General features: G+C 44.5%; 61 protein-coding genes and 3 tRNA genes (2 of these 64 cut by a window edge). 27 read left to right on the top strand and 37 right to left on the bottom strand.

Annotated elements, in window-relative coordinates:
* Together JZ784_RS08935 and JZ784_RS08930 are read left to right on the top strand one after the other, a co-directional pair.
* Positions 1–1,893, top strand: partial view of an acyl-CoA dehydrogenase gene (locus JZ784_RS08935; RefSeq protein WP_346314607.1) — the 3' portion only. The gene continues 621 nt to the left of window position 1, outside the view; only the last 1,893 of its 2,514 coding nucleotides appear in the window; its start codon lies beyond the left edge, outside the window; the stop codon is at positions 1,891–1,893.
* 143 nt (positions 1,894–2,036) lie between these two features.
* Positions 2,037–2,423 carry a carboxymuconolactone decarboxylase family protein gene (locus JZ784_RS08930; RefSeq protein WP_005008801.1) on the top strand — a complete coding sequence of 129 codons (387 nt, stop codon included), beginning with the start codon at positions 2,037–2,039 and terminating at the stop codon, positions 2,421–2,423.
* Between the two features lie 59 nt (positions 2,424–2,482).
* Here JZ784_RS08930 and JZ784_RS08925 read toward each other — a convergent pair whose 3' ends face one another.
* The 9 genes from JZ784_RS08925 to JZ784_RS08885 all read right to left on the bottom strand — a co-directional run bounded on the left by JZ784_RS08925 (position 2,483) and on the right by JZ784_RS08885 (position 10,497).
* Complete coding sequence (locus JZ784_RS08925) at positions 2,483–3,355, bottom strand: NAD(P)-dependent oxidoreductase (RefSeq protein ID WP_346314606.1); 873 nt, start codon at positions 3,353–3,355, stop codon at positions 2,483–2,485.
* A gap of 9 nt (positions 3,356–3,364) precedes the next feature.
* Positions 3,365–4,717 carry a pyrimidine utilization transport protein G gene (rutG, locus tag JZ784_RS08920; protein ID WP_346314605.1) on the bottom strand — a complete coding sequence of 451 codons (1,353 nt, stop codon included), beginning with the start codon at positions 4,715–4,717 and terminating at the stop codon, positions 3,365–3,367.
* Between the two features lie 33 nt (positions 4,718–4,750).
* On the bottom strand, positions 4,751–5,287 hold the full coding sequence (gene rutF / locus JZ784_RS08915; protein WP_051065824.1) for an NADH-dependent FMN reductase RutF: 537 nt from the start codon (positions 5,285–5,287) through the stop codon (positions 4,751–4,753).
* A gap of 87 nt (positions 5,288–5,374) precedes the next feature.
* Complete coding sequence (gene rutC, locus JZ784_RS08910; RefSeq protein ID WP_346314604.1) at positions 5,375–5,755, bottom strand: pyrimidine utilization protein C; 381 nt, start codon at positions 5,753–5,755, stop codon at positions 5,375–5,377.
* Between the two features lie 58 nt (positions 5,756–5,813).
* A complete protein-coding gene (gene rutB, locus JZ784_RS08905) occupies positions 5,814–6,569 on the bottom strand; it encodes a pyrimidine utilization protein B (RefSeq protein ID WP_346314603.1) in 756 nt (251 codons plus the stop codon).
* The gene (gene rutA, locus JZ784_RS08900; protein WP_346314602.1) at positions 6,566–7,681 is read right to left on the bottom strand and encodes a pyrimidine utilization protein A; all 1,116 of its coding nucleotides are present in this window, start codon (positions 7,679–7,681) and stop codon (positions 6,566–6,568) included. Before rutA ends, rutB begins: the two co-directional genes overlap by 4 nt.
* 340 nt (positions 7,682–8,021) lie before the next feature.
* Entirely contained in the window at positions 8,022–8,819 is a 798-nt protein-coding gene (gene rutD / locus JZ784_RS08895) for a pyrimidine utilization protein D (RefSeq protein ID WP_346314601.1), read from the bottom strand.
* A gap of 98 nt (positions 8,820–8,917) precedes the next feature.
* Complete coding sequence (locus tag JZ784_RS08890) at positions 8,918–9,178, bottom strand: hypothetical protein (RefSeq protein ID WP_005008787.1); 261 nt, start codon at positions 9,176–9,178, stop codon at positions 8,918–8,920.
* Between the two features lie 134 nt (positions 9,179–9,312).
* A complete protein-coding gene (locus JZ784_RS08885; protein ID WP_130147170.1) occupies positions 9,313–10,497 on the bottom strand; it encodes a trypsin-like peptidase domain-containing protein in 1,185 nt (394 codons plus the stop codon).
* Between the two features lie 170 nt (positions 10,498–10,667).
* Here JZ784_RS08885 and JZ784_RS08880 point away from each other — a divergent pair, with 170 nt between their 5' ends.
* Entirely contained in the window at positions 10,668–11,426 is a 759-nt protein-coding gene (locus JZ784_RS08880; RefSeq protein WP_346314600.1) for a Nif3-like dinuclear metal center hexameric protein, read from the top strand.
* A gap of 157 nt (positions 11,427–11,583) precedes the next feature.
* On the top strand, positions 11,584–12,210 hold the full coding sequence (locus JZ784_RS08875; RefSeq protein ID WP_346314599.1) for a superoxide dismutase: 627 nt from the start codon (positions 11,584–11,586) through the stop codon (positions 12,208–12,210).
* Between the two features lie 270 nt (positions 12,211–12,480).
* On the opposite strand, the gene JZ784_RS08870 is transcribed toward JZ784_RS08875, so the two are convergent.
* The gene (locus tag JZ784_RS08870) at positions 12,481–12,984 is read right to left on the bottom strand and encodes a DUF6714 family protein (protein WP_346314598.1); all 504 of its coding nucleotides are present in this window, start codon (positions 12,982–12,984) and stop codon (positions 12,481–12,483) included.
* 319 nt (positions 12,985–13,303) lie between these two features.
* On the opposite strand from JZ784_RS08870, the gene JZ784_RS08865 reads away from it, so the two are divergent.
* From JZ784_RS08865 to JZ784_RS08850, 4 genes are all read left to right on the top strand, one after another.
* A tRNA-Asn gene (locus JZ784_RS08865) sits at positions 13,304–13,379 on the top strand.
* A 5-nt stretch (positions 13,380–13,384) separates the two neighbouring features.
* Positions 13,385–13,460, top strand: a tRNA-Asn gene (locus tag JZ784_RS08860).
* Positions 13,461–13,621: 161 nt separating this feature from the next.
* A tRNA-Asn gene (locus JZ784_RS08855) sits at positions 13,622–13,697 on the top strand.
* 94 nt (positions 13,698–13,791) lie between these two features.
* Positions 13,792–14,862: a hypothetical protein gene (locus JZ784_RS08850; RefSeq protein ID WP_346314597.1), complete on the top strand. Its 1,071-nt coding sequence runs from the start codon at positions 13,792–13,794 to the stop codon at positions 14,860–14,862.
* 52 nt (positions 14,863–14,914) lie between these two features.
* On the opposite strand, the gene JZ784_RS08845 is transcribed toward JZ784_RS08850, so the two are convergent.
* The 12 genes from JZ784_RS08845 to JZ784_RS08790 form a co-directional block, all read right to left on the bottom strand.
* Positions 14,915–15,724 carry a DUF4198 domain-containing protein gene (locus JZ784_RS08845; RefSeq protein ID WP_346314596.1) on the bottom strand — a complete coding sequence of 270 codons (810 nt, stop codon included), beginning with the start codon at positions 15,722–15,724 and terminating at the stop codon, positions 14,915–14,917.
* 156 nt (positions 15,725–15,880) lie between these two features.
* Positions 15,881–16,534: a tRNA-(ms[2]io[6]A)-hydroxylase gene (locus JZ784_RS08840; protein ID WP_346314595.1), complete on the bottom strand. Its 654-nt coding sequence runs from the start codon at positions 16,532–16,534 to the stop codon at positions 15,881–15,883.
* An 18-nt stretch (positions 16,535–16,552) separates the two neighbouring features.
* On the bottom strand, positions 16,553–17,278 hold the full coding sequence (gene pdxJ / locus JZ784_RS08835) for a pyridoxine 5'-phosphate synthase (RefSeq protein WP_346314594.1): 726 nt from the start codon (positions 17,276–17,278) through the stop codon (positions 16,553–16,555).
* 14 nt (positions 17,279–17,292) lie between these two features.
* Positions 17,293–18,006, bottom strand: coding sequence for a DNA repair protein RecO (gene recO, locus JZ784_RS08830; RefSeq protein WP_346314688.1), 714 nt, complete (start codon positions 18,004–18,006; stop codon positions 17,293–17,295).
* Positions 18,007–18,014: 8 nt separating this feature from the next.
* Positions 18,015–18,212 (bottom strand): NF038104 family lipoprotein, encoded by a 198-nt coding sequence (locus JZ784_RS08825; protein WP_005008770.1) that lies wholly within the window; start codon positions 18,210–18,212, stop codon positions 18,015–18,017.
* Positions 18,213–18,244: 32 nt separating this feature from the next.
* Positions 18,245–19,273 carry a GTPase Era gene (gene era / locus JZ784_RS08820; protein WP_130147154.1) on the bottom strand — a complete coding sequence of 343 codons (1,029 nt, stop codon included), beginning with the start codon at positions 19,271–19,273 and terminating at the stop codon, positions 18,245–18,247.
* Positions 19,273–19,971: a ribonuclease III gene (gene rnc, locus JZ784_RS08815; RefSeq protein ID WP_005008767.1), complete on the bottom strand. Its 699-nt coding sequence runs from the start codon at positions 19,969–19,971 to the stop codon at positions 19,273–19,275. The genes era and rnc overlap by 1 nt, the downstream gene beginning before the upstream one ends.
* The gene (locus JZ784_RS08810; protein ID WP_346314593.1) at positions 19,943–20,311 is read right to left on the bottom strand and encodes a DUF4845 domain-containing protein; all 369 of its coding nucleotides are present in this window, start codon (positions 20,309–20,311) and stop codon (positions 19,943–19,945) included. Before JZ784_RS08810 ends, rnc begins: the two co-directional genes overlap by 29 nt.
* 21 nt (positions 20,312–20,332) lie before the next feature.
* Positions 20,333–21,160: a signal peptidase I gene (gene lepB / locus JZ784_RS08805; protein ID WP_346314592.1), complete on the bottom strand. Its 828-nt coding sequence runs from the start codon at positions 21,158–21,160 to the stop codon at positions 20,333–20,335.
* 21 nt (positions 21,161–21,181) lie between these two features.
* Positions 21,182–22,999 carry a translation elongation factor 4 gene (gene lepA, locus JZ784_RS08800; protein WP_346314591.1) on the bottom strand — a complete coding sequence of 606 codons (1,818 nt, stop codon included), beginning with the start codon at positions 22,997–22,999 and terminating at the stop codon, positions 21,182–21,184.
* Positions 23,000–23,183: 184 nt separating this feature from the next.
* Entirely contained in the window at positions 23,184–23,633 is a 450-nt protein-coding gene (locus JZ784_RS08795) for an acyl-CoA thioesterase (protein ID WP_346314590.1), read from the bottom strand.
* Positions 23,634–23,759: 126 nt separating this feature from the next.
* Positions 23,760–25,145, bottom strand: coding sequence for a Do family serine endopeptidase (locus JZ784_RS08790; RefSeq protein ID WP_346314589.1), 1,386 nt, complete (start codon positions 25,143–25,145; stop codon positions 23,760–23,762).
* 228 nt (positions 25,146–25,373) lie between these two features.
* Between JZ784_RS08790 and nadB the strand changes: the two genes are divergently transcribed.
* The gene (gene nadB, locus JZ784_RS08785; RefSeq protein ID WP_346314588.1) at positions 25,374–27,023 is read left to right on the top strand and encodes an L-aspartate oxidase; all 1,650 of its coding nucleotides are present in this window, start codon (positions 25,374–25,376) and stop codon (positions 27,021–27,023) included.
* Between the two features lie 10 nt (positions 27,024–27,033).
* Here nadB and JZ784_RS08780 read toward each other — a convergent pair whose 3' ends face one another.
* The 6 genes from JZ784_RS08780 to pabC form a co-directional block, all read right to left on the bottom strand.
* A complete protein-coding gene (locus JZ784_RS08780; RefSeq protein ID WP_346314587.1) occupies positions 27,034–27,972 on the bottom strand; it encodes a histone deacetylase in 939 nt (312 codons plus the stop codon).
* 5 nt (positions 27,973–27,977) lie between these two features.
* Positions 27,978–28,946, bottom strand: a complete 969-nt coding sequence (locus JZ784_RS08775) for a hypothetical protein (protein ID WP_346314586.1) — start codon at positions 28,944–28,946, stop codon at positions 27,978–27,980.
* Between the two features lie 169 nt (positions 28,947–29,115).
* Positions 29,116–29,580 (bottom strand): PaaI family thioesterase, encoded by a 465-nt coding sequence (locus JZ784_RS08770; protein WP_346314585.1) that lies wholly within the window; start codon positions 29,578–29,580, stop codon positions 29,116–29,118.
* Positions 29,581–29,701: 121 nt separating this feature from the next.
* Complete coding sequence (gene tmk / locus JZ784_RS08765) at positions 29,702–30,298, bottom strand: dTMP kinase (RefSeq protein ID WP_346314584.1); 597 nt, start codon at positions 30,296–30,298, stop codon at positions 29,702–29,704.
* Positions 30,299–30,307: 9 nt separating this feature from the next.
* Positions 30,308–31,357: an endolytic transglycosylase MltG gene (gene mltG, locus JZ784_RS08760; protein ID WP_346314583.1), complete on the bottom strand. Its 1,050-nt coding sequence runs from the start codon at positions 31,355–31,357 to the stop codon at positions 30,308–30,310.
* Between the two features lie 4 nt (positions 31,358–31,361).
* Positions 31,362–32,174 (bottom strand): aminodeoxychorismate lyase, encoded by an 813-nt coding sequence (gene pabC / locus JZ784_RS08755; protein WP_346314582.1) that lies wholly within the window; start codon positions 32,172–32,174, stop codon positions 31,362–31,364.
* Positions 32,175–32,343: 169 nt separating this feature from the next.
* On the opposite strand from pabC, the gene JZ784_RS08750 reads away from it, so the two are divergent.
* From JZ784_RS08750 to JZ784_RS08715, 8 genes are all read left to right on the top strand, one after another.
* On the top strand, positions 32,344–33,345 hold the full coding sequence (locus JZ784_RS08750; protein ID WP_346314581.1) for a sulfate ABC transporter substrate-binding protein: 1,002 nt from the start codon (positions 32,344–32,346) through the stop codon (positions 33,343–33,345).
* Between the two features lie 186 nt (positions 33,346–33,531).
* The gene (locus tag JZ784_RS08745) at positions 33,532–34,545 is read left to right on the top strand and encodes a sulfate ABC transporter substrate-binding protein (protein ID WP_346314580.1); all 1,014 of its coding nucleotides are present in this window, start codon (positions 33,532–33,534) and stop codon (positions 34,543–34,545) included.
* 31 nt (positions 34,546–34,576) lie between these two features.
* A complete protein-coding gene (locus tag JZ784_RS08740; protein WP_346314579.1) occupies positions 34,577–35,182 on the top strand; it encodes an alpha/beta hydrolase in 606 nt (201 codons plus the stop codon).
* A gap of 87 nt (positions 35,183–35,269) precedes the next feature.
* Positions 35,270–36,103 (top strand): sulfate ABC transporter permease subunit CysT, encoded by an 834-nt coding sequence (gene cysT / locus JZ784_RS08735; RefSeq protein WP_005008737.1) that lies wholly within the window; start codon positions 35,270–35,272, stop codon positions 36,101–36,103.
* Positions 36,100–36,987: a sulfate ABC transporter permease subunit CysW gene (gene cysW, locus JZ784_RS08730; protein ID WP_346314578.1), complete on the top strand. Its 888-nt coding sequence runs from the start codon at positions 36,100–36,102 to the stop codon at positions 36,985–36,987. Before cysT ends, cysW begins: the two co-directional genes overlap by 4 nt.
* 11 nt (positions 36,988–36,998) lie before the next feature.
* Positions 36,999–38,060 (top strand): sulfate ABC transporter ATP-binding protein, encoded by a 1,062-nt coding sequence (locus JZ784_RS08725; RefSeq protein WP_005008732.1) that lies wholly within the window; start codon positions 36,999–37,001, stop codon positions 38,058–38,060.
* A gap of 50 nt (positions 38,061–38,110) precedes the next feature.
* Positions 38,111–39,034, top strand: coding sequence for a CysB family HTH-type transcriptional regulator (locus JZ784_RS08720; protein ID WP_005008730.1), 924 nt, complete (start codon positions 38,111–38,113; stop codon positions 39,032–39,034).
* Between the two features lie 112 nt (positions 39,035–39,146).
* A complete protein-coding gene (locus JZ784_RS08715; RefSeq protein WP_346314577.1) occupies positions 39,147–40,343 on the top strand; it encodes an outer membrane protein transport protein in 1,197 nt (398 codons plus the stop codon).
* A 63-nt stretch (positions 40,344–40,406) separates the two neighbouring features.
* Here the strand turns inward: JZ784_RS08715 and carO are convergent, their stop codons facing one another.
* The gene (gene carO, locus JZ784_RS08710; RefSeq protein WP_005008726.1) at positions 40,407–41,159 is read right to left on the bottom strand and encodes an ornithine uptake porin CarO type 1; all 753 of its coding nucleotides are present in this window, start codon (positions 41,157–41,159) and stop codon (positions 40,407–40,409) included.
* Positions 41,160–41,471: 312 nt separating this feature from the next.
* Here carO and dapD point away from each other — a divergent pair, with 312 nt between their 5' ends.
* The 6 genes from dapD to JZ784_RS08680 all read left to right on the top strand — a co-directional run bounded on the left by dapD (position 41,472) and on the right by JZ784_RS08680 (position 45,446).
* Positions 41,472–42,293: a 2,3,4,5-tetrahydropyridine-2,6-dicarboxylate N-succinyltransferase gene (gene dapD, locus JZ784_RS08705; RefSeq protein WP_005008724.1), complete on the top strand. Its 822-nt coding sequence runs from the start codon at positions 41,472–41,474 to the stop codon at positions 42,291–42,293.
* Between the two features lie 96 nt (positions 42,294–42,389).
* Positions 42,390–43,100, top strand: a complete 711-nt coding sequence (gene queE / locus JZ784_RS08700) for a 7-carboxy-7-deazaguanine synthase QueE (RefSeq protein ID WP_346314576.1) — start codon at positions 42,390–42,392, stop codon at positions 43,098–43,100.
* Between the two features lie 26 nt (positions 43,101–43,126).
* Positions 43,127–43,798, top strand: a complete 672-nt coding sequence (gene queC, locus JZ784_RS08695; protein ID WP_005008717.1) for a 7-cyano-7-deazaguanine synthase QueC — start codon at positions 43,127–43,129, stop codon at positions 43,796–43,798.
* Between the two features lie 13 nt (positions 43,799–43,811).
* Positions 43,812–44,219: a hypothetical protein gene (locus tag JZ784_RS08690; RefSeq protein ID WP_005008715.1), complete on the top strand. Its 408-nt coding sequence runs from the start codon at positions 43,812–43,814 to the stop codon at positions 44,217–44,219.
* A gap of 65 nt (positions 44,220–44,284) precedes the next feature.
* Positions 44,285–44,980, top strand: a complete 696-nt coding sequence (locus tag JZ784_RS08685) for a diphthine--ammonia ligase (protein WP_346314575.1) — start codon at positions 44,285–44,287, stop codon at positions 44,978–44,980.
* 10 nt (positions 44,981–44,990) lie between these two features.
* Positions 44,991–45,446 (top strand): peroxiredoxin, encoded by a 456-nt coding sequence (locus tag JZ784_RS08680; RefSeq protein ID WP_346314574.1) that lies wholly within the window; start codon positions 44,991–44,993, stop codon positions 45,444–45,446.
* A 35-nt stretch (positions 45,447–45,481) separates the two neighbouring features.
* Here the strand turns inward: JZ784_RS08680 and JZ784_RS08675 are convergent, their stop codons facing one another.
* Entirely contained in the window at positions 45,482–46,084 is a 603-nt protein-coding gene (locus tag JZ784_RS08675) for a LysE/ArgO family amino acid transporter (RefSeq protein WP_346314573.1), read from the bottom strand.
* 114 nt (positions 46,085–46,198) lie between these two features.
* Here JZ784_RS08675 and JZ784_RS08670 point away from each other — a divergent pair, with 114 nt between their 5' ends.
* Complete coding sequence (locus JZ784_RS08670; protein WP_346314572.1) at positions 46,199–47,095, top strand: LysR family transcriptional regulator ArgP; 897 nt, start codon at positions 46,199–46,201, stop codon at positions 47,093–47,095.
* Positions 47,096–47,140: 45 nt separating this feature from the next.
* Here the strand turns inward: JZ784_RS08670 and JZ784_RS08665 are convergent, their stop codons facing one another.
* Positions 47,141–47,677: a YceI family protein gene (locus tag JZ784_RS08665; protein ID WP_346314571.1), complete on the bottom strand. Its 537-nt coding sequence runs from the start codon at positions 47,675–47,677 to the stop codon at positions 47,141–47,143.
* Positions 47,678–47,786: 109 nt separating this feature from the next.
* Entirely contained in the window at positions 47,787–48,356 is a 570-nt protein-coding gene (locus tag JZ784_RS08660) for a nicotinate-nicotinamide nucleotide adenylyltransferase (protein WP_346314570.1), read from the bottom strand.
* Between the two features lie 105 nt (positions 48,357–48,461).
* Between JZ784_RS08660 and JZ784_RS08655 the strand changes: the two genes are divergently transcribed.
* Together JZ784_RS08655 and JZ784_RS08650 are read left to right on the top strand one after the other, a co-directional pair.
* On the top strand, positions 48,462–49,262 hold the full coding sequence (locus JZ784_RS08655) for an enoyl-CoA hydratase-related protein (protein ID WP_346314569.1): 801 nt from the start codon (positions 48,462–48,464) through the stop codon (positions 49,260–49,262).
* A gap of 106 nt (positions 49,263–49,368) precedes the next feature.
* Positions 49,369–50,124, top strand: a complete 756-nt coding sequence (locus tag JZ784_RS08650) for a nitroreductase family protein (RefSeq protein WP_346314568.1) — start codon at positions 49,369–49,371, stop codon at positions 50,122–50,124.
* Positions 50,125–50,356: 232 nt separating this feature from the next.
* Here the strand turns inward: JZ784_RS08650 and JZ784_RS08645 are convergent, their stop codons facing one another.
* Positions 50,357–50,671 (bottom strand): NGG1p interacting factor NIF3, encoded by a 315-nt coding sequence (locus JZ784_RS08645; protein ID WP_346314567.1) that lies wholly within the window; start codon positions 50,669–50,671, stop codon positions 50,357–50,359.
* Between the two features lie 56 nt (positions 50,672–50,727).
* Here JZ784_RS08645 and JZ784_RS08640 point away from each other — a divergent pair, with 56 nt between their 5' ends.
* Complete coding sequence (locus tag JZ784_RS08640) at positions 50,728–51,327, top strand: hypothetical protein (protein ID WP_346314566.1); 600 nt, start codon at positions 50,728–50,730, stop codon at positions 51,325–51,327.
* 164 nt (positions 51,328–51,491) lie between these two features.
* On the opposite strand, the gene JZ784_RS08635 is transcribed toward JZ784_RS08640, so the two are convergent.
* The 4 genes from JZ784_RS08635 to JZ784_RS08620 form a co-directional block, all read right to left on the bottom strand.
* Positions 51,492–51,620, bottom strand: a complete 129-nt coding sequence (locus JZ784_RS08635) for a KGW motif small protein (protein WP_004693854.1) — start codon at positions 51,618–51,620, stop codon at positions 51,492–51,494.
* 323 nt (positions 51,621–51,943) lie between these two features.
* Entirely contained in the window at positions 51,944–55,780 is a 3,837-nt protein-coding gene (gene purL, locus JZ784_RS08630) for a phosphoribosylformylglycinamidine synthase (RefSeq protein WP_346314565.1), read from the bottom strand.
* 259 nt (positions 55,781–56,039) lie between these two features.
* Positions 56,040–56,243 carry a hypothetical protein gene (locus JZ784_RS08625; protein WP_346314564.1) on the bottom strand — a complete coding sequence of 68 codons (204 nt, stop codon included), beginning with the start codon at positions 56,241–56,243 and terminating at the stop codon, positions 56,040–56,042.
* A 101-nt stretch (positions 56,244–56,344) separates the two neighbouring features.
* Positions 56,345–56,966, bottom strand: partial view of an arylsulfatase gene (locus JZ784_RS08620; RefSeq protein ID WP_346314563.1) — the 3' end only. Its footprint extends 1,007 nt past the window's final position; 622 of the gene's 1,629 nt are visible here — the last part of the coding sequence; the start codon falls outside the window, past its right edge — the gene reads right to left on this strand; its stop codon occupies positions 56,345–56,347.

Here is a 56,966-nt window from a genome sequence, read left to right as displayed (position 1 = left end):
TTGGGGCCCAGTGAGCTGCTTTTGCACTACGGAACAGATGCGCAAAAAGACCGTTACTTACCTGGCCTAGCCAAAGGTCTTGAAATTCCCTGTTTTGGCCTAACCAATCCAGAAGCCGGCTCAGATGCGGGTGCAATTCCAGATACAGGTGTGGTCTGCTGGGGCAGTTTTGAAGGCAAAGATACTTTAGGCCTGAACATGAATTTTTCCAAGCGCTGGATTACGCTGGCCCCAATTGCTACAGTCGTTGGCCTTACTTTTAAGCTTTATGACCCAGAAGGTTTGCTGGGAGATAAAAATAAAGCCGAATACGGCATTACCTGCGCATTGCTTCCAGCCAGTCATGACGGTGTTATTACAGGGCCCCGCCATAATCCAGGCTCACCCTTTATGAATGGCACAATCGAAGGCAAAGACGTGTTTATCCCGCTGGACTGGATTATCGGCGGCATCAAAAATGCCGGAAAAGGCTGGCGCATGCTGATGGAATGCCTAGCGGTCGGCCGCGGCATTTCCTTGCCTGCACTCTCTACCGCAGCCGGCGAGATGGCCTATTTAAATGTCGGCGCATTTGCGAAAGTCCGTCAGCAGTTTAAAATTTCCGTCGGCGAATTTGAAGGCGTTCAGGAAGCATCCAGCGACATAGCCAGCGATGCCTACATGCTCGAAGCGTTCCGCTACTTGGTGACTTGCGGCCTGAATCAGGGCGGAAAACCTGCTGTAATGACCGCGATGGCCAAATATTACGCCACTGAAACCATGCGCAAAGTGGTCAATCACAGTATGGATATTGTTGGCGGCCGCGCGGTGCAGCTGGGCCCGCGCAATTTCCTTGCACTGAATTATCAGGCGATTCCTGTTTCCATCACGGTTGAAGGCGCTAATATTCTGAGCCGGTCTTTAATGATTTTTGGCCAAGGCTCCATGCGCTGCCATCCTTATTTATTTGAAGAACTGCAGCTGCTGCAGGCGGAAGATAAAAATACGGCGCTCAACAAATTCAACGACATGCTGTTTCAGCATTTGGGTTATACCTTTAACCGCGCAGCGCGCGCGCTGGCCTATGCTTTTACTGGCGGTTCATCGGACGCGCCAGAAGCAGCAGACCAATTCAGCCTGCCCTATTATCAAAAAATCAACCGTTTCAGTGCCGACTTTGCCCTCACTGCAGACATGTGCCTTGGCTTGCTAGCGGGTGACATTAAACGCAAGGAAATGCTTTCCGGACGGCTTGCGGATATTCACGCGCACTTGTTTATTGCCACCGCTATTCTTAAATACTACGAACACGGCAAAAAGACTGAAGCAGAACAGAGCCATGCACAGCTGGCTTTAGAAAAGGCGCTGTACAAGGTACAGGAAGCCTTTGATGGCCTCTTTGATAATTTCCCGATCCGTTTTGCCGCGGGCCTCATTAAACGGATGTGCTTCCCTTTCGGGCGCGCTGCAGCCCCGCCCTCAGATCGATTGAAACGTGCAGCCGCTGAACACATGATGCAGAGCAATGCCTTCCGCCAAGAATTGACAAAACACGTGCATTACAGCTTGGCGCCGCATGACGTTTCTGGCCGTATGGAAAATGCCTTTTTACAGCTGCTGAACATTGAACCGCTATGGGACAGGTTCAAAAAAGCGGAAGCCAAAGGCCAATTTAAAGGCCTGAGCTTTGAAGAACATATTGCGGATGCGATTGCGCAAAATGCCCTGACTCAATCAGAAGCTGAACAATTAACTGCATACAATATACAGCGCTATGACAGCATGCTGACGGATATTTTTGATATGCAGCTGCTGCACGAACTCGAATTATCCAATCCGCATCTGCCTGCAGATCAGCAAAAGATCAAACAGCAGCACACGGATGATTCACCCGAAGCTTTTCTGCGTTATTAGCTCAAAATCATTGAGCATATTCAAATAGGCTATCCGCTGCGTTGAGGCCGCTGGTGGCATCTATGTACGACTATCAGCCAATGGCATCGCTTGCTCAGGAGTATAGTCTATAACGCAAAACTACTTTACAGAAGGTATGCTGCATGTCTCAGCAAGATTATGAAAATGGCTTAAAAGTCCGCACTGAAGTAATGGGTGAAAGCTTTGTCAAACGCGCACAGGACAACACTGTGCCTTTTACGCAGCCATTGCAGGACTGGATTAATGAACATGCTTGGGGCTCGACTTGGCAGCGTGAAGGCGTGCTGCCGCGCAAATACCGTTCACTGATTACCATTGCATTTTTAACGGCGCAAAAAAGCCCAACCGAGCTTAAGGGCCATGTCCGCGGCGCTTTAAATAACGGCGCAACAGTTGAAGAAATTCAGGAAGTCTTACTGCACAGTTTGCCGTACTGCGGCGCGCCAGCAACACAGGAAGCGTTCCGAGCCGCCTTAGAAGTCATCAATGACTATCAAAAGTCTGAATAAATACCGTCAAAAGTATCAAAAAAACCGCAGAATGCTGCGGTTTTTTCATTCCATTACGTTTAAGACAATTCAATTTGATTAATCTGCTCTAAACTTTGCACGGCCGCTGAAAAGTCCAATTGCTGTGCCTGCGGCTTTTCAATCAGCCCGAACTGCTGCTGCACCAAATGCATGGCGGGCAGCTGTAAATTTTCTTCTGCAATCAGGCTCACGGCAATGCCGATATCCTTTTGCAGCAAATCTAAAGCAAAAGTTTTATCAAAACGGCGGTTCAGCACGCGCTGCGCCATAATATTTTCCGACATGCTGCTTTTGCCGCTGGAATGGTTAATGCAGTTCAGCGCAGAAGCTAAATCAACCTGTTTAGACTTTAACAGCGTCAGACCTTCTGCCAGCGCCCATAAGTGCGCCGCCATTAATGTATTATTCACGGCTTTCACCGCAAAGCCTGCACCGCTTTTCCCTACATGCTCGATTAAACCAGAAAATGCATCAATCACAGGTTTGGCTTGTTCAAAAGCAGCTGCATCTCCGCCAATCATCACCGTTAAAGTGCCGCGCTCTGCACCGATGGTTTGCCCTGAAACGGGCGCATCCAAGTAAATAGAACCGAATGCTTTCAATTGCTGGCTTAAACGCTGCGCCGACTCTGGCACGCCGCTGGTGCAGTCAATCCAGATACTTCCCGCTTTAGGCGGATGAGCTGCGATTAACTGCTCAACATCTGCGCTGGTGGGCAAGCAGGAGAAAATAAAATCGGCCTGCACTACCTCTTCAATCGCTGCAGCCTGCGTGCCAAAACTATCTGCATGCAGCACAGCCTTGTCAAAATTGCGGTTCCAAACTAAAACTTCTAAGCCAGTTTTTGGCAAATGGGAAGCCATATGCCAACCCATTGCCCCGAGTCCAATAAATGCTGCACGTTGACTCAAAATAATCTCCTAGTGTTGAACTGCAGAGGATGCAGCAGAGGATTCATCATTTACGGCTTGCGCTTTTTCTTCACCGCGGTTTAAAAATAGATTTAAGAAGATCGCGGCCAATGTCGCTGTGCCAATTCCGCCTAAATCAAAACTGCCAATATGCAAACTCAGGTTTCCCGCGCCCATAATCAGGCTGACAGCCGCAATTAATAAAGTGCTGTTCCTGGTAAAATCGACTTTATGGTCAATCCAGATTTTTGCACCCGCTATCGTAATTAAGCCAAACACGACAATCGAAGCGCCGCCCAGCAGCGCAACTGGAATGGTGCTGATGACAGCGCCAAATTTAGGCGATACCCCCAGAAGAACAGCGAATACACCGGCAATCACAAAAATTGTCGTTGAATAGACTTTGGTTACTGCCATGACGCCAATATTTTCAGCATAGGTCGTCATGCCTGTTCCGCCTACGGATGCAGACATGGTTGTGCAGAGGCCATCTGCTAAAAAGGCGCGCCCCATATACGGGTCCAGATTTTTCCCAGTCATGGCCGATACGGCTTTAAAGTGGCCTAAGTTTTCTGCAACTAAAATCAAAGCAACAGGCGCAATCAGCAGCATGGCATTGGCATCAAACACGGGCGCGTGGAAGGTTGGCAGGCCAAACCAAGCCGCGTTGCCAATGACACTGAAATCAATCGGCTTGCCAAAACCCAAAACATTGGTCAGTAAAAAATACGCAAAATAAGCTGTCATCAGGCCAATCAGCAGCAATAAGCGCCGCACCATGCCGCGGGTAAATACCGCAACCGCGCTGATACACAAAATAGTCACCACTGCCATCCATGTATCAAAAGAACTGGCAGAAACGCTTTTAATGGTCACAGGCGCCAAATTCAGGCCAATAATCATGACAATAGCGCCCGTCACAATCGGCGGCATGAGTTTTTCAATCCATGCCGTTCCTGTTTTCATCACCACTAAACCGATACCCGCGTAAATCAGGCCGCAGGCAATGGTTCCGCCTAATGCCAAAGCGATATTCGGATTGGAGCCTGCGCCGCTGTAACCCGTCGCTGCTGCCACTGCGCCAATAAATGCAAAACTCGAGCCCAGATAGCTCGGCATGCGTCCGCCGGTCATGAGGAAGAATAGAATCGTGCCGATCCCAGTAATAAAAATGGTCAGGTTCGGATCAAAGCCCATCAATAAAGGTGCCAGCACTGTCGCGCCAAACATGGCAAATGCATGCTGTAGCCCCAAGACGATGCTTTTTGCTGGGGGAAGGTACTCGTCAGTTTGGACTGGCGTTGTATCTAAGTTGCCTTGATAAGGCTTAAATTTCGGAAACCACGTTTCTTTTTCATTCATTAGGGTTCCCCCTCCTTCAGATGGGTCCAGATCTCAGTTCATTGGTTTTGGTTCACAGTAGCTGCGGTTGAAATACATTAAGGCATTTTGACCGTCTTGGCTTTGCACCGCTTTCACTTCACAAATCAATACATCATGGCTGCCGACAGACATGCTTTGCACAACTTCGCAGTCAAAAGACACTAAAGCACCCTCTAGCACAGGCGCTTGCGTGACTAGAGAATTCCAAACACCATGCGAAAAACGTTCCTGCATTGGGGTTTTGCCGCCAAATAAATTGGACAGATGGCTTTGCTGCGCATTTAAGGTGTTTACACACAGTACTTTATTGGCCTTGAATGTTTCAAATACAGACGCCGAACGGTTTAAACAGACCAATAATGTTGGCGGCGTATCCGTTACACTGCATACAGCAGAAGCAGTGAATCCAGCCTGTCCTGCTGCGCCCTGAGTCGTAATGACATTGACCGCTGCGCCTAAATTTGACATGCCTTGACGGAACAGCTGCTGATCGACCTCACCGCAGGCATTCATCATCGGCTTGTGCATCTGCGCTGCACTGTTCATCATTTCTGCAGTCATTAATTTGCTGTTCATGACAATTCTCCCAAACTGAAACCTGCCCCGCAGCAGTTCAGCCTGCTTTAAAAGTTATAGTTACACATGCGCGATCGAAGCAATTTCGACAAGCGCATCCGGTTTCACCAAACCCGTTTGTACGCAATAGCGCGCAGGCTTATCTCCAGGGAAATACTCTGCATAGACCTCATTGAAGGCCGCGTAATTTGCCCAATCTGTCAGGAAAATATGGTTAAAGGTGACATCAGCCATGCTGCCGCCGGCAGTTTCCAAAACCTTTTTGATAGTTTCCAAAATGTGGCGGGCTTGCGCTGCGCAGTCGCCCACATGCACCACATTGTTATTTTCATCAAAAGCTAAAGTGCCTGATACATACACAATGTTGTCTGCTTTCGTGGCTGGTGCAAATGGCGCAAGCGGTGTTCCTGTTCCTGCTGGGACAATAATTTCTTTAGGCATGGCATTCTCCAAATTTTTAATCAAGCTATAGGGTCAAAAAGTCTAGGTTCAAAAAGGTTTAAGCTGATTTTTCAAGCTGTAGTTGCGGCTTAAATGTCTCTACAAAGTTTTTGGTGTCAGATACCCAGCCAAAGAAAGTTTTAATGTTGAACAAACTCGCCTCATGCGCTTCTACAGGACCCGCCTGATAGCAGGCGTCATCCAGCGCTACGCCAAAATATTCGAGGAAGAAGCCGTCACGTAAAGTCGATTCCACACAGACATTGGTGGCAATGCCGACAAAGACTAAATTGCGGATGCCGCGGCAGCGCAGCATGCTGTCCAAAGCCGTATTGAAGAAGCCGCTATAACGTGGCTTTTCAATCACGAGGTCCTGTTCTAAAGGCTGCAGCTCATCAATCAGTTCAAAATCCCAATGCCCTTTTGCCAATAAAGTGCCTTGCAGTTCTGGCTTCTTGCGCATGGTTTTCAAGGCATTGGATTTATGGAAGTTTGGAGAATCTACCCCGCCGGCTTCACGGTACTGATCATCCCAGCCATTTTTAAAGTAGATGACTTGAATGCCCGCTTCATGCGCTGCCGCTACGGCTTTTTTGATATTTTCAACCACAGGTTTGGTTTTCGAAACATCAAAACCCGCCAAATCTAAGTAGCCGCCCATGGAGGTGTAGGCATTTTGCATATCAATGACGATTAATGCTGTCTGCTCTGGCGCCAGTTTTAGGGCTTCAGGTAACGCAGGCAATATTTTTCCAGTACCTGATTTTGCAGTGAACCCGCTGCAGACGACTGTTTCGGTAATGAATTGGCTCATGCTGATTTCTCCAAAATAGTTAAGGCTGCTTCACCTTCTTCAATCACGATGCCTTGACGGCTTTTCATTAATGGCTGAATTTTTTGACCAAAATCTTCCACACCTTGAATAAAGTCATCAAAGGTCAGTAAGATGCCGCCTGTACCTTCAATGCCGTCCAATTCATCCAGCATGCTTGCCACATTTTCAAATGAGCCCACCAATGTGCCCATGTTGATATTGACTGGCGAAACACTGGAGGCCATTTGACGGATGTTCGTATCACTGCCTGAAGAAGTATCTTTGCCGCCTTGATTTTTCAGCCAATTAATCGCTTCCATATCTGCGCCATCGTTATAGCTTTGCCATTTCGCAAATGCTTCTTCATCTGTTTCGGCTGCAATCACCATAAACAGCACAAAGGTTTCAACGTTGCGGCCGGTTTTGTCGGTATGCGCTTTTAAGCGGTCATTGATGTCAGCAAAAGCTGTAGGTGTATTCAAACCTTTACCAAATACAAAGTTATAATCTGCATATTGCGCAGAGAATGCTAAGCCTGAATCGGATTGGCCGGCACAAATAATTTTCATATCCGCTTGCGGAATTGGGCTCACTCGGCAATCTTCCATTTGGAAATGTTCGCCATTAAAGTCTGATTTTCCTGTTGCCCATAAATCGCGAAGTACTTGCACATATTCAGACAGGTATTCATAGCGTTTGCCAAAGTATTCATCACCCGGCCACATCCCCATTTGCGTATATTCAGGCGCTTGCCAGCCAGTCACAACGTTTAAGCCAAAGCGGCCATTTGAAATTGAATCAATGGTTGATGCCATGCGGGCGACAATTGCAGGCGGCATCACCAAAGTCGCAGCAGTCGCATAAATTTGAATCTTGCTGGTCACAGCAGCCAGACCGGCCATCAGGGTAAATGTCTCTAGATTGTGTTCCCAGAATTCAGTTTTGCCGCCAAAACCGCGGAGCTTAATCATCGATAAAGCAAAGTCAAATCCGTAGTGTTCAGCGCGCTGTACAATCTGCTTATTCATCTCAAAACTAGGTTTATATTGCGGCGCATTTTCAGAAAGCAGCCAGCCATTATTGCCAATTGGACAGAAGACACCGATTTTCATATTCATCACCTTTATTTTACCAATTAGTAAAAAACGCACTTAAATTTAAAAAGACATTTACCATGATGAATATTTAGCAATTGCTGTGCCAATTATTATTTATTATTATTTTTCAAATACTTAATATTATTATTTTTTACTTTTCAGTAAAATTAACCCTGATCACACATGCGCATTTTTAGTGTGCAATGTTTTAAAAAGGTGCACTTTATGAACCAAGACATTGCTCAGCGCATTTAAAAATTTCATCGAAACATCAGCAAGCGCTCTATACCCAATGTAAAAAAAGCCCGATATAAATATCGAGCTTTTAGCCTTTATTGAACTTAAATACTTTGACTTAACTCAACAGGAATTTTAGCAATGCTTGGTTGATTTTCTCAGTTTGGGTATGCGTCGATGCATGTGCACCAGTCGCAAATATCTCAAGTTCACCCAGCCCTAATGTTTGCTGTAAATCTGCAGATTTTTTGACAGGCACCAGAAAATCATCCTGATTGGCAATCAATTGTATCTGAGTATTTTTTAAAGCCTCAGCATGCTGTTCATTCACACTGAATTGCTGTAGCGCCTGCAGACGCATCAGCACATTATGCGCAGGCGGGAAGCTCGTGAGCTGTGCATTTTCGGCTTGTTCCAGACTTTCTTGATGTTCTGAAATCCATTGCGGCGGATAAAGAAAAAGCGCCTGCGCGCGCACATAGGCCTCTGCGCCGCTGTTTTTCAGCAAGCTGATGCGCGCTTGAAAACATTTTTGCGTATGCAGATCTAATTGATCCCACGCATTGATACAACTTAGGCTTTTCATCTGGAGATTCTCCCTGCTCTCGGCAATAAGCCTTGCCAGCTCCATGCCAATATGCCCGCCCAAAGCATGGCCAATAAAATGAAACTGCTGAATGTCCGCATCTCTGATGATACTTAGCGCCTGCTGCGCCATATGCTGCATGCTGTAATCGGCAGGCAATGCTTCCGCGTCTGCATGACATCCCTCATGATCATAGGTCAAGACATGAAAATGCTGCTGCAATGCCTCTAATTGCGGTTTCCAAAATGCGCCATGGCCGCCAAGGCCTGATGAAAGAAGAATATGTTCCGCTTGTGTATTGTCAGTACAAGGATGAATTTGATAGTGCATGTAATGGTCTTCGCTGCTAGATAGTTATTTTACCATTTAGCAAAAAATGTGCCGTTCCAGCTCAAAGGCTTGCCGACCATGAAGTCTGCTGGAATGTTTTAAATCCAATAAACATTGACGCTGTAAAAAAATTCATTAACCTCAAAACGCACTTGATAGCCCAGTTCAGTGAGCTCTGCAGAAAGGCTGCGGATCTCTTCCAAAGGCAAATGTTTCGGCAGCACAGTGAACACCGCGGTATTGCCCTGCTGGGCATTGCTTTCAATCATTTGCGCTAAACGGATTTTATACAGTTCGATATTTAAATTGGCATTTTCAGACAGCGCTTTAGCAACAGCTGCAGTAATAAAACTTGTCATTGTTATACTCATTATTTTTAAATACCCAATTAAAATAAAACAGTTTTCGCAAAATTCTATAGCTATTTTGCAGCCGAACATTCGAATAGAACAATAAAAAAATCCCTCATGAAGAGGGATTTTTTTAACCGAATTTAGCGAGGCAGCGGAATATATTGCGATTCCGAATTTTTCTCTTGCACTTTTCGCTCTGCAATCGTGACATTAATATTCATAGGCTTTTTATCGCGTTCAATTGAAATCTGTACGACGCTGTTAGGCGGCTGCAGCGCTACGTAGTTGATCAAATGAGATGCGGAAGTAATGACTTCATTATTCACTTTAAGAATTTTATCGCCGCGTTTTAAACCTGCTTTAGCCGAAGGCCCGTTAGGCTGCACATGCGCAACAATAACCCCTTGTTCTTTAGGCGCAAAAACATCTTCCTGTTCAATCGGAAGGAGGCTAATGCCCAAATAACCCCGGACTACACGGCCATCTTTCAAAATGGCATTGAGTACCTGCTGGCAAATTTTTGCAGGAATTGCAAAACCAATCCCCAGCGAACCGCCAGATTGCGAGAAGATTGCCGTATTCACACCAATCAGATTTCCTGCGACATCAATTAATGCGCCGCCTGAATTGCCCGGATTAATCGCCGCATCAGTCTGAATAAAGTCTTCATAGGTATTGATGCCTAAATCTGAACGGCCTGTAGCAGAAATAATGCCCTGCGTTACTGTCTGCCCGACGCCAAACGGGTTGCCAATGGCCAGGACTACATCTCCAACTTCATTGCCGCTCAGTTTGAAAGGCAGCACGGGAAGCTGATCCATTTCAATTTTAATCACCGCAATATCCGTATCAGGGTCTGTTCCTACAACTTTTGCTTCGGCGCGGCGTCCATCATTTAAAGCCACAATAATTTGATCAGCCTGAGCAACTACGTGGTTATTGGTCAGAATATAGCCATCAGATCGAACAATCACCCCAGAACCCAAGCTGTTTTCATTCGGTTCTTGTTTAAGCTGATCCGGAATTTGATTGCCGAAAAATTCACGGAATGCTGGATCATTTAATAAAGGATGATCTAATTGTTTGACTTTTTGTGTTGTGAAAATATTGACCACAGCAGGCGCTGCGACTTTAACTGCTGCATTATAAGAGACGACACCGCCTGTACGGGATGTATTGACTAAAGGTTCAATTTTTTCTGCAGGTAATTTCACCCCATCAGGCGTTACAGGCGCTTTAGGCTTCTGCAGCTGCTGCCAGCCCAAAAAGCCCAAAATTACGATAATCAGCAGCACCCAAGGTAACCAAGTAAAGCTCCGGCGCACGTTTATATCCTCTAAAAATTTTTAATTGTTGATGGTTCAGTTATTTAAGTCATATTGTAATGTAATTTTTCATACAGGCTTTAAAAAAAACACGGAGTTTTGTGCTGCTTTAGTTACAATTAAATGCATGTTTAAATAATAGAAATTGATTTTGAAATGGCAGAAGGCTGATGGCTCAATTAAACGACATTATTCAGTGGTGCAATCAGACATTAAAGTCCCACGAATTTAAAGACTATGCCCCAAACGGCCTGCAGATCGAAGGAAAGTCTGAAGTCCATAAAATCCTCTGCGCCGTCACGGCATCACAGGGGGCAATTGACGCGGCCATTGCGCAAGGCGCTGACATGCTGCTGGTGCATCATGGCTATTTCTGGAAAGGTGAAGCATATCCAATTACTGGAATGCGCGGTAAGCGAATTAAAAGCATCATTAAAAATGATCTTTCACTGGTTGGATACCATTTGCCTTTAGACAGTCACCCCACTTTGGGCAACAATGCTGCTATTGCTGATCTGCTGGCGCTTGAGCGCATAGAAGCCTTAGACCCAAGTGAACGCAATCCGATTGGCAATATCGGCTTTTTAAAGCAGCCCATGACACCGCAGGCATTCAAAGCTTTTGTATCAGAGCAATTGCATTTTGATGCTATTCATTTGCCGGCAGATAAGGCATCCGTGCAGAAAATCGGGTATTGCACTGGCGGCGCACAGGACTTTATTGGCAAAGCGGCTGAGCAGAATTGCGATGCCTATATTTCAGGAGAAGTCAGTGAGCGTACTTTCTACGAAGCCAAAGAATTGAATGTGCATTATTACGCTTGCGGTCATCATGCGACAGAACGCTATGGCGTACAGCGCCTGGCAAAAGCTATTTCAGAACAGTTCAATATTGAGTATAGTTATTTCGAATTAAACAATCCGATTTAATTTAGTTGAAGCCTGCTTTTGGCATTTTTCTTTATACGTATAAATTCGGGCTTTATTCTGTATTCTTATTTATAAGCAATGCGCAATTCTGTCTAAGAATCTATTACAATAAGGGCACTTAATGTCAAAACCCAGCAAAATGCAAGGAATTGAAAACATGACAACGATTACTTTACCAGCGCTACCTTACGGTTACGAAGATCTTGCTCCGCACATCAGCAAAGAAACTTTAGAATACCACCACGACAAACACCACAATACTTATGTGGTGAATTTGAATAACCTGATTAAAGGCACTGACCTTGAAGGTAAAACTTTAGAAGAAATCATCAAAGCGGTTGCTGGCGATGCGTCTAAAGCAGGTGTATTCAACAATGCTGCGCAAGTTTGGAACCACACTTTCTACTGGAACTGTATGGCTAAAAACGGCGGCGGTAAAGCAACTGGCGCGCTTGCTGCTAAAATCGACGAAACTTTCGGTTCTTACGAAAAATTCGCTGAAGAATTTGCTGCTGCTGCAACAACTCAATTCGGTTCAGGCTGGGCTTGGTTAGTTGCTGACGAAGTAAATGGCAACCTGTCTATCCTTAAAACTTCAAATGCTGACACTCCGCTTGCTCACGGTAAAGTTGCTGTGTTGACTATCGACGTTTGGGAACACGCTTACTACATCGATTTCCGCAATGCTCGTCCTAAGTACATCTCTACTTTCCTTGAAAGCCTAGTGAACTGGGACTATGCAAACGCTAAATATGCAGGTCAAGCTGCTGGCGTTGAAAAATAAGATTAGCTTTAATCCTATTTTTTGCAAAAAATCACCCTCTTTAGGGTGATTTTTTTATGTGTTAAGTAAAACTAAAAAAATTGTGAAACATGGTCTATTTATTAATCATGGAACGTGATAAACCTATTAAAAATTACAGCTCCGCAGTTCTGGAGCTTTGATGCTAGTGTAAGATATTGAAATTCATTAATAAATTTCGTATAATATGTATTATAGTAGAAGTTTTTAAGATTATAGTTCTTTTAAAATTGCATTAATTCAAGAAACATTTTATTTATAATGTTCTTTTATAAATTCAACAATAAATTTTTTTTGAGCATCATTAAAAACGTGTTGATCTTTTTCCCATTGTGAGTTCAACCTAAAAATGAACGAGTCCATGTAAGCTTTATTTTCATCAATTGATAGAAAATAATACAGTGCGGCAGGTAAAAAGAATTTAAAACCCTCTGAGCTTAAATAACAACAGTTTTGTCCAAAGTAATACAAGTATTCATAACTTACATCTTTCCATGTCTTGATCCCCTCAAGCGGTCTGCTACGTGAACGAACGGCTTCTAGTCCAACTTGTGTATAAAATTCAGGCCAATCAAAACCATATTCAAGAATTACATCTTCTGCTGATGTTTCTATTACAGCTAAGTAACTATTATCAATTTGGTCAAAATATCCATAATGTGTATCATAAAAATCACACTCAAATAAAGAACGGTTATCCCATAACTCGAAAGGCGGGAAAATCTCTTCCAGAAGCTCTTTGGTATTTAATTTCATAATTAATTTTCACATCGACCTAGGGCCTTTTGATTATCTATTTAACATAAAATCTCTTATACGAAACTACGATACGCAATGCTCTCCACATATTCGGAACTAGAACAGCAATCTAACGCGACTGTACCCGTAATTCTATTAATCACTGTTCCAACTAAAAACGCCAAAGCAATCCGATGACATTTATTACTATAAAAGCCCAAAAGAATCAATAAATAAGCAACACGCCAATCTTTGGATAATAAAAAAACATTTAAGTGCTTAATCTTTCATTTTTACTTGACCGCTTTAGCTTTCATCCCTAAAATGCGCATCAGATTCTCCAATAGCTCAGTCGGTAGAGCGACGGACTGTTAATCCGCAGGTCCCTGGTTCGAGCCCAGGTTGGAGAGCCATCTATTCTTCCATAGCTCAGTCGGTAGAGCGACGGACTGTTAATCCGCAGGTCCCTGGTTCGAGCCCAGGTGGAAGAGCCAAGATTCTAAAAAGCCCAAGCATGATGACTTGGGTTTTTTTATGCGCAGACAAACTGATGCCTCAAACTGCTTAGATTTAGTGCATTCAGTTCATTTTGGAGCGGTTTTATCAGTTTTAGGCTTGACCGAACTGCCTGCTGTGCATAAAATCCCTTCCAGATTCTCCAATAGCTCAGTCGGTAGAGCGACGGACTGTTAATCCGCAGGTCCCTGGTTCGAGCCCAGGTTGGAGAGCCAAATTCTAAAAGCCCAAGCATCATGACTTGGGCTTTTTTTATGCATAAAAATAATTATAATGTGCTAACTTAATAATAATTCTAGAAAATTAGAAATGTATATTCTACCGCCTAAAGCAAAATCCAAAGACTTTCTGCGCCTTAAAGCCATTGCTTATGCACTGCTAATTGTTGTGCTGCCCTGCTGCCTATTCCTGTACACCTGCGCACCCAAGTCCAAACTTGAAAAGCAAATTGCGCATGCACCCGAACTATTTGATCAATCCAACAATGAAGAAATTCCAGATTCACAGCAGTTAATGATTCCAGCCAGTGCTTTCTCAGGCGACGCACTGCAAATAGATGATCAAGGTGATATTTTGGCTCAATTCAAAGCATTGCCGCATTGGGAATCTCCGATTATGCGGGTACAGAATGATTTTGGTCAGCTCTTTATGCATTTGGATTTTGCAGGGATTCAAAATACACGTAAGGATGCAGAAATTTATGTTTTAGCTGTATGTCATTTGGGCAGCCATCAAACGATTTGCCCTTTAAATAGCGCTTACCCGCAAGAGCATGTCTATTTAAACGCATCCACCAAAGATAAGACCGAATATCAAACCATAGGCGGCTCTTCAGGAAAATCATGGTATTACTATGCTAAGGGCTACACTGCAGAGTACCTGATCAGCACGCCTGTGCAGGATGTCAGCTTTATTGCCGTTGCCTCCATACCACAAGAATACCAATCCAAATGGATTCGTTTAAGCACTGCAACTCACTCCATCCTGCATACCAAAACGTCCTATTTCTTTCAAAGCCACCATTCAAAATATTATAAATTTTTACTGCTTCTTTTGCCGATTATTGCCGGCATTATGTTTCTGCATTACCGCGGCTTTGAAAGCACGCAAGTGCTTGCACTGGGTATCCTGAGCTTAATCTTTTTTACCTTAAGTACGTATATTTGGGACTTGCATTATTTGGTGATCAGCTGCCTGCTCATGTCGATTGCAAGTGTGTTTTATATTTATTCAAACAGTTATTTCCGCCTTATTTATCTTGTCGGTTTCTTAATGCTGGCAGGATTTGCATTGCAGTTCTATGGCGGCATGAATAAGGAGTTCTTTATTAAAACAGGTATGCCGCTCTTAATTGGTCTGGCTCTATTGTTCTCCAAATAATTTCAAATGATCCAATGGCAAGCTGAACACTTGCCATTTTCACTACTTATATTTACTTAGCTGTGGCATTAAAACTTAAAGTATATTTATATCGCTTCAGCGCATCGCCTTTATGCTCAAATGGCTGCTGATAATCAATTTTCAGCAAATATTGCCCTTTTTCCGCTAAAGAAAAATTGAGTGCGCCCTGCTCATCTGCAGTCACTGTTTTAAAAACTTTGCCTTCACGGCTGTAATCAGCAGTCTGAACTAAGATTTCAGCATTCAAGCCTTTTAGCGGAAGCTGATTATCCAATAGCTTAAACTGAATAGGCTGATTGACCTGAATCGCATTTGGATGCGTGATAAACTGCACATCAAAACCATCGTGCAAACGCCCTGCTGCTATTTTTGAAATTGATCGGCGTGATACAAAAGTTTCAATAATTTCTTGTGTTTGCACCGTTTTAATTTTCTGATTTTTTGCCAACTGTGATCGGTAAACCACATTCTGATTAATGAGCTTATCAGCAGCCGACTGTCCGGCAATTAAAGTTTTCCACTCTTTATTTACCTGTGCAAAGCTGCTCATACTGCCAGCCTTTTCACCGCGAATGCGATAGGTGCCATCTGCCTTGTTTTCCAAGCTATAACTGCTCAGTGTTTGCGTATTTGCCCAGTCTGTGTCTTTTAATTCAATCTTCTGTCCTGCAGGTGTATGCACATGAAATTTGAAGTTTTTAATGGCAATTTCAGATACAAAAGGATTGTCGTAGAAGCCCGATATAATCGCCGAGTGATTGTTAAAAGTCTGATAGCTGAGCGGTGCCACATAGGGATAATGCGCTTGCGCGGCGCCTGCCATAATAAAAGCAGCACACATGAAACCAGCGGATTTTAAAAAATTCATATCTGTCCGAGATTTTCAAGATTGGCATAGTTTAAAATCCCAGGCAGTTTTTTGTAAATAATTCTTATTTGCAATAATGCTACCCGTAAAAAAATCCCCCATAAATGGAGGACTTTTCAGAGTTGCAAATTAAACGGTTTTTACAGGAACGCCACTGTGAAAACGGAATAACTCATCTGGACTGCTAATCAAGGCTTTTTCTATTTCACGGATATGCGCAATACGCATCTGAATATCCTCTTTAGGATTCTTCAGTTTAGAGGTTGTTGCTACATCCATTGCCAAGGCCAAATAGTCCTCATAATGGCGTGATTCAGACTTCAGCAGGTAGCGGTAATATCTTCCCAGCTCATCATCCACCCGCGGCGCAAGCGCATAGAAACGCTCACAAGAGCGCGCCTCAACAAACGCGCCAATCACAAGAATATCAATCAAGGCTTCCGGCTCATAAGTCCGCACTTCTTTACGCAACCCGCCCGCATAGCGGCCTGCACTGATTGCGGTCCACTCCTGCCCGCGCTTCGCCATAAACTCAAGCACTTGCTCATAATGCAGCATTTCTTCCCGCACCAGCTGTGCAAGCTTGATCTGCAAGTCAGAAAAAAAACTGTAGCGGAACATCAGGTTCATCGCCGTGCTGGCTGCTTTTTTCTCACAGTTGGCATGATCCTGCATCAGAATATCTAAATTCTCTACAGCTTCATCCAGCCAAGCCTGAGGTGTTTCACAGCCTAAGAAACCAATGACTGGTTTCATCAGCTCATCGTAATCGATTTTTGACATATTTCTAAACTAATAAAATTAACGCGCTGCTTGAATGGCAGCTTTCATTTGCTGTACCGCTTGTTCAAGCCCAACAAATACCGCATCCGCAATGATCGAATGACCAATATTCAACTCATGAATTTGCGGAATTTTGGCGATTGGCGTGACGTTTTCAAGATTCAAGCCATGCCCTGCATTCACAATTAAACCTTTAGATGCCGCATATTCAGCGCCTTGAATAATGCGCTGCAATTCATGCTGCTGCACCTCTGCTGTTTCAGCATCCGCATAAGCGCCTGTATGCAATTCAATCGTTGGCGCGCCGCAGGCAACCGCAGCATCAATTTGCGCAAAATCCGCATCAATAAACAAAGATACTTCACAGCCGATCGCCGCTAATTCTTGGGTCGCTTTTTTGACATCCTCAAAGTGGCCAAGCACATCCAGACCGCCTTCAGTGGTGACTTCCTGACGCTTTTCAGGCACAAAGCATACGTGATGCGGCTGGATTTCTTTGGCAAATGCCACCATTTCATCGGTAACCGCCATCTCTAAATTCATATGCGTTTTTAAGACAGGACGCATGCGGCGCACATCATCATCTTGAATATGGCGGCGGTCTTCACGCAAATGCAGGGTAATGCCTTCAGCACCCGCCTGTTCGCAAATCTGAGCCGCCTTTACAGGATCAGGGTAAGCGGTGCCACGAGCTTGCCGCAATGTCGCCACATGGTCAATATTTACACCTAATAATGCAGCCATCATATTTTCCTAAATTACGATTGTGTTTGAGAATTCTGTATCCATAACTGGCGGCTTTTTAAGGGCCTGTCGCCCAGCAGCGAACTGATCATCTGCCGGTACAGCTTGGACAATAATTGTAACTGTTCTGGATTAAAATCCCTACCCTTTTCATAGCTGCACATAGACAGGATCTGCTGACCGCGCAATGCAGTGCGGGATGCCTGTGCCGTCGGTATAAAGCCATCATTCAGCTGAAATAAATATTGCTGATCCTCGCTTATGTCCTGCTGATTAGCATCAGTTGAAAAATCGAGCGAATAGCCCAGCTCCTCCAGCAATTCATGTTCAAATTTGCGTAAAATTTGCTTTAAAAATTCATTCGGAAAATCTTGAGCAGCCAAGTGCTGCAGCTGCGCTAAAGTTTCAGCATATTGCACATAAGCCTGCGGCATTTCCACTTCTAAAGGGCAGAGGCGCAATAAAATTTCATTCAGATAAAAGCCTGAAAAAAAAGCATCGCCAAAAAAGAAAACCGGCTGATTGACTATTTCCAGCTTGGTAAAATTTTTAAGTTCAGATTTCCCCGATGCTTGCAGGCAAATCGGCTGATATTGCGGCGGCGGGGTTTGCCTTAAAATTCCGTCAACCCGGCCATGCTCCTGTGTAAATAAATGCACAATATGGCTTCTTTCACGGTATTTGCGGTGATGGATCAGATAACCATGCAAAACTTCATTGCGCATGATTGAAAGTATTAATCCTTATTGTTCTTTTTAGTTTCATCTTGATCTTCATCATCCCCATCAGGGATGACTGCGCCGACCACTGCGGCAGTACCTTTCACCACGCCTTTGGTGGTTTTATAAGCAACTTTGACAGGAACAGTAACGATTTTAGTAATGCATCCTTGCAGAAAAACAACACATACTGCAACCGCTAACACTTTTATCATTACTCTTCCCTCAAAGTTTCATTGTCTAGCAATTAGATATCGCTATAGCCCAAGCTTTTTAAAGCGCGTTCATCATCAGACCAGCCGCCTTTGACTTTCACCCAAAGCGTCAGCATGATTTTCTGTTCAAACATTTTTTCCATATCGACACGGGCATCCATACCGATTTTTTTCAGTTTCGCGCCCTTTTCGCCAATCACGATGGCCTTTTGACCCGGACGGTCAACAAAAATTGTGGCATCAATGTAAGTACAGGCAGCTTTTGGACGGCCCGTTTTTTCATTAATTGTCGCTTCTTCTGTTTTAAACGATTCAATTTGAACTGTTAAATCATAAGGCAGCTCTTCACCCAATTGACGCATGATTTTTTCACGGATTACTTCAGAGGCCAAGAACCGCTCTGAACGGTCTGTCAATTGCTCCAGTGAATACAGCGGCGGCTGGAATGGCAAATAGTTTTCAATGGTATTGCGCAAATGATCCAAGTTCGCGCCGCGAAGCGCTGACACGGGAACAATCTCAGCAAAATTCATGAGTTTTGCGCGCTCTTGAATCAACGGCAAGGCATGGTTTTTATTTTCAAGCGTATCAATTTTATTGATCACCAGAATTACCGGCATTTCCGCATTCTTCAGTTTTTCCAAAACCAATTCATCATTTTGCGTCCACTTATCTGCATCAAGTACAAATAAAACCAGATTCACATCACGCAACGCTGAATGCGCTGCGCGGTTCATCATTTTGTTGATGGCGCGCACTTCTTTCTTATGCATCCCCGGCGTATCGACAAATACCGCTTGAGACTTTTCACGCGAGTCAATACCGACAATTTTATGACGTGTCGTTTGCGGCTTACGTGAAGTAATAGAAAGTTTCTGCCCCAAAATATGGTTCATTAACGTTGATTTGCCAACGTTTGGACGGCCCACAATGGCAACAAAACCGCTCTTATAGTCAGAAGGAATGGTGGTACCTTGTGAACTGAAGAATTGATTAATTAAATCATTGCCGCTGTCTTGCGGCTCGTGATCAGCATCGATGTGATCGGAATGAGTAGTCATTAAGACTTTTTCTCCAAAATTTCTAAAATATCTGCCGCTACAGCCTGTTCAGCAAAACGGCGGCTTGATCCTTCACCATATTTAACAGGCAAGCCATCTACAATACATTCCACTTTGAAATGCTGATTTGGCGCATCACCTTGAATATCAACAACCTCATAAACCGGCAACGGTTTTTTGCGCGCCTGCAGATATTCCTGTAAACGGGATTTCGGATCTTTAAGCTGATCTGACGGTTCAATGATGTCTAAATATGGCACATACCATTTTAAAACAATGGCTTCCAGAATTTTCAAATCCTGACAATCCACATAAATGGCGCCAATGATCGACTCCACGGTATCAGCGAGTATAGACTCACGATGATGACCGCCAGATTTCAACTCACCTGTACTTAAAATTAAGTTTTGGCTTAACTTTAAGTCATTGGCAATTTTTCCTAAGGCCTCTTGACGCACCAGCGTGGCACGCATACGCGTCAAGCGGCCCTCATTTTCATGCGGATAAGCATGATAGAGATAATTGGCAATAATCATCCCTAATAATGAATCGCCTAAAAACTCCAGGCGTTCATAATTGGTTTTATGGCTCACCGATCGGTGGGTCAAGGCCAGCTGCAGCAGCTCTGGCTGTTTAAACTGATAACCGATACGACTGGCTAAACGTGCATCATTTAGCTTGGACTGAGCTTTGATCAAAACTTTTCTCGAACTTCAACACAATATCTATATTCAATAAGAATGGTTTTCTTATTTCATAATCTTTTTTCACTTGAATACCGTCGACATTAGTCACCTGAGCAATGTCTTTAAACTTCATATCCACCATATTCATGCTAAAACGCTTATCCATTTCCTTGGTAAAACCAGCAGGACTTAGATTTTTCGGCCCGTTTTTCAACTGCTCTTCGATCTGATTATTAATCATCCGATCATCAACATACGGTCCCCAAACCGCAATTGCAATTTTGGCCATAAAAGCAAAACCAATAATTGCAATTAATATGGCAATATACGAAGCCCCTTTCTGATGTCGCATTTTTATTTTCCTAATGATGCATTAATCAATTTTACCGTTACGGCTAAATGACGGCAATTTAAAGCCAGGCTCTTTATGCATCCACTTATAAAATGCACGGCCTGTTAGATTTTCTTCAGGTACAAAACCCCAGAAACGGCTGTCAGCACTTTGATCGCGGTTATCCCCCATCGCGAAGTAATGACCTTCTGGAACTTTCACTTCCCAATATAAACCATTTTCATTCGAATATTTACCATTATCGACATAATTGATAAATGGCGCCTGACGGGCAATATTTACCCCCTCAAGCTCACGCATGGTAAAGGTATGCGTACCCAAAGTTTCTTTATGATAAATCGATGTTGGCGTATCCTGCACATCTTTTGCCCGGCTAAACTCTACCGGCACTTTGGCAACTTTCTGGCCATTGATGATCAATTGGCCATGATCATAAACAATATGATCACCTGGCAAGCCAACCACACGCTTAATATAACTGATGCTAGGCTGCGGCGGATAACGGAATACAATGACATCGCCGCGCTCCGGCTCACTGACATCTATAATTTTTTTGTTGACGATTGGCAGGCGAATACCGTATTCAAATTTATTCACCAAAATAAAATCACCCGTTTCTAAAGTAGGCACCATAGAATCTGATGGAATATTAAAAGGCTCATATAAAAAAGAACGCAGAATGAGAACAACCGCAAGCACTGGCCAGAAGTCATACGCCCAAGTAATAATGACATTTTCATTACCCTTGCCTTTAGTCTGCCGCTGTTTCCAAACCAGCTTATCCAGCAGCCACACAATAAAGAAAACCAGTGTGACAGGTACAAGGATTAAATTAAAATCAAAATCCATGAGCGTAATGACCTCGAGTTATTATCTTTCTACTTTCAACACAGCAAGGAACGCTTCTTGCGGGATTTCTACACTGCCCACTTGCTTCATGCGTTTCTTGCCTTCTTTTTGCTTAGACAAAAGTTTCTTCTTACGTGAAACGTCGCCGCCATAACATTTAGCCAATACGTTTTTACGCATTGCCTTGACCGTTGAACGGGCAATAATCTGCGCGCCAATGGCTGCCTGAATCGCCACATCAAACATTTGACGGGGAATCAGATCCTTCATTTTTTCAACCAAGGCAATACCGCGGTGGCGGGCATCATTACGGTGACAAATCATGGCTAAAGCATCCACTTTATCGCCATTAATTAACACATCTACCTTAACCAAAGATGAAGATTCAAAACGCACAAAGTTATAATCCAATGATGCAAAACCGCGTGAACAGGATTTCAAGCGGTCAAAGAAATCCATAACGACTTCCGCCATTGGAATTTCAAACGTAATCGATACTTGGTTGCCCAAGAATTTCATGTCTTTTTGCACACCGCGACGCTCAATACATAAAGTCATCACGTTGCCCAAGTACTCTTGCGGCACAAGAATATGGCATTCTGCAATCGGTTCACGCAGGTCTTCAACTGTTGAACCATCCGGCATTTTTGATGGGCTGTCGATGTATTTGGTTTCACCATTTTTCATCAGCGCTTCATAAATAACCGTCGGAGCAGAACTGATCAGATCTAAATCATACTCGCGCTCTAAACGCTCTTGCACAATTTCCATGTGCAGCATGCCCAAGAAGCCGCAGCGGAAACCAAAACCTAGAGCATCTGAGCTTTCCGGTTCAAAGAACAAAGCCGAGTCATTAATTTGCAATTTATGCAATGCTTCGCGGAACGGTTCAAAATCGCTGGCATCAATTGGGAACAGGCCTGCGTATACCTGCGGTTTAACCTTTTTGAAACCGGGTAAAGTCGGAACATCCGGTGTCGTTGCAAGCGTGATGGTATCACCGACTGGCGCACCAAAAATATCTTTGATGCCCGCAATGACAAAGCCGACTTCGCCTGCTTCAAGCATGCCCGTTTCAGTATGTTTAGGATTAAACACACCGACTGACGTAATGATGTGCGTTTGACCGGTCGACTTAACCAGCATCTTGTCGCCTTTACGCACACGGCCTTCTTTGATACGAACCAAAGAAACAACGCCAAGATAGTTATCAAACCATGAATCAATAATTAATGCTTGCAGCGGCGCTTCACGGTCGCCTTTCGGTGCGGGAATGACATCAACCAGTGTTTCCAATACGCCTTCAACACCTAGTCCAGTTTTAGCTGAACATGTTGGTGCATGCGTTGCTTCAATCCCGATAATTTCTTCAATTTCATGAATGACGCGCTCTGGTTCCGCCTGCGGCAAATCAATTTTATTCAGCACCGGCAGAACTTCCAAGTTCTGTTCAATAGCGGTATAGCAGTTGGCAACCGATTGCGCTTCTACACCTTGCGCAGCATCAACAACCAATAAAGCGCCTTCACAGGCAGCCAAAGAACGCGATACTTCATAAGAGAAGTCCACATGCCCCGGAGTATCAATAAAGTTCAGCTGATATTCCTGACCATTGGGATGCGTATAATACAAGGTAACCGATGCGGCTTTAATGGTAATGCCGCGCTCACGCTCTAACTCCATAGAGTCCAGAACTTGCGCCTGCATTTCACGGTCCTGTAAACCGCCGCACATTTGAATAAAGCGGTCAGCAAGAGTCGATTTGCCATGATCGATATGCGCAATAATCGAAAAGTTACGAATGTTTTTAATATCAACAGATTTTTTAGCTTGCGCCATGAGTTACCTTGAAAAAAAACGCGCTATGCACACAATTTAAAATGCACAGCAAAAGCTGAAAAGAAATTGCGAAAGATTATAGCAGATGGTTTTTTCAATGTATCCATAATAATGAACTCCTTTTGCGCTTTAAGCGCCGGCGTTCAAAGCATTACAACTCCAAAGCGAAAAAACCAAACTTCATTTACGCATCATAAACGCTAAAATCCATCGGGTTTTCTGTATTAGAAAGAGGCTGATACGCTTGCGTAAAAGTAGGTGACATGCGCTTAGGACGGCCCGTGGCTATTTCTACGCAAGCCCACTGCGTATTGCCGGCAAACAGGATCGCTTTATCTTTTGGCCGATAGAACACATACTGACGGTATGAATACAAGGCATTTATATCGTGCAGCCATGTGCGCAAAATAATTTCATCGCTTTCCATGGCTGCTTTGCGGTACTGCACATGATGCTCCACCGCCACCATGGCATGTTTCAGTTCCAGGTATTGTTTTAGGCCCAACCCCAGCGCCTCAATATGCGCTGTCGCGACATCCTGCATCCAGCTCATATATACAACATTATTCACATGCCCCAGCACATCGATATGTTCTGGCTGCACTGTAATTTTCATATCAAAAATTGTGCTCATTTTTCCCTGCTTTGCTGGCTCATCTTTGGCCCCACAGTCTACGGCAAATCGGCCTGCAGTAAATTGCAAAAAAATAAAAAAACCGCTCATGCAGAACGGTTTTATATTCCCCTGGAATACACAGGATTATTCGATACGCATACCCACTATTGCGCGCTGCCCTTCACGGATAATTGTCACTCGCGCAACGGTATTTTTTTTCAAATCTGAGACTGCAGCTATAAAATCTTTGGTATTGCCGATTGCCTTATTATTGATTTGAGTAACGACATCCCCTGGCAGAATGCGCGCTTGAGAAGCAATCCCGCCACGGCGCACATCCTGAATCAGCACGCCGCCTTTAGTATCCAGCTGTTTAAGTTCAGCCGCATTCAAATCACGTATGCTGACCCCTAAAATTGGCCCCTTGCTTTGCTGCTGTTCAGCATCCGCTTTTGCAGGAGTATCATCCGGCGCGGTGTCTAAAGTTGCAGAAATATTGCGGCGGCTGTCATCACGCAGCACTTCCAATTGAATACTCTGATTGGGCACGGCGCGGTTTAAATAGTTCAGCAGCTCTGAGGTCCGCGAGATTGGCGTGCCATTGAATTTCAAAATAACGTCACCGGATTTAAACCCGGCTTTAGCCGCTGGAGAACTTGGCGCAACTTGCGTAATCAAAGAACCTTCCGGTTTGGCCAATTTATAAGACTCCGCCAAGTTGCGGTCAATATCCTGCAAACTCACCCCCAAATAAGCACGGGTCACTTTGCCATGCTTTTTCAACTGATCCGCAACATCCATCGCAACATCAATCGGAATGGAGAATGACAAGCCCATATAGCCGCCAGTCCCGCTGAAGATCCGTGAATTGACGCCAACCACTTCACCGCGCTGATTAAATAATGGCCCGCCCGAGTTTCCAGGGTTCAGCGCCACATCGGTTTGGATAAACGGCACTGAAGTTTCGCCCATCATATTGCGCATTTTTGCGCTGACAATGCCGGCAGATGCTGAATAATCAAAACCAAAAGGCGAGCCGATCGCCAATACAGGCTCCCCCACTTTCAGCTGGCCAACATTCCCTGTACGCAATTCGGGAAAACCTGAACCTGTAACTTTTAATAAAGCGACATCGGTGCGTTCATCACTGCCGACAACCTTGGCGTCAATTTCACGGCGGTCATTCAATACAATCGTCACTTTGGTCGCATCTTCGACCACATGGTGATTTGTCAGCAAATAGCCGTCTTTACTGATAAAAAAGGCGCTGCCATAAGCCGTCTTTTCCTGCGGCACCTGCTGCTGCGGAATAATCACTTGATTGCCAAAAAAGCGTTTTAAAATTTCTGGCACTTGCTGCTGCAAAAGCTCTTCCTGACTCAGCTTTTTCACCACATTGACGCTTACGACCGCAGGGCTGACCTGCTCGACAAGATTGGAAAAATCCACCGGCGCTGCAGCATGCGCCTGAACAGCAGCGGCAGTAAATACTGCAGCATATAATCCTTTTTGCATCGTTTGATTTTTCATCTTAAGCATTCACTCAAATTATTGATGTTTTGAAATATGATTGGTTTTAACATAAAGCATGAAGCTTAATCGTTACAATATGTTTGAATACATTCTTATAAACAGCAGCTTAATCATTCCTTAAAATTTACAGCATTATTAATTTTATTCATCAAGCTGGAGCATTTTTGCTCTTGCCTTTTGCTCAAAAAAGCGTTGTCATTACCGAACTTTTTTTCAAATTAGCTGATGGATATGCCTAATTTAGAAACAACACGTCATTTTGATGTGATCATTGTGGGAAGCGGCGGTGCGGGACTCAGTTTAGCCTTATCACTGCCCGATCATTTCAACATTGCTGTTTTAGCCAAATCAACGCTCACGGATGCAAGCACATATTTTGCGCAAGGCGGCGTAGCTGCGGTTTTAGATAAAACAGATTCGATTCAGCAGCATATTGATGACACCATGATTGCCGGCGCACACCTGTGTGAACTGGATGCCGTTAAGCAAACGGTTGAAGGCGGCAAACCGTCTGTCGACTTCCTGCTGGAACATGGCGTGCAATTCACTCTGGATGAACAGGAACAGCTTCATCTCACGCGTGAAGGCGGACATTCTCAGCGCCGCATTATTCACGCTGCCGATGCGACTGGACGCGCAATTTCCACTACACTGGTACAGCGCGCCCAAGAAAAATCCAACATCAGCATTTTTGAAAATTATATTGCCATTGATCTGATTACTTCGCAAAAGCTGAATCTTGGCGGTGAAAACCGCGCCTTAGGCCTCTATGCGCTGGATGAGAAAAACGAAAAAGTGCATACCTTCCTCGCGCCATTTACTGCACTGGCCTGCGGCGGCGCCATGAAAGCCTACCTTTATACCTCGAATCCGGACATTGCCACAGGTGACGGCATTGCCATGGCTTACCGCGCCGGCTGCCGTGTCGCAAATATGGAATTCAATCAATTCCACCCAACCTGCCTGTATCATCCGCAAGCGCGCTCATTTTTGATTACCGAAGCCATGCGCGGTGAAGGCGCTTATTTGCGCCTGCCAGACGGTGAACGCTTTATGCTGCGTTTTGATGAGCGCGCTGAACTTGCGCCGCGCGATATTGTTGCGCGCGCAATCGACTATGAAATCAAGCGCTTAGGTATCCGCCATGTCTGGCTGGACATTACGCATAAGCCGGAAAGCTTTGTCAAAGAGCACTTCCCAACACTGTATGAACGCCTGCTGGAACTGGGCATCGACATTACCAAAGAAATGATTCCTGTTGTGCCGGCTGCGCATTACACCTGCGGCGGTGTGGTGGTGGATGAACACAGCCAAACGGATATTGCCGGTTTATATGCCATAGGCGAAACCTCTTATACAGGGCTGCACGGCGCCAACCGCATGGCCAGCAACTCACTTTTAGAATGTTTTGTTTACGGCATGGCAGCGGCTGATCACATTAAGACAGGCTTGCAAAACAAGTACTCCTCACCGCAAGTGCCGGCTTGGGACGATTCGCAGGTGATGAATCCTGATGAAGATGTCGTCATTCTGCAAAACTGGGATGAGCTGCGCCAAACGATGTGGAACTATGTCGGCATTGTGCGCACTACGAAACGCCTGCAGCGCGCCCTGCACCGCATTGAGATGCTGAAACGCGAAATTACTGAGTACTATCAAGATTATCAAGTCAGCAAAAACTTAATTGAACTGCGCAACTTGGTGCTGGTCTCTGAAATGATTGTGCGCTGTGCAATGGAGCGTAAAGAATCACGCGGCTTGCATTACACTTTGGACTATCCTGAACTGGGCCCAGAGCTGCGTAAAACCGTGCTGACCCCTCCAGATTTTCAAGTGCAGCGCCCGCTGGTGAATTCGGAAGATCTGTCCGCATAATCCAGCAGCATCATTGCTTTTTCTTGCAAACAGCCGAATGCCCTTCATTCGGCTGTTTCGCTTTTAAGCGGGGGGATTTCCGTGCTGCATAAGCATCAATGGCTGCCTTAAACGTATATAGATGCAGCGGGACTAAATTTTCTAATTTTTGATAACCGCCAGCAAGTACAAACATGATTGGGATTCCAGTTCTTTTCGCCAATTTAAACACGGTTTCCTCGCGCTTTTGAATCAGCTCTGCGGTAAACCATGATGAACCGAACTGATCAGCCTGATGGCAATCCATCCCCGCCTGATAAATAATTAAATCGGCCCCCCAAGCCTGCGCCTGCTGAAAGCCTTCATGAACAGCCAAGGTATACTGCGAAAAACAGCCATGATCTTTATGAATATGCCGTGTGAATGAGCGCGGATAGACTGGACAGCCATGGGCTAAACCATAAATGCTGAAATTGAATAGATTTTCTAAACGCAGGCTAAATTCTGCCGTGCCGTCACCGCCATGCTGATCACAATCCAGTACAAAAATTTTCTTCTCGGGAAACTGCTGCGCGATCAGCGCCAAACCATTAAAAGTGCAATAGCCGCCGCCATATTCGTATTGCGCATGATGAAAGCCTTGTGCAATGTTGGCTGCAATGCCCTTTTGCCAGGCCAGCTTGGCAGCTAAAAGCTGGCCCGCATTAATTCTCAGCACTGCATCACGCAACTGCTGATTCCACTGTTTAAAGCCTGAAAAAGTCGCTTTTTTTTCAGGCAATCCTGTATAAAAAGCATCAACATATGAAGGCTCATGCAGCTGCTTCAAAATCTCAATATCCAAAATTTCAGGCTCATGAAATTGAATATTGCCCCAAGTATGCAAAGCGTCGGCAACAAGCTTCAATTTTTCCATACTGTTGGTATGCGTATGCGCAAAATAATGCGGTGAATAACAGACATCGAGCATTCTGATTAACCTAACTGGGAAAGCGCTACATTCACTAACTGCTGCAATTCTGTTGTTCCAGGACTGTACAGGCCGTTGCTGACTTGCTGTTCAAAGTGCGTGCTGAATGCACGCTTGCGGTTTTCAGGCGAAACAGCCAGTGTTGTTAAACGCAGAAACCAAAAACCGTTAATGGCGGAATGATGCATGATCTGCCCTTTAAACTCTTTGTTCGGACGTTTCTGCTCGATGCGGCCAATGTCATACTCTGCAGAAAATAAAGATCCCGCAGGCAAGCGAATGCCATTCATAATGAGGGGCTGCAGGCTTATACAGGAATGGTTATCTCCCATATTCATTTTTTCCATCAGCAGCGGCTGATGATCATCATCGACAAATATATTGATTTCGCCTTGACGCAGCAAATAACGGTGCGCAATTTTCAAAAAGAAATCTTCCGCCATGGGGCAAGAACCGACTTTCGGCTTTTCTGTCAAATTGCGCAGTTCGACAAAGCCTGTTTGCTGTGCGGTCTTTGGCAGCAACACATCTTCCAGCAAATGACAAAGCAGTTTGCTTTCTTCTAATACGGCTTCGCTGCCTAAGTGACGCAGTGACGTTAAGCGCGCGCATTCAGATGCAAGGGTTTGCTTATAATCTGATTCTGTACAAGAGGAGAAAAACTGCTGCACTCCCGCCTGCTGATCCAAATTATGCCAGTCATTCAGCTCCAGCCCATAAATGCTGCCTATATCTATAATTTTTCTAATTTTTTTAGCGCCTGATGTGTCAAACAGCTTAAGATCAGAAAAATCCGCCGCTCGGCGCGGCGTGTTGACATACTCCGCAAGTACGCGGGTAGCCTGTGTATAGCCGCAGCCGCGGCGTTCGCTTTGATGTGAATAATGCTCATTCAGCATCTCACAGAGCTTATTCGACAACGGATGTACATGCGCTTTAAATAAACGGATAACTTCGTGATCAATTGCATCCATGTAGTATCCCCCTGTATCTTGGCTTTATTATATTTTTTTACTTACTCAGCTGAATCAGCAATTTGCGACAAGAACCGTTTTCGTGCAAATCGCCTGTCAATCCTTTTCTCAAACTCAGAAACAGTACACATTTAAATCAGATGAAATGCAGCACCGCTCAAGGATCAGCTCATTCCACATTCGCCGTACTATTCAGTAAAACTTCTTGATTTACCATCTTCATTGGCGGAATAGAATAAGTCCCTGTCACATGCGCTACCGGGTCATTCATTTGATCAATGGAATAGATCCAAACTTCGGCCACAATCAGCGCCTTTCCCACTTTCATCAGTTTGCAGATGCCCCGTAAATTTTGACCTGCGGACGGCTTGCGCAAGAAGTTAACATTCATATTGGTGGTCACTGCTAAACCGACAATCCCAATTTCTCCTAAGATGGCGACATACATGGCAAAGTCGGCCAAAGTCATCATGGTTGGCCCCGAAACTGTATTGCCGGGCCGCAAGTCTTTTTCCCCTACACGCCAGACCAGTGAAGCGCTCTTTTTCCCCACCTCTTCTATGTCACAATTTACTAAACTGGCTGCAAATTCGCGTTTTAAAAAATCAATAATTTCTTGTTTTGTACTTCGCATCAAAATCATCCATAAAAAAATCATCCATAACTTTCGCTATGCATGATTTTTAAATCAACTTGAAGTTTAAAGCTATGACTTTTTTTGACTTTTATGCAATTAAAAGCATCGTCAATAAAAATTAAAGATAGGACAGCGCTTGAGCAAAAACCTGATCCGGCAGCTGTGATGCATCAAGGCGCTTGATCCGTTCCGGCTGACGTTTGGATAAAGTCTCATATCCCGCTCTTACTTTTTCAAAGAAGGTCACTTTCTCTTGCTCAAAACGGTCTAATGCGCCGCGTGCGCGGGCACGGTCCATGCCAAGCTCAATCGGCGCATCCAGCCAAAACGTGCAATCAGGCATCCGGCTGACAAAGCTGTCATTCAGCACTTGCAGCTTCTCCTCGCTCAGGCCGCGCCCAGCGCATTGATAAGCAAAACTGGCATCCGTAAAACGGTCACAGAGTACAATTTTATCCGCCTGCAGCGCAGGCAGAATCACTTGTTGCAAATGCTGCGCGCGGGCGGCATACATCAGCAGCAGCTCAGTATCATGACTCATCTGCTCTTCATGATTCACAGACAGCAGCAGGGAACGGATTTGTTCCGCCATCGGCGTGCCGCCCGGTTCACGGGTCAGCACCACTTCTTTGCCTTGACTTAGATAATAATCATAAATTTTACGGATGAGCGTGGTTTTGCCAACCCCTTCGGTGCCTTCAAAACTGATAAACATGCTCACTCCTTAATTTTTTGAACGTATAACGGCAAGATACTCTTGCACAGCGCGGTTGTGATCCTGCAACGTTGCAGTGAATTTATGGCCGCCATTGCCTGTTGCAACAAAGTAAAGATTATTTGAACTGTCCGGATGCATCGCCGCTTCAATCGCTTTCTTGCCTGGCAAGGCAATTGGTGTTGGCGGCAGGCCATTGATGGTATAGGTATTATACGGCGTTGGCGTGCGTAAATCCTGACGGGTAATATTGCCTGTATAGCTATCGCCCATGCCGTAAATCACCGTGGGGTCGGTCTGCAAGCGCATGCCTTGCTGCAAACGGCGGACAAAGACACCTGACACCTGCTCCAGTTCACTGTCTAAACTGGTCTCTTTTTCGACAATCGACGCCATAATCAGCGCTTCATACTTGTCTTTATACGGCAAGCCAGCTGCGCGGTTTTCCCAAGCCTGATCCAGGGTTTTCATTTGACGCGTATATAAATCTTTTAAAATTTTCTTATCCGACTCGCCCTTTGCAACAAAATAGGTATCCGGCGCAAATAACCCTTCAGGATGTGAATATGGAATATCTAAAGCTTTTAGAATCTGATCATAAGGCAGATTGCTGATGTCATGCGTCACCAGCGGATCTTTCTGCAGCGCATTGATCAGCTGTTTAAATGTCGTGCCTTCAATGACTAAAATCCGGTTCATCTGCGCATTTTCAACATTGGAAATCATCACCAGGACTTCACGTATGCTCATGCCTTCACGCACTTCATATACGCCCGCTTTTAAGGTATCGTGAATCATAAATTTCTGATACAGCTTCAGCACAATAGGAAAGCTGACTTTATCTTCTTTGGCTAAACGCTCAATAAAGCCCGAATAGGTATCGCCTGCACCAATGGCTAGCATCTGCTTTTTGCCTTCAATGGGATACTCTTTAAATAGGCTGGACCATAAAACAAAGCAAAGAATAATGGCAAAGGACAGCACCGTCAGCCACATAGCTTTCGGCGGCCTCTGCGGCTGCAGTTTTTTCTTTTTGGATTTAGGCTTAACTGAGGACATAATTTTAGCGGATTTGATTAAGTTTTAGGGTATGAAACAGTTCTGTACAGGCCTGAATATTCAGCGCTGCACCATTTAAGCTGAATGCTATTTTCATAGGATTCAATGCATTGCAAAAAAATACATTTTGGAAATCTGGCAGTTCATCCAGATCAATCTTGCGCTGTACACAGGCAATGCCATGCGCCTGCATGCGCGATAAAATTTCAGCGCGCATAACGCCATGCACACCATTATAGCGAAGTTCAGGCGTAATCCATGTATCGTTTATTCGAATAAAGCAATTACTGCTCACGCCTTCAACAATTAGGCCTTGCACATCCATCACCAGCGCTTCCGTCCATCCCTTCTGATCGGCCTCATGCTTCAGCATTACCTGCTCTAGACGGTTTAAGGATTTTAAGCCAGTCAAATTCGGCATCGTCAGGCCAATGGCCTGATCCAATATGCCGCTCGAAATGGTCTGATATTGAAAATCTGCAACATCTTGAGGGTAATAGAAAACCCAAACATCGGCGGGATGTTCCGGCAAGCTGTAGCCGCGCTGACCCTCTCCGCGGCTTAAAATAATTTTTAAAGTGCCTGACGCAGCTGGATCAGACTGGCGCATGATATTCAGCGTTTGCTCAATCAACTTCAAATCTGCCTGCAAATACAGCCGTTCATTGGCAATTTGCAAACGCGCCATATGCAGTTCATGCAGCTCGATGAATCCATTGCGCAGGCGCGCTGTGGTGAAACACCCGTCGCCGTAATGAAATGCGCGGTCCGATACTGAGACTTCATTGATTTCCTGCGCATTTTTAAAATATGGCATAACAAGCATCCCGAAAATGATGGTTTAGTTTAAGAATACTGCATAAAAATGAATAGCTTTTTTATTCATATCAAATTCGTTTCTTATTATTTTTTATACAAAACACTTCCCGCTATTCTTCGCTTAGTGAGCAGACATCATGCATAAATTAAAGTAAAGGATATCAAAAATGCGTTCATTAAAAATCGGGGTACTGGCCGCGCTAATTTCAGCGACATCATTCAGCGCACTGGCAAAAGACTTCTTAAACGTTTCATACGATCCAACACGCGAATTGTATGACAACTTCAATAAAGAATTCAGCGCATACTGGAAAAAAAGTACAGGACAAGACATCAATTTTAAACAGTCACACGGCGGCTCCGGCAAGCAAGCCCGCTCTGTCATTGACGGCCTTGATGCCGATGTAGTGACTTTAGCCTTGGCTGCAGATATTGATGAAATTGCGGAAAGAGGCCTGCTGCCTAAAGACTGGCAAAAGAAATTCCCGCAAAACTCTACACCGTACACATCGACCATTGTGTTCTTGGTGCGCAAAGGCAATCCAAAAGGCATTAAAGACTGGGGCGACTTAGTGAAACCAGGAGTAGAAATTATCACTCCGAACCCGAAAACGTCGGGCGGCGCACGCTGGAACTACTTAGCGGCATGGGCTTGGGCCAAGCATCAAGCAGGCGGCAGCGATGCCAAAGCGCAAGATTTTGTGCGTCAAATTTACAAACAAACCAAAGTGCTGGACTCCGGCGCGCGCGGCGCAACAACCACTTTTGCTGAACGCGGCATAGGCGACGTCTTGCTGGCTTGGGAAAATGAAGCCTTCTTGGCCGTGCGCGAACAGCCGGGCAAGTTTGAAATCATCACCCCGTCACTGTCTATTTTGGCTGAGCCGCCAGTCGCAGTTGTCGAAAAAAATGCCAAAAAGAACGGCAATGAGAACATCGCAAAAGCCTATTTGAATTATTTATATTCTCCAGCAGGCCAAACTGTAGCGGCCAACAACTTCTACCGTCCGCGCAATGCTGCCGTCGCCGCCAAGTACAAATCCGTATTCAAGCCGCTGAAATTGATCACCATTGATAAAGAGTTCGGCGGCTGGACAAAAGTACAAAGCAAGCACTTTGACAATAATGGCGTATTTGACCAGATCGTCAAAGCCAACAGTGTGAAATAAGCCCGTCTATAGCATAAAACTGAATTGATATATCGGCTATTACGCTATAGCCGATATATGCAGTGCATATCGGAATCAACTTATCTCATTTATTCATATAAAATTCATTTTTTATTATTTTTTATGCATAAAGAATGGCGCTATTCTGCACGCATGTTATAAAACATTCAGAATTTTGAGGTCCTTATGAGCATTTCAGCAAAATTGAAACTTGGGGTGTTAGCCGCAGTTGTCTCCACGATCTCTTTAGGCGCTGCAGCAAAAGACTTCCTGAACGTATCTTATGATCCAACTCGCGAATTATATGAAGACGTCAACAAGAATTTCAGCAAATACTGGGAAAGCCGTACAGGACAAAAAATTAATTTCAAACAGTCTCATGGCGGCTCCGGCAAGCAAGCGCGTTCAGTGATTGACGGTTTGGATGCCGATGTGGTCACGCTGGCTTTAGCCGCTGACATTGATGTGATTGCGGAAAAAGCGAAACTGCTCCCTGCAGACTGGCAAAAGAAACTGCCGCATAACTCTACGCCTTATACCTCGACCATTGTATTTTTAGTGCGCAAAGGCAATCCGAAAGGCATTAAAGACTGGGGCGACTTAGTGAAACCGGGTGTCGGCATCATTACGCCAAATCCTAAAACTTCGGGCGGCGCGCGCTGGAACTATTTAGCCGCATGGGCTTGGGCCAAGCATCAAGCCGGCGGCAACGATGCCAAAGCGCAAGAGTTTGTGCGCAAAATCTATAAAAACACCAAAGTGCTGGACTCCGGCGCACGCGGCTCAACAACCACTTTTGCTGAACGCGGGATAGGCGACGTCTTGCTGGCTTGGGAAAATGAAGCCTATCTCGCTATTCGTGAACAGCCGGGCAAGTTTGAAATTGTGACCCCGTCGTTATCTATTTTGGCTGAACCGCCTGTGGCGATTGTGGAAAAAAATGCGGAGAAAAAAGGCAGTCTTTACTTAGCCAAAGGCTACTTAAACTTCCTGTATTCACCGCGCGGCCAGCAAATTGCAGCGCAAAATTTTTACCGCCCGCGTGATGCCAAAACCTTGGCGCAATATGGAAAGATTTTCAAGCCCTTGAAGCTGGTGACCATTGATCAAGAATTTGGCGGCTGGAACAAAGTGCAAAAAACGCACTTTGAAAATGGCGGCATCTTTGACCAAATCGTAAAGGCGAACAGCGCGAAGTAATTTCCGCTTTTTCTGAATTAGGAGTATTGACATGACGCATACCGTAATCGTTCCAGGTGTAGGCGGCAGTGAACAGCATCACTGGCAGTCTTGGCTGCAGCGCCAGCTCATGTCATGCTCCCGCGTTCAGCAAGAAGACTGGAACCGCCCCGTACTGAACGACTGGATTGCGCAGTTTGTCAAAACTGTGGCGCCGATTCAGGATGATATCCAAATTGTGGCGCACAGCTTTGGCTGCCTTACCGCAGTTGCTGCGCTGGCAGAGCATCCAGAACTCAATAGCAAAATCAAAAAATTGATTTTGGTTGCACCTGCCAATCCAGCCCGTTTTGGCGCTGCAGGCTTTGCCCGCGACAGTCATAATGACTATGCGGCCTATTTCCATCAGCTTAAAATTCAAGTGCCCGCCACAATGATCATCAGTGAAAATGACCCTTGGCTGGCGTTTGATGATGCGCAGCTGCTGGCGAAGTCATGGAAGCTTAAACCCGTCAATGCGGGCTTGGCTGGACATATTAATGTGGCGTCGGGTTATGGCCCGTTTCCTGAAATTTTCAATTATTTAATTTCAGAAAAAGCAATGCCGCATATCAGCATTCCTGATGAGCGCAAGTATTTATTTAAATTTGCAATTTAATTGCTGCAATCTATGCTTGAACCGAAATTTAGTTTTTGTCTTTTACTGGCTGATATTCAGTCAGTTTTCTCTCTTTGAGGAGTAATCATGTCGCAGCGATCCCGAGTGCTGCCAGGATTTGGTCTGTCTTTAGGCTTTACCCTTGCGTATTTGTCATTAATCGTGCTGATTCCTTTATCTGCAGTTTTTATTAAATCGCTGGGTATAGGATGGGACGGTTTATGGGAAATTTTAAGTTCTGAGCGAATTTTAAAATCCCTTCAATTGAGCTTTAGCGCGGCAATTATTGCGGCTTTAGTCAATGTCGTTTTTGGCCTTCTGCTGGCATGGTGCCTAGTGCGCTATAACTTTCCAGGCAAACGGATTGTTGATGCTTTAGTAGATTTGCCTTTTGCTTTGCCGACAGCCGTTGCCGGTATTGCTTTAACATCGTTATATGCGCCGACGGGATGGATTGGTCAATATTTAGAGCCGATAGGCATTAAAGTGGCCTATACCCCGATTGGCATTACCCTTGCCTTGATTTTTATCGGCATTCCGTTTGTTGTGCGTACCGTGCAGCCTGTATTAAGTGATTTAGAAACTGAGCTTGAAGAAGCAGCATCAGCGTTGGGCGCAAACCGTTTTCAAATTGTGACTAAAATTATTTTACCTATTTTATTCCCAGCTCTACTGACAGGCTTTGCACTGGCATTTGCCCGGGGTGTAGGTGAATATGGTTCAGTCATCTTTATTGCCGGCAACCAGCCCTTTGAAACTGAAATTGCGCCTTTGATGATTATTTCCCGTCTGGAAGAATATGATTACGCAGGCGCAACCACTATTGCTGTCGTCATGCTGGTGATTTCATTTGCCATTCTGTTTCTCATTAACCTAATTCAAGCTTGGGCCAGCCGACGCACAGGGAGAACTGCACGATGAATACCAACAGCAATGCTTTAGCTGAAAAATTGCAATCGCGCGATGCAACCCGTGAACCGACCTGGATTCGCCGCCTGCTCATTGCCATTGCATTGATCTTCTTCATTAGCTGCTTAATGCTGCCCTTAGTCTTGGTCTTTGTGGAAGCATTTAAACAAGGTGTAGGGGTTTATTTCCAAGCTTTGGTGCATCCGGACACCTTATCTGCGGTAAAACTCACGCTATTGACAGCGGTGATTGCTGTTCCGCTGAACGTGGTCTTTGGTGTGGCTGCAGCATGGACAGTTGCCAAGTTCAATTTCCGCGGCAAGTCTATTCTGACCACCATTATTGATATGCCATTTTCAGTATCGCCAGTCATTGCCGGTTTAATGCTGGTGCTGATTTTTGGCACGCAAGGCTGGTTCGGCGGCTGGCTGATGGATCATGATATTAAAATCCTGTATGCGGTGCCTGCCATTGTTTTAGCGACCATCTTCATTACTGTGCCTTTTGTTGCGCGTGAATTGATTCCTTTAATGGAAGCGCAAGGCACAGAGGAAGAAGAAGCGGCAATTGTGCTGGGCGCCAATGGCTGGCAAACCTTTTGGAAAGTTACCCTGCCAAATATCAAATGGGGCTTAATTTACGGCGTAATCCTGTGCAATGCGCGCGCAATGGGTGAATTTGGCGCGGTATCAGTGGTTTCCGGCCACATCCGCGGTGAAACCAACACCCTGCCGCTGCACGTCGAAATCCTTTATAACGAATATACCTTCAGTGCCGCTTTTGCTGTTTCATCCCTCTTGGCATTGCTGGCGATTGTCACCCTCATTTTGAAAACATGGGTCGAAATCCGCCAAGAGAAACAAGACAAACGCAATGAAGATTCAACAGCTTCTTAAGGAATGACCTCATGAGTATTCAAGTAAAAAATATTGAAAAACACTTTGGTGCATTCCATGCGCTGAAAAATATCTCCCTCGATTTCCCAGACGGTCAATTGGTGGCTCTGCTGGGGCCATCGGGCTGCGGTAAAACAACACTGCTGCGCATTATTGCCGGCTTAGAATCTGCTGATGGCGGTCAAGTCATTTTAGAAGGTGAAGATGCAACCAATGTTCACGTGCGTGAACGTGAAGTGGGCTTTGTCTTCCAGCATTATGCCCTGTTCCGCCACATGACTGTGTTTGACAACATTGCATTTGGCCTGCGTGTACGTCCGCGTGCGACCCGCCCCAATGAAGCTGAAATTAAAAAGCGTGTAACGCGTTTGCTAGACCTGGTACAGCTTGGGTTCTTGGCAGACCGCTACCCTGCACAGCTTTCCGGCGGCCAGCGCCAGCGTATTGCCCTTGCACGCGCTTTGGCTGTAGAGCCTCGCGTATTGCTGCTGGATGAACCGTTTGGCGCGCTCGATGCCAAAGTGCGTAAAGAACTGCGCCGCTGGCTGCGCACTTTGCATGATGAACTGCACATCACCTCTATTTTTGTGACGCACGATCAGGAAGAAGCGCTTGAAGTCGCGGATCAGATCATTGTGATGAACAAAGGCAATGTTGAGCAAATCGGTTCACCGCGTGAAGTCTATGAAAAGCCTGCAACACCGTTTGTCTTTGACTTTTTAGGTCAAGCTAACCGTTTTGAAGGCCAAAACAGCAATGGCATCATCCACATCGGTGAAGACCGCATTCAATTGCCGCAAGCGCCAAATGCGCCGCAAGGCCCGGTCATTGCTTTTGCCCGTCCTGACGAATTGCGCATTCATGCGCAGCCGCAAGAAAATGCTATTCAAGCGACTTTTCTTCGTGAAATTTGGATTGCAGGCAAAGTATTGGCTGAACTGAATGACCGTCAAGGCAATCTCATTGAAATTTCACTGACACCCGATGAAGCAAAACTGCACCAATATCGCCCTAATCAAACGGTATGGCTCAGTGCATCTGCTTTGCATTTATTTGAAAACCAAGTCGCTTAAGGCGTTATGATGGGGCATGGCGCCCCATCGATTTTGAGGTATGCAGAAACATGAATTTCCAACAATTAAGAATTATTAGAGAAACCGTTAGACAGAACTTTAATTTAACTGAAGCTTCCGCTGCGCTGTACACCTCTCAATCCGGTGTCAGCAAGCATATTAAAGATTTAGAAGATGAATTAGGGGTTCAGCTGTTTATCCGCAAAGGCAAGCGCCTCTTGGGCTTAACTGAACCGGGGCAATCTCTGCTCGGCATTGTAGAGCGCATGCTGGTGGATGCAGAAAATATTAAACGCCTCGCCGATGATTTTAATAAAGTGGATGAAGGCACACTAACCATTGCCACAACGCATACCCAAGCGCGCTATGTCTTGCCGCCGATCGTCAATAAATTTAAAAAAGAATTTCCGAAAGTACATCTGATTTTGCAGCAGGCCAGCCCAGTTGAAATTACTGAAATGCTGCTTCAGGGTGAGGCGGATATTGGCATTGCCACCGAATCATTAACGGCGGAAGATAACCTGGCCAGTGTTCCCTTTTATACTTGGCAGCACAGCATTATCACCCCGCAAAACCACCCGCTGACCGCCAACAGCAACATTACCATTGAAGATTTATCTCATTATCCGATCATTACTTATCATGGCGGTTTCACGGGCCGTTCAAAAATTGATGAAGCCTTTGAAGAAGCCGGCTTTGATGTGGATATCGTGATGTCCGCTCTGGATGCCGATGTCATTAAAACCTATGTCGAGCTGAACATGGGCGTGGGCATTGTCAACAACGTCGCTTATGACGCGGAACGCGACTACCGCTTAAAGCAAATCCCTACGGATATTTTTGGCGTAAACACAACTTGGATTGCAGTTCGCAAAGGTCATCTGCTTCGCGGCTACGGCTATGAGTTTATTTCACTGTGTTCCCCAGACGCCGATATTAAAGCACTGAAAAAAGTGGCTTATCCAGACGATTGACAGGAAATATTTTTAAAAAAAAGAGGCTTAGGTCTCTTTTTTTATCGTAATTATTTGTAAACGCCTGCATAATAGCCACATAAAACAAGAAATAAACAGGCCAGCCATTTCAATGAAACCCGCCGCATATTTTGCATTTACGCCTCTATGTCTGGCCCTGCATACGCATGCTGCGGCTTTAGAACGTTCAGGGCAAAGCATTTTGCCCTTTCTTGAGCCTGGCAATTACACAGAATTCAGCTATGGCGCAGTTGAAGGCAATCTTAGCGGTGAAAATTCCAATAAAGAACAATTATCTCAGGCGCTGAATGTGACTGATTTTTCAACAGGCAACTTAATTGAAGGTTTTTTCTTTGTGCAAGGCGCTGTGAAATGGCAGCTGAATCCGCAAATATCCGCAGGACTGCTTTTTGACCAGCCCTATGGCATTAAACTCAACTACGACTATTCCCCTGAATCTATTCTTGGGCATGAGCAGTTAGAAGCAATCAACATTCAGCTTAAATCACGGAATATCACGGCACTGATGGGCTATCAGCCCACTGAACGCTGGAACGTTTATGGCGGTCTGGCTTATCAAAGTTTTGACGGACATTTAAGCCTTTTGGGACAAAGTTTTTATGTCTTCAATGGGTACAGCGTGGAACTGAAAAGCGATGATTCTGTTGGCTGGCTGACAGGCATCAGCTATCAAATTCCAGAAATCGCATTTCGCGCTAATCTTACATACCGTTCTGAAATCAATCATAAAAACCAGGCCGAGGAATCATTGCCGCTCTCCGGCAATACTGTTTCCGATACAACCAAAATCACCACACCGCAATCCGTTAATCTTGATTTTATGAGCGCAGTCAGCATGCATAACTTAATTTACGGTTCGGTCAGATGGGTCGACTGGTCAGACTTTAAAATTAAGCCAAATGGCTTTAATCAGATCATTCAGCCTTATCTCGCATATCTGCCGGCATTGGCTGACTTTAACTTAATTGATTATCAATCAGATCAATGGTCTGCCAAAATTGGAATCGCGCAAAAACTCAATGAACGCACCTTCGCCAGTTTAGAAACAGTCTGGGACAGCGGAAGTGACAACCCGGCTTCAACCATTAATCCGGCCAATGGCTACCATGGACTAGGCACCGGTTTTCGATATCAGTTCACGCCTAACAATTTTTTTTCTGGCGGCATCTATTATTTAAAATTTAGGCCCTCTAAAGCGAATAACAACACGATCACGCTCAACTCAATTTCGACCTTAGACCACAAAGAAGCATGGGCATACGGCATAAAAATCGGACATTATTTCTAACCCATGCTTAAATAAAAAAACGGGCCGAAGCCCGTTTTTTTATTTAAAGTGAAAATCTAAAAATTACCAGTGGTAACTTACGCCCAGTTTACCCACAGGCATCCATTGGTATTTATCATCATTGGCAATTTCACGCGCTTCGTTATCAACAGCATCTTGAGCGCTTGTTGGGTTTCCTGTAACAGGATCCAAGTTATATTGAGTTAATTTCACAGATGGATTACCAGTGTAGTATGCGCCAACTTCACCAAATACTCCCCAGTTTTTATTAATTTTAGGCGCCCAGCCAAAACCTAAATACGGTGCAATATCATTTTTATATGACATTTGACCGCGTACACCGCCTTGTCCGTCTGCTACGCTAGCGACTTGATAATTTTTACCATCAATTGATAGTGTTTCGCCCGGATTAATACGTTTTTCCAGATCATAATCATTATCTAAATAAGCAACGCCCGCTGCTACATAAACACCCTGCGCCCAACGGTTAGCGCTCGCTCCCCAAGGACGGATTTCAGCGTTTAAATAAACGTTGTTGTTTTCCATATCCAAGTCGTATTTTGTTCCATTAACAGATACATCATCTGTCCAAGAAACATCGCCGCCATTGTAGCCCAGCGCTAAACCTACGTATGGGTTTGCAGTCCAAAGCAAAGCACCGCCATAACCTGTTGTACCCGCTTCCAGACGCGCCCCTGTCGGAATTAATTGGTTTTGATCAAATGCATAGCCATCATGAACAACTGATGAATCTGCTGCTGCTGCGCCAGCTGCCGCCATAAGTGACGCTGCTAAAATTGTACGTAGAACTTTCATTGTGTTTCTCCTCAAATACAAACTTTTAGAAATTATTGATCATTTGCATGGTTCGCTTCGTCTTAGGGGAATATAAAGCAGTTATCGCTCATGGTTTATTCAAAAATTGCTTATTTTTTGTTATTTTTTGATACAATTCTAGCTGACTTGTTGATTATTAAAAATAATCCGTTCTATTTTTCAGCCGCATAAATGAATAACGCTGTTTTTCTCCTATTTTAATAATAAATTCCGATCTATCGTTTAATTTCCATCTATTTTTAACTCAATTTAGTGTAAAATCTAGGAAAATTTTTTTCTGGAAGGAAGATCATGTCTCAGCTTTCAACTATCATTGAACAAGCTTTTGAAGATCGTGCAAATTTCACTTCAGCAGACTGCCCTGCTGAAGTGCGTCAAGCAGTTGAGGAAGCAATTGCTGGCTTAGATAACGGCACATTGCGCGTTGCTGAAAAAATTGATGGCGACTGGGTTGTTCATCAATGGTTGAAAAAAGCAGTATTGTTATCTTTTAAAATTAACGACAACAAGCCTATCGAGTCATGTGACCTTCGCTTCTACGACAAAGTAGACACTAAATTCAACGGCTGGACTGAAGAACAGTTTAAAGCTGCCGGTGTACGCGTTGTGCCGCCAGCTGTTGCGCGCAAAGGTTCTTTCCAGGCGAAAGGCGTAATTTTAATGCCTTCTTATGTGAACATTGGCGCTTATGTTGATGAAGGCACAATGGTGGATACATGGGCAACTGTAGGTTCATGCGCTCAAATCGGTAAAAATGTACACTTGTCTGGCGGTGTAGGCATTGGCGGCGTACTTGAGCCGCTTCAAGCAAACCCGACAATCATTGAAGACAACTGCTTCATTGGCGCGCGTTCTGAAATCGTTGAAGGCGTAATCGTAGAAGAAGGTTCTGTGATTTCAATGGGCGTATTCATTGGCCAATCCACTAAGATTTTTGACCGTGCAACTGGCGAAATTCACTACGGCCGAGTTCCTGCCGGTTCTGTCGTTGTAGCGGGCAGCCTGCCTTCTAAATGCGGCACTTACAGCCTATACGCTGCAATTATCGTGAAAAAAGTGGATGCGCAAACACGTTCAAAAACAAGCTTAAACGACTTATTGCGCGACGACTGATTTCCGTCCATTTGATTTCGGAGTGAACACTCCTCATCTCTACGGCCAGCAATGACCGTAGAGATTTTATTTTTCTGCCTCTGGTTATTTTTTGTTATGAGCACTCTTCGATCTTCCGCTATTCCTGTTTCTGATCCGTCTGCGGGGCTGCGCATCACGGAGATTTTCTATTCATTGCAAGGTGAGGCCAATACTGCAGGCTTGCCGACTGTTTTTATCCGCTTAACGGGTTGCCCTTTACGCTGTACGTATTGCGACACGACCTACTCTTTTGAAGGCGGTGAACGCCAGTCATTAGACGACATCATTCAAACTGCGCTCGATTTTAAAACGCCTTTTATTTGCGTGACTGGCGGTGAGCCACTGGCGCAGCCGAATGCCCTGCCGCTGATGCAGCGCTTGGCGGATTTAGGTTGTGAAGTCTCTTTAGAAACCAGCGGCGCTTTAGATGTGTCTAAAGTAGACCCGCGCGTCTCTAAAGTTTTAGATTTAAAAACACCGGCCTCTGGCGAATCTGCACGAAATTTGCTTTCAAATATTGATTATTTAACTGAGCACGATCAAATTAAGTTTGTGATTTGCAACCGTGAAGACTACGAATGGTCTAAACAGCAAGTCCAACAGCTTAAATTGAACGAAAAAGCCGGCACCATTTGGTTCTCTCCTGCATTTGCAGTCGAAAAAGGTGCTGTACGCTTGCCTCAGCTTGCGCGTGATCTTGCGCAATGGATTTTAGAAGACCATCTCCCTGTTCGTTTCCAGCTGCAGCTGCATAAATTGCTGTGGAACGATGAAACTGGTCGTTAAGTTTTATAGATTTTTTGGAGAAAAACATGCGTCCTCGCGCGATTGTACTGTTATCTGGCGGCTTAGACTCAACCACTTGCCTCGCTTGGGCTCAATCACAGTATGAATGCATTGCTCTGAGCTTTATGTATGGCCAGCGCTCTACCACGGAGCTGGATGCAGCCCGTGCATTAACTGCAAAAGCGGGTGTAGAGCACCGTGTGATCAATATTGATTTAGGCAACCTTGGCGGTTCTGCATTAACAGATCATACAATTGATGTGCCTGATCATGAACAGGAAGGCATTCCTGTAACTTATGTTCCAGCGCGTAACACAATTTTCCTGTCTTATGCTCTGGCTGCAGCCGAAGTGTTTGGCGCAGAAGCCATTGTCATTGGCATCAATGCTGTTGATTATTCAGGCTATCCTGACTGCCGCCCTGAATTTATTGAAGCTTTTGCCAACATGGCGCGCCTTGCCACAAAAGTAGGCGTAGAAGGAAAACCTCTTAAGTTTGAAACACCTTTGTTACATTTATCCAAAGCAAATATCATTCGCTTAGGTATAGAACATGGCGTAGACTACAGTCAAACGGTGTCTTGCTATCAAGCAGATGACCAAGGTCGTGCTTGCGGTACATGCGACAGCTGCCGTCTGCGTAAACAAGGTTTTGCAGATGCAGGCGTTGAAGATCCGACACGTTACATACCGAAATAACAAGGTAGGGTTTATGAAAATTTTAAAATCAAACATTATTCTTTCTGCTGCAGTTTCTGCCGCAGCGCTGTTTGCTTCAGCAGCTCATGCTGACAATGAAAAGCTTCAGCAGGCCTATAAGAGCACTAACGTAAAATCTGCGTTAATTAATGTTTGTAAAGAAGAAACAGGCAAAGGTAAAAAATTGTCTGCCGCTGAAGTCAGCAAATACTGCTCTTGCGCAGTAGAAGCTGACGGCCGTTTAACCAATGCTCAAAAATGGGAAATCCAAAGTACCATTAACCAAAAGAAAAGCCCTGCAACTTTAGCTTTTGTACAAAAGCAAAATAAAGATTTGCAAGCATGTTTCGGCCCTCAGTTAACTGGCAAATTAAAAACCTTAACTGAAGAAGCAATGAAATCTGCACAAGCCGGCAAATAATTTACTGCTGCTGTAAAAAGCCTGCTTTGAGCAGGCTTTTTTATGGACTAAATTTAAGGAATGCTATGTCAAAATCGTGGCGAACGCCCCTGAAAGGCCAAAAATTCATTGCTTCATACAGCGGCGGCAAAGACAGCACATTAGCGCTGTATGCCGCACTGCAAACTGGTGAAGCGCTTGGACTGATCATTATGCTTGAAGAGCAAGGCTTGCGCTCCCGCTCACATGCAATGCCCTTAGATATTATCTATGCGCAGGCGCAATCGATAGGCCTGCCTATTTTAACGGCAAGCGCCAACTGGCAAGATTATGAAGCTGAATTTTTAAAACTGCTGGGCAAAGCGCAAGAGATGGGCGCCCAAACCTTAGTGACTGGCGATTTAGACCTGCCTGAACATGGGTGCTGGCATGAAAAAGTCGCCATGCAGGCTGGGCTGGAACTGCACATGCCGCTCTGGCAGCGGCCGCATTTAGAGGTTGTCCAGGAATTTATCCAGCATGGATTCCGCACCATCGTAACAACAGTCAATTTAACCCTTGGAATGACCGCAGATGATCTCGGGCAAACGCTAAGCTTAGACTATATCCAGGCTTTGCAGCGCAGAGGCATTGATCCTTGCGGCGAAGGCGGTGAATTTCATACCACCGTACTGGATGGCCCTCTATTTAAAAACCCGATCGCTGTACGCCAAGGGGAAATTCTGTATCATGATGATTATGCATTCTTAGCACTTGAATTAGAACATCAGTTAATATTTTGAAGGAATCTGTATGTCAGACATTACTTTACCAAATCAGGCATTTCCTGCTACAACAGGCGAAATCAACCTTGCTGAACTCCCAGCAGAATGGCTGATTGTGTATTTTTACCCCAAAGACTCGACCCCGGGCTGCACCACACAGGCTGTAGGCTTTTCATGTTTAAAAGATCAATTTGATGCGTTGAACACCACAATTATTGGCATTTCACGCGACTCTGTCAAAGCGCATCAAAACTTTACAGAAAAGCAGAACCTGACCATTAATTTGATCAGTGATAAAGAAGAAGTGCTGTGCAATCATTTTGATGTGATTAAAGAAAAAAATATGTATGGCAAAAAAGTCATGGGCATTGAACGCTCAACGTTCATTTTCCACAACGGCAAACTGGTGAAGGAATACCGCAAAGTCAAAGCTGCTGGCCATGCAGAGCAAGTTTTAGAAGATATTAAAGCGCTGCAAGCCTAATATCTTCACACATTAAAGCCCGGTCTTCGGGCTTTTTATGCATTGAACAGCAATGAAACTGCAATTCCCCACATCACCAAGGCAATCATGCCATCCAGAAAATGCCATGCTTTCGGGTTTTCAAATACAGGAATCAAAACCCGTGCCCCATAGCCCAATGCGAAGAAAAACAGCCACGATGCAGAGATTGCGCCCAGCGCAAAATAGGCTTGATCAGCAAACTGCGTAGAAAGCGAACCCAGCAGAATCACAGTATCCAAATACACATGCGGATTCAGCCACGTCAACGCCAGGCACATCAGCAAAGTTTGAGTCAAACTGCTGGCACTGTTTGCACTCAGCTGTATGGCAGATGCAGATTGAAGCGCTTGCACCGCGTGCTGAAAACCATACCAAAACAAAAAAAGCGCCCCGCCCCATTTAGCGAATTGAATAATTTGCGGATAGTGCAGCAATACCGCTGAAAAGCCTGCCACGCCCAAAAGAATAAGCAGAGAGTCTGAAAGTGCACATGCAAAGCACACCCAAAATACGTGCTGCCGCTTCAGCCCTTGCTTCAAAATAAAAGCGTTCTGCGCGCCAATGGCAATAATTAAGCTGAAGCCCACAGCCAGCCCTTGCAAATATGTATTCAGCATTGCGTTACCGCATCAAAAAAATTGATGCATTATCTATTCTTATGAACAAAATTAAGTATTATTTAATAAATATCAACTTAGCTAAATTTTATTAAGTTAATTGCGAGATGCATCATGCTCAATCATAAACAGTGCGACGCATTTCTTGCGGTTGCAGAAGCAGGAAGTTTTGACCTCGCCGCAGAAAGCCTCTGCATTACGGCCTCAGCGGTCACGCTGCGGATACAAAGTCTCGAAAAAACGCTGGGCCAAGTTCTGATTCTGCGTGAACGCCCCTGCAGAACAACGCAAGCCGGCCAGTCACTGCTTCACTATTTACAGCACAGCCGTTTGCTTGAACAAAATTTCATTCAAACCCTCACTGGACAAACCGCTTCATTTCATCAGGTCAATATCGCCGCCAATGCAGATTCTCTGGCGACCTGGCTCTTGCCCTTGCTCAAGCCTGCCTTGATCGAACACAAAATTACCGTGCATTTTCACGTAGATGATCAATCTAAAACCCATCATTTGCTGGAAGCAGGCCTAGTCAATGCCTGTGTCACACAAGAATCTCAGGCAATGAAAGGCTGCATTGCTGAATACCTAGGCAGCATGAGCTACCGCTTTGTTGCTGCGCCTGAATTTGCGCAGCAATGGTTTACTAAGGGAGTGAGCCGCGATGCGCTCCGCCATGCGCCGGCGCTGATTTTCAATGCTAAAGACCAGATGCATACAGCCACCATTCAGCAACGGTTTGGACTCAATCCATCGCAATATCCGCATTATTTTATTCCATCTTCAAGCGCATTTTTCGATGCGGTCACAATGGGCCTAGGCTATGGATGGCTGCCGGATTATCAAGCTGGGCCGTATTTAAAAGAGCACAAATTAGTCGAGGTTGCACCTGAACTGCGTATAGAGCTTCCGCTTTTTTGGCATCACTGGAAGCAGCAGTCTGAAGTGCTGGAACAGTTAAGCGGCTTGCTTCTGGCTCAGGCGGGCCTGATCATGAATAATCCGCTGTATTAAATTGCGGGCAGCTGAGATGGATTCAGCGGCATTGAACAGCCAATGCTACTTTAACTGCCATTGGCCAGTCAGCTTAATATCGACCTTTTCCCCAACGCCGCCATAGGATCTTTTCATGCCGAAATCACTGCGGTTGATGTAGCCAACCGCATAAACATCCAGCAATTTAGAATTAGAAGCATTCGGTTTAAGCACTGCATCGAAAGTCACAGGCTTGGTGATGCCGCGTAAAGTCAATTCCCCTTGCACATTAAAGCGGTCTGGATCCTGCGGTACAAATTCCGTGCTCTTAAACGTTACAGTTTTATATTGAGCGGAATTGAAAAAATCCTCCCCCATGATCATGGGTTTTAACGCAGGATGGTTGAACCTTAAACTATTGGCGGGCAAAATCACAATAACAGAGGCGTTTTGCGGTGTATGAATATCAAAATACAGCCGATTTTGTGACTGATTGGAAACACCTTTTACCGCCGAAAGCCCCATTGCTTTAATATCAAAGCTGATACTGCTCGAATCCGTCAATATCCAATTTTGTGCATGCAGCTGCGTTAGCAGGCTGGCCGCAGCTATCCCTGCCATTAGCCGCCGCATCAGTTTTATGACTTCCATTTCATGCTCCGTCTAACAGTATTCAGCCTGTTAGCCCTGTAATGCTTCACTCATCTACTCCAATCTAAAATACCGAACATCAGCTTAAATTGCTTTTATCGTCAGTCAAAAATTTGTGTTGCAATTGTAGATAAATCTCTGTTTCTTTAAATTTGTGTAAAAACTCGCTGGTGCCTAAAGGAAAGGCCGATTCCATAATTTCACCCCGGTAATAGGCTTCACGCACAGGCGTTGCGGACATTGACCCTTGCAGGCTGTCCAGCTCAACCATTTCCCATTCTGGAAAGAACTTTAAATAATATGAAGTATGATCTTTAAAATGCCCAATTAAGCCAATGCGGTCTTCTGGCTGGGTAATTTCAGCAACCAAAGATTTGACCAGTTTTTGCCACTTTTCATCGTTATAAACATCAATCACAGGCACAAATTTAATTCGCTGCTGATCCGCTTCAGAAAAGTTGGATAAGATCATTTGTATCCGCTCTTCTGCTGTGAACGGATTTTTGATATTGCGCTCATTCTGCGCAGACCCCAGCGCTAAAATAACGTAATGGCTCTGCTGTAGCGCAATATGAATCGTTTGCATATGCGCTAAATGAAAAGGCTGAAAACGGCCAATGAATACCAAGTAATCAAATTTATAGTTCATAGCAAGATCATCGTTTTTTATGAACTCATGAGTTGTGCCGGCAAGCTGAAAATGCGACATAATGAGCCCATAAAACTTGAATTAATTGAAAGCAAGGATAGTACGATGACACTGAGCTGTATTCAACAACCTCATGAACATTTGAATGCGAATTTAGAAAATGGTGTGCTGACATTAGCCATTAACCGCCCTGAAGCAAAGAATGCTTTGTATACAGAGCTGTATTTAAAAATTGCACAGGCTTTAGATGAAGCGGATCTGGACAATCGCGTTCGTGCTGTCATATTGCGTGGTGAAAATGCAGACTTTACTGCAGGCAATGACATGCAGGATTTCATGAAATCTGCAGCGCAAAAAGGCCAAGCTCCGGCATCTCAAGGCGCTCCGTTTATTTTGCTCAAATCTGCGGCAAAATTCTCTAAGCCGCTGATTGCCGCTGTACGCGGTGTGGCGATTGGTATTGGGGTAACAATCCTGTTGCATTGCGACTTAGTTTATAGCGACAACACTGCCCTATTCCAAATTCCATTTGTCAGCCTTGGCTTATCTCCAGAAGGCGCTTCAAGCAAATTGTTAGTTGAACAGGCAGGCTACCACAAAGCTGCTGAATTACTGCTGACCGCTCAGAAGTTTGACAGTGCAACGGCGGTTTCTGCAAACCTTGTCAACAGTATTGAAGATGATGTGTATGCAGCGGCTGCCAAAAAAGCAGCGCAACTGTCTGCTTTGCCTTTAGCCTCTTTGGTGCAGTCTAAAGCGTTGATGAAGCACAATGTGAATGACATTGTGGCTTGGATTGATCATGAAGCTGAAATTTTCATGGATCGTGTCGGCTCTCCAGAAATGATGGAAGCCGTGGCTGCGTTTATGCAAAAACGCAAACCAGACTTTTCTCAGTTCAACTGACCTTTAATTGTTGAATGACTAAAAAAACCACTGTGTAATAATTAACACAGTGGTTTTTTTATTTTCAATCCCAACATATTTTAAAAACTCATTCGGAAAACTTCTTATGACAAACACTAATGATAAAAAGCGATACTTTGAGCCTGCGCCACAAGACATCGATGTCGAAAATTTTAAGAAAGTTATTCAAAGCCGCCGTTCAGTGCGCAAATTTACCAAGAAAGAAATTCCAGCTGAAGTGCTGGATGGCTGTTTAGACTTGGCACTGCTTGCGCCAAACTCATCTAACTTGCAGCCTTGGACTTTTTATGTGGTGCAAAACCCGGCTAAGAAAAAACAGCTGGTCAAAGCCTGCTTAGGACAGCTTGCTGCAAAAACTGCGTCCGAACTGATCGTGTGTGTCGCGCGTACAGACCGCAATGATGAAATGGCAAAACGCAACATTACCGAGTTCCCTTTTCCTGAAGCGCCTGCGGCTGTACAGAAATATTACAAGTTCATTCCTTATAACTATAAGACTGGTTACTTAAACGCACTGGGTAACTTTAAGAAAGTTGCTTTTAAAATTGCACGTAGCTTAGATAAACAACTGCCTGTGACTGCTTTTAATCAAGCTGATGCTAAGCTTTGGGCAAGTAAAACCACAGCTTTAGCTTGCGAGAATCTAGTCTTAGCTTTACGTGCTTATGGTTTTGATAGCTGTATGATGGAAGGTTTTGATGAGCCTTTGGTGCGTAAACTGTTAAATCTGAATGATCAACAATACCCTGTGATGGTAATTGGTGCAGGTGAGCGTGCAGAAGACGGTGTGTTTTTCCCGCAGTATCGTTTTGACCGTGAGCTATTTATTCAGAAGGTTTAATATTGACTTTCTCAATGGAATCTTTTCATTAAAGTTTTAATTTCAGGATTAACCTTCGGTTCGACCTACTTTTCTTTCGGGAAAAGTAGGCAAAACCATTGTCATTCGCAAAACTCGTTCTATTCCGCCTTTTATCAATTTAGTCGCAGAAACTTTATCTGATAAATTAAGTCCTGCCTCAAACAGTTGCGAATGACGTTAACGTGCATCAAATATATTTTTAGATTCACCATTAAAGAATATCGACAATTTGAATAAACTCAAAAGCGGGCTCCTCATAGGGATGGCTTAATGTTAAAGCCTTTGCCACAGCAGAAGCTTTTTCCTCTGGAACGATGGTTTCCACCCGCCACTCTGGAATTTTCTCCAAAGCATCCAACTCACCTATAAACGGATTTGCTCCTTTTACAGGTTTAAACTGGCCGGTACCTAAAACTTGCCAAGCACAGTGTTCATAGTTTCCTATACCACCTGCCCCTGCTTCAAAAATGGCAAGTTTGGTGGTTTCAAGGTGAGATTCGGGGACGTAGTAAATTAGTTTGAGCATTGAATTATTTTAAAATATAGAGATATGATTGTTAATTATAAATTCAAATAGTCATTATGAATAACCATCCATTACTTCAATATATTTCAACCACCTCAAAACATCTATTATGGCAGTTTGGAAATAGTGGAACATTTGGCATATCCGAAGCTTTAAGAAGCTCTGCCAACGAAATTTATTTGCAATCAAAACTTGCAAATGAAGGCTTGTATTATCTACAAGTCAAAACATTTCTTGAGACATTAGAATTAGATGAAAAGGATATTGAAAAATTTATGGCTGATAACCCTAATCACCAAAGATTAGGGTTTGAAATATTCAAAATACTTCAAAATACAATGTTGGAGGATCAAGCAAAAATGCTAGCTAAAGCTTTCCAACTTTTAGCCCAAGAACAAATATTCAAACAAGAATTTGATAAATATACCTATATTATTACTAAATTAAATAACTACTTAATTATTTTAATTAAAGAACTATATAACTCTTCCAGAGACACCGACCAATCTAAATTCTATTTTCCAAGCCCCAATATGGACTTGATTAGTTTTGAATTTTTAGAAGAAATTGAAAATAATCAAAAATTTACTACAAAATCTAATTATCAAAGAACACAGTTTTTCTATTATTTTTATGAAAACATTTTCAAAGACTAAGTACAATCACATGACTAGCGACATGGATGTCGCACGTTAGACTGTGGGACAGGACGTCTCATCAGTCTAACAAAAGGGTTTTGTTACTTTTGCCCAATCAAAAGTAAAAATAAAATTCTTATAAAGAAAAAAACCGCCTCACGGCGGTTTTTTAATTCTCAAAATTACATCTGCAATGCATAACCCAAAATCAAAAAGATCAATTGCAAACTCAAAATCACAGCAAACAACTTCCATCCTTTTTTACGCAACGCAGACTTATCGACTGCTTCATATGTCACTGTTTTAATCATGTCATCACCTCATACATGAGTGTTGGTACTGAAATTGTTTAGTGATCCGTCTTTCTTTTATTTTACATAATATTTGTGCATTTATTACACAATAGCACGTTCACATCAATATAAAAGCAAAATCTAAACCAACTTCAGCGGGAGAAATAAAATTAAAAGCAAAAAACTGCATAAACAAAAAACCACCCGAAGGTGGTTTAAAAACGTTGGCGATTATATGAGTAAAATCAAACATTCACAACATTTATTATATCTTTTGATAAATTTCAGTCTAAAAAAAGCCACCCGCAGGTGGCTCTTTATTCAGATGAATTTATACAAAATTAACCAATGAACTTACGCGCATTGCGGAACATGCGTAACCATGCACCATCTTCAGTCCATTCTTCCGGTTTCCAAGAATGCTGGATGGCGCGGAAAGTACGTTCCGGATGCGGCATCATAATCGTTGCACGGCCATCTTTAGAAGTCACAGCAGTAATCGCTTCTGGTGAACCATTCGGGTTCATTGGATAGTGCTGTGTTGGATTCCCTTGGCTATCAACATAACGCAAGCTTACTTGGTTGCCTGCATTTAACGCAGCAATCTTATCCGCAGTTGCAACTACTCGGCCTTCACCATGCGCAACCGCGATTGGTAAAATCGAACCTTCCATACCTTCTAACAATACAGAGTTCGATTTTTCAACACGAACGTTAACTGCACGCGCTTCAAACATCTCAGAAGTGTTGCGGTGGAAACGCGGCCAAGCTTCAGCACCCGGAATCAGTGGAGCCAATTGCGACAACATTTGACAGCCGTTGCAAATACCAAGAGAGAACGTCTCATCACGGTTGAAGAATTTTTCAAATTGGTCACGAAGTTTCGGGTTGAATAAAACTGATTTCGCCCAGCCACCACCAGCGCCCATTACGTCACCGTAAGAGAAACCACCACATGCCACAAGACCTTCAAAGTCATCTAGGCTGATACGACCTGCAAGTAAGTCGCTCATGTGCACATCTACAGTGTTGAAACCAACTTTGTCGAATGCCGCAGCCATTTCAACATGACCGTTTACGCCTTGTTCACGTAAGATCACCATGTTTGGACGACGTTCGTTGATGTACGGCGCTTCGATTGGCTCATTCAAATCAAATGTAGGTTTTGCAATAATACCTGCATGTGATTTGTCCGTGATTAATGCAAATTCTTGATCCGCTGTTTCTACGTTGTCACGTAGACGTTGGATTTGATGTGATACTTCAGTCCACGCCACTTGCAAGTCTGCACGTTCAAGCACTAAGCCATTTACAGTCAATTGATCGGTGTTGTTTACCGTACCAATAACCGCAATTGCATCGCGTAATGTAGATGCCGCAACTTCTTCTGCAAGTGTTGCCCAATCAGACGCGCTGATTTGAAGCACTGCACCAATTTCTTCTGCAAATAGGCTTTCAGTTGATTGATCTTCTAAAGCCACACCGAGACGTGCTGCAAACATCATTTCCGCAACAGTTGCAAGCAAACCACCATCACCAATGTCGTGGTAAGCCTTAATTAAGCCACGGTTGTTCCAGTCCTGAACCAAGGCAAAGAATGCTTTGAAGTCGTCAAAACTATCTACATCAGGTGTCACTGAACCAATCGCTTTATAGACCTGAGCAAGGATCGAACCGCCTAGGCGGAACTGACCTTTCGAAAGATCAATACGGACAAGTACTGATTCTTCATTTTTCAATTCAGGCGTTAAGGTTTTACGGACATCAGTCACAGGAGCAAAAGCTGTGATTACACCTGACATCGGTGAAGTCACCGATTTGTCTTCGCCTTCATCATTCCAAGTCGTACGCATAGACAATGAGTCTTTACCCACTGGAATTGCAATACCCAGTGCAGGACACATTTCCATACCGATGGCTTTTACACCTTCGAATAAAGCTTGGTCTTCACCTTTCTGTCCTGCTGCCGCCATCCAGTTTGCAGACAATTTAATGTCACTGATCTGGTCGATTTTTGCAGACATAATATTCGAGATCGACTCTGCAACCGATAAACGCGCAGATGCCGCAGGATTTAACAAGGCAACAGGTGGACGTTCACCCATCGCCATGGCTTCACCTGTATAGCCTTGTAAGCTTGTTGTGGTTACTGCTGCATCTGCAACAGGAACCTGCCAACGACCTACAAACTGATCACGTGCAACCATACCTGTAATTGAACGGTCACCAATGGTGATCAGGAATGATTTCGATGCAACCGTTGGGTTTTTCAGTACACGGTAAATTGCATCTTTCAAATCTGTAACTTTAGATGCATCAAAGTCGTCGCCTTGACGCTCAATGGTTTCATACGAACGGCTCATGCGCGGTGTGCCGCCCAGCATGACTTGCATTGGCATATCCACGGCTTTGTTGTCAAACAATGGATCGTTCACCGTCAATTGACGCGCTTCTGTTGCTTCACCTAAAACGGCAAACGGACAGCGTTCACGGGCACATAATGATTCAAATAATTCTAAAGAACTTGGACGAATCGCCAATACATAGCGTTCTTGCGCTTCGTTTGACCAGATCTCCATTGGAGACATGCCCTGCTCAAGCGATGGAATCTTACGCAAATCAAGAATCGCACCCAGTTCGTGGTCATTCACCAACTCAGGCATTGCATTTGAAATACCGCCTGCGCCCACGTCATGCACAGACACGATTGGGTTGAAGTCTTCCATGCGCCAGCACGCATCAATCACTTCTTGGCAGCGGCGCTCCATTTCAGGGTTTTCACGCTGTACAGAAGCGAAATCCAGGTTTTCACCGAGTTTACCGCTGTCCACAGAAGATGCCGCACCGCCGCCAAGACCGATCAGCATTGCAGGACCGCCAAGAACGATCAGCAAGTCGCCCGGTTGAATCGCATCTTTTTCCACGTGGTCTGGACGGATGTTGCCGTAACCGCCGGCAATCATGATTGGCTTATGGAAGCCTTTCACATCGCCATTCACATTTTGTTCAAAAGTACGGAAGTAGCCATTTAAAGCAGGACGGCCAAACTCATTGTTGAAAGCAGCGCCGCCCAAAGGCCCTTCAATCATGATTTGAAGCGGCGATGCCATACGAGATGGTTTGCCGTAGTTTTCTTCCCAAGGCTGTTCAAAGCCCGGAATATTCAAGTTAGACACGGTAAAGCCAGTTAAACCTGCTTTTGGCTTACCGCCGCGGCCTGTTGCGCCTTCATCACGAATTTCACCGCCCGAGCCAGTTGCAGCGCCGGCAAAAGGCGCAATCGCTGTTGGGTGGTTATGCGTTTCCACTTTCATCAAGATGTGAGCGGCTTGACTCTTGTATTTATAAACGTGGTGACCCGTCGCTTCATCTTTCTTCGGATAGAAACGCTGAGTATCAAATCCAACGATCACCGAAGCATTGTCTTTATAGGCTGACAATACATCTGTCGGTGATTCTTTATAAGTGTTTTTAATCATTTGGAACAATGACAATGGCTGTTTTTCACCATCAATTGTCCATTCAGAACCAAAGATTTTATGACGGCAGTGCTCAGAGTTGGCCTGAGCAAACATCATCAGTTCAATATCGTGCGGATTACGGCCAAGCTTGTTAAAAGCAGCAACTAAATAATCAATTTCTTCATCAGAGAGCGCAAAACCAAACTCAGAGTTGGCTTTTACTAAAGCATCTTTACCCTGACCTAATATGTCAATTGTGTTTAAAGGCTTTGGTTCAGTTTCAGAGAACAATGCCGCAGCGTCTTCAATTTGGTTGAATACACTTTCAGTCATGCGGTCATGCAAAACTTGTTTTACTGCGTCCGATACTTCAGAAATACCTTTTAAAGTAAACAAAACACCGCGTTCTAAGCGGTGTATCGGGGTATTGCAGTTGGCAAAAATATCCGTTGCCTTTGATGACCACGGCGAGATTGTACCTACACGCGGTGTCACAAGGACCTGAACTTCATCACTTGCCGCTTGGCGAACTTGAAAGGTTGCGCCATCGTTCAGAAGCTGCAAAGCAGATTGCTGTTGTTGCTCGTCGAGCGCTTGGTCGAAAAGGTAAACCCATTGGCTTTCTATTGATTGAACAGAACTGATTGACGCAAGGCGTGTTAATAGTTGTGTTTGCTTAAAAGAAGAGTGTGCAGGTGCACCGGCAACGATAAACATGCTGTTTTTGGCTCCACGGGCAGGTCTTTTGAACCATGCCGCAATGTGACTTGAAGAGAGCGCATATTCTACTGTGTATTGGCAGAATCAGCTAGATAGAAAATCACCAATATTGGGCTTTATCACCACAAAAATTAGTTCAAACCCTTATTTATCAATCTAAAAAAATTATCAACTTGAAAACTCAGCAAAAAAATTAATTTTTAATCTGTATCAAAAAGTGAAGCCGCCTTTGAGCGGCATGACTGTTTAAAAGTGATTAAGGGGGCGGCGGCATTCCATTTTGTTTAATCGCCCGCTCAAGATTTAGGCCAATCTGATCAAGGCTATGACAAGCTTGGTGATAACAAAGCGCAAACGCTGATACATCACCGTTCATTTGCTGATTCAGCAAAACCATATGCAATACCGTGACCAAAATGTTACGGCACCTTTGCGAAAAGCCGCGCAGTGCCGCTGCCATTAAAGTTGATCCATTTTATTTAACCTTGATATTCTTTGCTTAAGCAGCGTCAAAGAGAAGCTAAAAAAGTCTGTAACAATTATCGTTATAGACGGATTCAGCTATGCGATTTTCACCTGTGCCTGCTGGCCAAATTCAATGACGCCATTGTCCTTAACATACACTTTCCAATCCGCCAATAATTCTTGTAATTTTTCAGGATAACGCTCGGCTAGATCCTCTGTTTCCCCCGCATCTTCAGCCAAATTGTATAGCTGCCACTGGTTTGGGCCATTCGGCGCTGGAATGAATAAGGCCTTCCAATCGCCTTTGCGCAACGCTTTTTGCCCAAACAGCTCCCAACCGGTGATGTGATCTTTCTCATGAATATAATCTTGCTGCTTATTCAAATACGGCAAAATGCTTTGTCCACGCAAGGGTACCAATTGGCGGCCTTTGTAACGCCCCCCCGGATGCTGAATCTGCAGGGTTTCCAATACAGTGGGCAAGACATCCATCACTGTTAAAAACTCATGGCTAATATCCTGCTGCCGCGCAAAGGCTTGATGCTTAATAAAAGCTGGCGTACGGATTCCGCCCTCACTGGTATGCGCTTTATAAAGCCGTGATGGCGCAGTGGCTGCTTGCGCCCAATGTTCGCCATACCAAACATATGAATTGCCATGACCGACATTCTCTAAAGCATTGTCATAATATTTATCAATCACGGCAGAAATGTCAGGG

The organism is Acinetobacter sp. CWB-B33 (assembly GCF_039655955.1).
Classification (GTDB): domain Bacteria; phylum Pseudomonadota; class Gammaproteobacteria; order Pseudomonadales; family Moraxellaceae; genus Acinetobacter; species Acinetobacter bouvetii.
This window is presented reverse-complemented; position numbering and strand designations above follow the sequence as displayed.

Excerpts from the sequence above, each read along its gene's own strand:
- JZ784_RS08810 (WP_346314593.1), bottom strand. The coding sequence starts at position 20,311 with ATGCGACATCAGAAAGGGGCTTCGTATATTGCCATATTAATTGCAATT.
- JZ784_RS08740 (WP_346314579.1), top strand. The coding sequence starts at position 34,577 with ATGACGCATACCGTAATCGTTCCAGGTGTAGGCGGCAGTGAACAGCAT.
- carO (WP_005008726.1), bottom strand. The coding sequence starts at position 41,159 with ATGAAAGTTCTACGTACAATTTTAGCAGCGTCACTTATGGCGGCAGCT.
- JZ784_RS08675 (WP_346314573.1), bottom strand. The coding sequence starts at position 46,084 with ATGCTGAATACATATTTGCAAGGGCTGGCTGTGGGCTTCAGCTTAATT.
- pdxJ (WP_346314594.1), bottom strand. The coding sequence starts at position 17,278 with ATGGCTGCATTATTAGGTGTAAATATTGACCATGTGGCGACATTGCGG.
- rutD (WP_346314601.1), bottom strand. The coding sequence starts at position 8,819 with ATGCACTATCAAATTCATCCTTGTACTGACAATACACAAGCGGAACAT.
- JZ784_RS08795 (WP_346314590.1), bottom strand. The coding sequence starts at position 23,633 with ATGAGCACAATTTTTGATATGAAAATTACAGTGCAGCCAGAACATATC.
- JZ784_RS08715 (WP_346314577.1), top strand. The coding sequence starts at position 39,147 with ATGAAACCCGCCGCATATTTTGCATTTACGCCTCTATGTCTGGCCCTG.
- tmk (WP_346314584.1), bottom strand. The coding sequence starts at position 30,298 with ATGTTTATCAGTTTTGAAGGCACCGAAGGGGTTGGCAAAACCACGCTC.
- pabC (WP_346314582.1), bottom strand. The coding sequence starts at position 32,174 with ATGCCATATTTTAAAAATGCGCAGGAAATCAATGAAGTCTCAGTATCG.
- JZ784_RS08635 (WP_004693854.1), bottom strand. The coding sequence starts at position 51,620 with ATGATTAAAACAGTGACATATGAAGCAGTCGATAAGTCTGCGTTGCGT.
- JZ784_RS08690 (WP_005008715.1), top strand. The coding sequence starts at position 43,812 with ATGAAAATTTTAAAATCAAACATTATTCTTTCTGCTGCAGTTTCTGCC.
- JZ784_RS08625 (WP_346314564.1), bottom strand. The coding sequence starts at position 56,243 with ATGGCAGCGGCACTGCGCGGCTTTTCGCAAAGGTGCCGTAACATTTTG.
- JZ784_RS08875 (WP_346314599.1), top strand. The coding sequence starts at position 11,584 with ATGACAACGATTACTTTACCAGCGCTACCTTACGGTTACGAAGATCTT.
- JZ784_RS08670 (WP_346314572.1), top strand. The coding sequence starts at position 46,199 with ATGCTCAATCATAAACAGTGCGACGCATTTCTTGCGGTTGCAGAAGCA.
- JZ784_RS08645 (WP_346314567.1), bottom strand. The coding sequence starts at position 50,671 with ATGCTCAAACTAATTTACTACGTCCCCGAATCTCACCTTGAAACCACC.
- lepA (WP_346314591.1), bottom strand. The coding sequence starts at position 22,999 with ATGGCGCAAGCTAAAAAATCTGTTGATATTAAAAACATTCGTAACTTT.
- era (WP_130147154.1), bottom strand. The coding sequence starts at position 19,273 with ATGACTACTCATTCCGATCACATCGATGCTGATCACGAGCCGCAAGAC.
- JZ784_RS08655 (WP_346314569.1), top strand. The coding sequence starts at position 48,462 with ATGACACTGAGCTGTATTCAACAACCTCATGAACATTTGAATGCGAAT.
- JZ784_RS08825 (WP_005008770.1), bottom strand. The coding sequence starts at position 18,212 with ATGATAAAAGTGTTAGCGGTTGCAGTATGTGTTGTTTTTCTGCAAGGA.
- JZ784_RS08850 (WP_346314597.1), top strand. The coding sequence starts at position 13,792 with ATGTATATTCTACCGCCTAAAGCAAAATCCAAAGACTTTCTGCGCCTT.
- JZ784_RS08890 (WP_005008787.1), bottom strand. The coding sequence starts at position 9,178 with ATGACAAGTTTTATTACTGCAGCTGTTGCTAAAGCGCTGTCTGAAAAT.
- JZ784_RS08720 (WP_005008730.1), top strand. The coding sequence starts at position 38,111 with ATGAATTTCCAACAATTAAGAATTATTAGAGAAACCGTTAGACAGAAC.
- JZ784_RS08845 (WP_346314596.1), bottom strand. The coding sequence starts at position 15,724 with ATGTGTGCTGCTTTTATTATGGCAGGCGCCGCGCAAGCGCATTATCCC.
- rutC (WP_346314604.1), bottom strand. The coding sequence starts at position 5,755 with ATGCCTAAAGAAATTATTGTCCCAGCAGGAACAGGAACACCGCTTGCG.
- rutB (WP_346314603.1), bottom strand. The coding sequence starts at position 6,569 with ATGAGCCAATTCATTACCGAAACAGTCGTCTGCAGCGGGTTCACTGCA.
- queC (WP_005008717.1), top strand. The coding sequence starts at position 43,127 with ATGCGTCCTCGCGCGATTGTACTGTTATCTGGCGGCTTAGACTCAACC.
- JZ784_RS08640 (WP_346314566.1), top strand. The coding sequence starts at position 50,728 with ATGAATAACCATCCATTACTTCAATATATTTCAACCACCTCAAAACAT.
- JZ784_RS08840 (WP_346314595.1), bottom strand. The coding sequence starts at position 16,534 with ATGTCAAAAATCGATTACGATGAGCTGATGAAACCAGTCATTGGTTTC.
- JZ784_RS08780 (WP_346314587.1), bottom strand. The coding sequence starts at position 27,972 with ATGCTCGATGTCTGTTATTCACCGCATTATTTTGCGCATACGCATACC.
- queE (WP_346314576.1), top strand. The coding sequence starts at position 42,390 with ATGAGCACTCTTCGATCTTCCGCTATTCCTGTTTCTGATCCGTCTGCG.
- dapD (WP_005008724.1), top strand. The coding sequence starts at position 41,472 with ATGTCTCAGCTTTCAACTATCATTGAACAAGCTTTTGAAGATCGTGCA.
- rutA (WP_346314602.1), bottom strand. The coding sequence starts at position 7,681 with ATGAAAATCGGTGTCTTCTGTCCAATTGGCAATAATGGCTGGCTGCTT.
- JZ784_RS08930 (WP_005008801.1), top strand. The coding sequence starts at position 2,037 with ATGTCTCAGCAAGATTATGAAAATGGCTTAAAAGTCCGCACTGAAGTA.
- JZ784_RS08880 (WP_346314600.1), top strand. The coding sequence starts at position 10,668 with ATGGCTCAATTAAACGACATTATTCAGTGGTGCAATCAGACATTAAAG.
- JZ784_RS08870 (WP_346314598.1), bottom strand. The coding sequence starts at position 12,984 with ATGAAATTAAATACCAAAGAGCTTCTGGAAGAGATTTTCCCGCCTTTC.
- JZ784_RS08775 (WP_346314586.1), bottom strand. The coding sequence starts at position 28,946 with ATGGATGCAATTGATCACGAAGTTATCCGTTTATTTAAAGCGCATGTA.
- JZ784_RS08665 (WP_346314571.1), bottom strand. The coding sequence starts at position 47,677 with ATGGCAGGGATAGCTGCGGCCAGCCTGCTAACGCAGCTGCATGCACAA.
- cysT (WP_005008737.1), top strand. The coding sequence starts at position 35,270 with ATGTCGCAGCGATCCCGAGTGCTGCCAGGATTTGGTCTGTCTTTAGGC.
- nadB (WP_346314588.1), top strand. The coding sequence starts at position 25,374 with ATGGATATGCCTAATTTAGAAACAACACGTCATTTTGATGTGATCATT.
- JZ784_RS08650 (WP_346314568.1), top strand. The coding sequence starts at position 49,369 with ATGACAAACACTAATGATAAAAAGCGATACTTTGAGCCTGCGCCACAA.
- rutG (WP_346314605.1), bottom strand. The coding sequence starts at position 4,717 with ATGAATGAAAAAGAAACGTGGTTTCCGAAATTTAAGCCTTATCAAGGC.
- cysW (WP_346314578.1), top strand. The coding sequence starts at position 36,100 with ATGAATACCAACAGCAATGCTTTAGCTGAAAAATTGCAATCGCGCGAT.
- JZ784_RS08680 (WP_346314574.1), top strand. The coding sequence starts at position 44,991 with ATGTCAGACATTACTTTACCAAATCAGGCATTTCCTGCTACAACAGGC.
- JZ784_RS08685 (WP_346314575.1), top strand. The coding sequence starts at position 44,285 with ATGTCAAAATCGTGGCGAACGCCCCTGAAAGGCCAAAAATTCATTGCT.
- purL (WP_346314565.1), bottom strand. The coding sequence starts at position 55,780 with ATGTTTATCGTTGCCGGTGCACCTGCACACTCTTCTTTTAAGCAAACA.
- JZ784_RS08745 (WP_346314580.1), top strand. The coding sequence starts at position 33,532 with ATGAGCATTTCAGCAAAATTGAAACTTGGGGTGTTAGCCGCAGTTGTC.
- JZ784_RS08790 (WP_346314589.1), bottom strand. The coding sequence starts at position 25,145 with ATGAAAAATCAAACGATGCAAAAAGGATTATATGCTGCAGTATTTACT.
- JZ784_RS08750 (WP_346314581.1), top strand. The coding sequence starts at position 32,344 with ATGCGTTCATTAAAAATCGGGGTACTGGCCGCGCTAATTTCAGCGACA.
- rutF (WP_051065824.1), bottom strand. The coding sequence starts at position 5,287 with ATGATGAACAGTGCAGCGCAGATGCACAAGCCGATGATGAATGCCTGC.
- JZ784_RS08660 (WP_346314570.1), bottom strand. The coding sequence starts at position 48,356 with ATGAACTATAAATTTGATTACTTGGTATTCATTGGCCGTTTTCAGCCT.
- JZ784_RS08770 (WP_346314585.1), bottom strand. The coding sequence starts at position 29,580 with ATGCGAAGTACAAAACAAGAAATTATTGATTTTTTAAAACGCGAATTT.
- JZ784_RS08725 (WP_005008732.1), top strand. The coding sequence starts at position 36,999 with ATGAGTATTCAAGTAAAAAATATTGAAAAACACTTTGGTGCATTCCAT.
- mltG (WP_346314583.1), bottom strand. The coding sequence starts at position 31,357 with ATGTCCTCAGTTAAGCCTAAATCCAAAAAGAAAAAACTGCAGCCGCAG.
- lepB (WP_346314592.1), bottom strand. The coding sequence starts at position 21,160 with ATGGATTTTGATTTTAATTTAATCCTTGTACCTGTCACACTGGTTTTC.